Origin of the sequence: Desulfovermiculus halophilus DSM 18834 (genome assembly GCF_000620765.1) — a bacterium.
Taxonomy (GTDB): domain Bacteria; phylum Desulfobacterota; class Desulfovibrionia; order Desulfovibrionales; family Desulfothermaceae; genus Desulfovermiculus; species Desulfovermiculus halophilus.
This window is the reverse complement of record NZ_JIAK01000011.1, coordinates 56,172-97,131: the sequence shown is the minus strand read 5'-3', so window position 1 is coordinate 97,131 and position 40,960 is coordinate 56,172. Positions and strand designations below refer to the sequence as shown.

Annotated in this window: 39 protein-coding genes, 1 tRNA gene and 1 other RNA gene (1 of these 41 running past the window's edge); 32 read left to right on the top strand and 9 right to left on the bottom strand. The window is 58.0% G+C overall.

The window, feature by feature from the left end:
- From N902_RS0107160 to N902_RS0107130, 7 genes are all read left to right on the top strand, one after another.
- On the top strand, positions 1-383 hold a 383-nt coding region (locus N902_RS0107160; RefSeq protein ID WP_027370382.1), incomplete at its 5' end, for a 3-hydroxyacyl-CoA dehydrogenase family protein.
- A gap of 176 nt (positions 384-559) precedes the next feature.
- Entirely contained in the window at positions 560-2,242 is a 1,683-nt protein-coding gene (locus N902_RS0107155) for an acyl-CoA mutase large subunit family protein (protein ID WP_034622102.1), read from the top strand.
- 21 nt (positions 2,243-2,263) lie between these two features.
- On the top strand, positions 2,264-2,674 hold the full coding sequence (locus N902_RS0107150) for a cobalamin B12-binding domain-containing protein (protein ID WP_027370380.1): 411 nt from the start codon (positions 2,264-2,266) through the stop codon (positions 2,672-2,674).
- Positions 2,675-2,686: 12 nt separating this feature from the next.
- Positions 2,687-3,766 carry a methylmalonyl Co-A mutase-associated GTPase MeaB gene (meaB, locus tag N902_RS16855; protein WP_084287970.1) on the top strand — a complete coding sequence of 360 codons (1,080 nt, stop codon included), beginning with the start codon at positions 2,687-2,689 and terminating at the stop codon, positions 3,764-3,766.
- Positions 3,763-4,539 carry an enoyl-CoA hydratase/isomerase family protein gene (locus tag N902_RS0107140; RefSeq protein ID WP_027370379.1) on the top strand — a complete coding sequence of 259 codons (777 nt, stop codon included), beginning with the start codon at positions 3,763-3,765 and terminating at the stop codon, positions 4,537-4,539. Before meaB ends, N902_RS0107140 begins: the two co-directional genes overlap by 4 nt.
- 792 nt (positions 4,540-5,331) lie before the next feature.
- Positions 5,332-7,095: an acetate--CoA ligase gene (locus N902_RS0107135; protein WP_027370378.1), complete on the top strand. Its 1,764-nt coding sequence runs from the start codon at positions 5,332-5,334 to the stop codon at positions 7,093-7,095.
- Positions 7,096-7,232: 137 nt separating this feature from the next.
- Positions 7,233-7,760 carry a hypothetical protein gene (locus tag N902_RS0107130; RefSeq protein ID WP_051564404.1) on the top strand — a complete coding sequence of 176 codons (528 nt, stop codon included), beginning with the start codon at positions 7,233-7,235 and terminating at the stop codon, positions 7,758-7,760.
- A 373-nt stretch (positions 7,761-8,133) separates the two neighbouring features.
- On the opposite strand, the gene N902_RS0107125 is transcribed toward N902_RS0107130, so the two are convergent.
- On the bottom strand, positions 8,134-9,999 hold the full coding sequence (locus tag N902_RS0107125; protein WP_027370376.1) for a bifunctional acetyl-CoA hydrolase/transferase family protein/GNAT family N-acetyltransferase: 1,866 nt from the start codon (positions 9,997-9,999) through the stop codon (positions 8,134-8,136).
- A 90-nt stretch (positions 10,000-10,089) separates the two neighbouring features.
- Between N902_RS0107125 and N902_RS0107120 the strand changes: the two genes are divergently transcribed.
- From N902_RS0107120 to N902_RS0107035, 17 genes are all read left to right on the top strand, one after another.
- Positions 10,090-10,968, top strand: coding sequence for a radical SAM protein (locus N902_RS0107120; RefSeq protein ID WP_244147386.1), 879 nt, complete (start codon positions 10,090-10,092; stop codon positions 10,966-10,968).
- Between the two features lie 239 nt (positions 10,969-11,207).
- Positions 11,208-11,630, top strand: a complete 423-nt coding sequence (gene atpF / locus N902_RS0107115; RefSeq protein ID WP_027370374.1) for a F0F1 ATP synthase subunit B — start codon at positions 11,208-11,210, stop codon at positions 11,628-11,630.
- A gap of 134 nt (positions 11,631-11,764) precedes the next feature.
- Positions 11,765-12,223, top strand: a complete 459-nt coding sequence (atpF, locus tag N902_RS0107110; protein WP_084287968.1) for a F0F1 ATP synthase subunit B — start codon at positions 11,765-11,767, stop codon at positions 12,221-12,223.
- On the top strand, positions 12,220-12,771 hold the full coding sequence (gene atpH / locus N902_RS0107105) for an ATP synthase F1 subunit delta (RefSeq protein ID WP_027370372.1): 552 nt from the start codon (positions 12,220-12,222) through the stop codon (positions 12,769-12,771). Before atpF (N902_RS0107110) ends, atpH begins: the two co-directional genes overlap by 4 nt.
- A 5-nt stretch (positions 12,772-12,776) precedes the next feature.
- Positions 12,777-14,285: a F0F1 ATP synthase subunit alpha gene (atpA, locus tag N902_RS0107100; protein ID WP_027370371.1), complete on the top strand. Its 1,509-nt coding sequence runs from the start codon at positions 12,777-12,779 to the stop codon at positions 14,283-14,285.
- A 15-nt stretch (positions 14,286-14,300) separates the two neighbouring features.
- Positions 14,301-15,179 (top strand): F0F1 ATP synthase subunit gamma, encoded by an 879-nt coding sequence (locus N902_RS0107095; protein WP_027370370.1) that lies wholly within the window; start codon positions 14,301-14,303, stop codon positions 15,177-15,179.
- A 15-nt stretch (positions 15,180-15,194) separates the two neighbouring features.
- Entirely contained in the window at positions 15,195-16,601 is a 1,407-nt protein-coding gene (gene atpD / locus N902_RS0107090) for a F0F1 ATP synthase subunit beta (RefSeq protein WP_027370369.1), read from the top strand.
- A 20-nt stretch (positions 16,602-16,621) separates the two neighbouring features.
- Complete coding sequence (locus N902_RS0107085) at positions 16,622-17,029, top strand: F0F1 ATP synthase subunit epsilon (RefSeq protein ID WP_027370368.1); 408 nt, start codon at positions 16,622-16,624, stop codon at positions 17,027-17,029.
- A gap of 289 nt (positions 17,030-17,318) precedes the next feature.
- On the top strand, positions 17,319-18,743 hold the full coding sequence (glmU, locus tag N902_RS0107080; protein WP_051564403.1) for a bifunctional UDP-N-acetylglucosamine diphosphorylase/glucosamine-1-phosphate N-acetyltransferase GlmU: 1,425 nt from the start codon (positions 17,319-17,321) through the stop codon (positions 18,741-18,743).
- Positions 18,744-18,920 carry a hypothetical protein gene (locus tag N902_RS19985; protein ID WP_167330632.1) on the top strand — a complete coding sequence of 59 codons (177 nt, stop codon included), beginning with the start codon at positions 18,744-18,746 and terminating at the stop codon, positions 18,918-18,920.
- A 6-nt stretch (positions 18,921-18,926) separates the two neighbouring features.
- Entirely contained in the window at positions 18,927-19,202 is a 276-nt protein-coding gene (locus N902_RS0107070; protein WP_027370366.1) for a cell division protein ZapA, read from the top strand.
- A 23-nt stretch (positions 19,203-19,225) separates the two neighbouring features.
- Positions 19,226-19,407, top strand: a non-coding RNA gene (ssrS, locus tag N902_RS19145) — 6S RNA.
- 679 nt (positions 19,408-20,086) lie between these two features.
- On the top strand, positions 20,087-21,640 hold the full coding sequence (gene rny, locus N902_RS0107055; RefSeq protein ID WP_027370364.1) for a ribonuclease Y: 1,554 nt from the start codon (positions 20,087-20,089) through the stop codon (positions 21,638-21,640).
- 376 nt (positions 21,641-22,016) lie between these two features.
- On the top strand, positions 22,017-22,793 hold the full coding sequence (locus N902_RS0107050; protein ID WP_027370363.1) for a TIGR00282 family metallophosphoesterase: 777 nt from the start codon (positions 22,017-22,019) through the stop codon (positions 22,791-22,793).
- 49 nt (positions 22,794-22,842) lie between these two features.
- Positions 22,843-24,042, top strand: a complete 1,200-nt coding sequence (gene tyrS / locus N902_RS0107045; protein WP_027370362.1) for a tyrosine--tRNA ligase — start codon at positions 22,843-22,845, stop codon at positions 24,040-24,042.
- A gap of 29 nt (positions 24,043-24,071) precedes the next feature.
- Positions 24,072-24,962, top strand: coding sequence for a UbiA-like polyprenyltransferase (locus tag N902_RS0107040; RefSeq protein WP_051564402.1), 891 nt, complete (start codon positions 24,072-24,074; stop codon positions 24,960-24,962).
- 161 nt (positions 24,963-25,123) lie between these two features.
- On the top strand, positions 25,124-25,618 hold the full coding sequence (locus tag N902_RS0107035; RefSeq protein ID WP_027370360.1) for a hydrogenase maturation protease: 495 nt from the start codon (positions 25,124-25,126) through the stop codon (positions 25,616-25,618).
- A gap of 24 nt (positions 25,619-25,642) precedes the next feature.
- Here N902_RS0107035 and N902_RS0107030 read toward each other — a convergent pair whose 3' ends face one another.
- Together N902_RS0107030 and N902_RS0107025 are read right to left on the bottom strand one after the other, a co-directional pair.
- A complete protein-coding gene (locus tag N902_RS0107030) occupies positions 25,643-26,128 on the bottom strand; it encodes a hypothetical protein (RefSeq protein WP_027370359.1) in 486 nt (161 codons plus the stop codon).
- A 99-nt stretch (positions 26,129-26,227) separates the two neighbouring features.
- A complete protein-coding gene (locus N902_RS0107025; protein ID WP_027370358.1) occupies positions 26,228-26,974 on the bottom strand; it encodes a LexA family transcriptional regulator in 747 nt (248 codons plus the stop codon).
- Between the two features lie 154 nt (positions 26,975-27,128).
- Here N902_RS0107025 and N902_RS0107020 point away from each other — a divergent pair, with 154 nt between their 5' ends.
- The 7 genes from N902_RS0107020 (at position 27,129) to N902_RS0106980 (ending at position 32,171) form a co-directional block, all read left to right on the top strand.
- Positions 27,129-28,238 (top strand): cobalamin B12-binding domain-containing protein, encoded by a 1,110-nt coding sequence (locus tag N902_RS0107020; protein WP_034622097.1) that lies wholly within the window; start codon positions 27,129-27,131, stop codon positions 28,236-28,238.
- Positions 28,238-29,191: a GGDEF domain-containing protein gene (locus N902_RS18680; protein WP_051564401.1), complete on the top strand. Its 954-nt coding sequence runs from the start codon at positions 28,238-28,240 to the stop codon at positions 29,189-29,191. Before N902_RS0107020 ends, N902_RS18680 begins: the two co-directional genes overlap by 1 nt.
- A gap of 136 nt (positions 29,192-29,327) precedes the next feature.
- On the top strand, positions 29,328-29,522 hold the full coding sequence (locus N902_RS0107010; protein ID WP_027370356.1) for a DUF6722 family protein: 195 nt from the start codon (positions 29,328-29,330) through the stop codon (positions 29,520-29,522).
- Positions 29,523-30,151: 629 nt separating this feature from the next.
- Complete coding sequence (locus N902_RS0106995) at positions 30,152-31,360, top strand: tyrosine-type recombinase/integrase (RefSeq protein ID WP_027370355.1); 1,209 nt, start codon at positions 30,152-30,154, stop codon at positions 31,358-31,360.
- 10 nt (positions 31,361-31,370) lie between these two features.
- Positions 31,371-31,550 (top strand): hypothetical protein, encoded by a 180-nt coding sequence (locus N902_RS0106990; RefSeq protein ID WP_027370354.1) that lies wholly within the window; start codon positions 31,371-31,373, stop codon positions 31,548-31,550.
- Between the two features lie 158 nt (positions 31,551-31,708).
- On the top strand, positions 31,709-31,933 hold the full coding sequence (locus N902_RS0106985; protein ID WP_027370353.1) for a hypothetical protein: 225 nt from the start codon (positions 31,709-31,711) through the stop codon (positions 31,931-31,933).
- Positions 31,917-32,171, top strand: coding sequence for a Txe/YoeB family addiction module toxin (locus N902_RS0106980; RefSeq protein ID WP_027370352.1), 255 nt, complete (start codon positions 31,917-31,919; stop codon positions 32,169-32,171). Before N902_RS0106985 ends, N902_RS0106980 begins: the two co-directional genes overlap by 17 nt.
- Positions 32,172-32,350: 179 nt before the next feature.
- On the opposite strand, the gene N902_RS0106970 is transcribed toward N902_RS0106980, so the two are convergent.
- A tRNA-Thr gene (locus tag N902_RS0106970) sits at positions 32,351-32,426 on the bottom strand.
- A gap of 633 nt (positions 32,427-33,059) precedes the next feature.
- Between N902_RS0106970 and N902_RS18675 the strand changes: the two genes are divergently transcribed.
- Positions 33,060-35,654: a sensor domain-containing diguanylate cyclase/phosphohydrolase gene (locus N902_RS18675; protein ID WP_051564400.1), complete on the top strand. Its 2,595-nt coding sequence runs from the start codon at positions 33,060-33,062 to the stop codon at positions 35,652-35,654.
- Between the two features lie 107 nt (positions 35,655-35,761).
- Here N902_RS18675 and N902_RS0106955 read toward each other — a convergent pair whose 3' ends face one another.
- The 5 genes from N902_RS0106955 to N902_RS0106935 form a co-directional block, all read right to left on the bottom strand.
- Positions 35,762-36,388, bottom strand: a complete 627-nt coding sequence (locus N902_RS0106955; protein ID WP_027370350.1) for a class I SAM-dependent DNA methyltransferase — start codon at positions 36,386-36,388, stop codon at positions 35,762-35,764.
- Between the two features lie 974 nt (positions 36,389-37,362).
- On the bottom strand, positions 37,363-37,803 hold the full coding sequence (locus N902_RS0106950) for a flavodoxin domain-containing protein (RefSeq protein WP_027370349.1): 441 nt from the start codon (positions 37,801-37,803) through the stop codon (positions 37,363-37,365).
- Between the two features lie 131 nt (positions 37,804-37,934).
- Positions 37,935-39,887 carry an acetoacetate--CoA ligase gene (locus N902_RS0106945; RefSeq protein WP_027370348.1) on the bottom strand — a complete coding sequence of 651 codons (1,953 nt, stop codon included), beginning with the start codon at positions 39,885-39,887 and terminating at the stop codon, positions 37,935-37,937.
- 89 nt (positions 39,888-39,976) lie between these two features.
- A complete protein-coding gene (locus N902_RS0106940) occupies positions 39,977-40,738 on the bottom strand; it encodes an alpha/beta fold hydrolase (protein ID WP_027370347.1) in 762 nt (253 codons plus the stop codon).
- Between the two features lie 27 nt (positions 40,739-40,765).
- Positions 40,766-40,960, bottom strand: the 3' end of a protein-coding gene (locus N902_RS0106935; protein WP_027370346.1) for a beta-keto acid cleavage family enzyme. Its footprint extends 627 nt past the window's final position; only the last 195 of its 822 coding nucleotides appear in the window; its start codon lies beyond the right edge, outside the window; the stop codon is at positions 40,766-40,768.

Genomic DNA, 40,960 nt, shown 5'->3' with positions numbered 1-40,960 from the left:
TGGCCACCTCGGAAGAGGTCACGGCCACGGTCCGGTCCGTGGCCGAGTCCATGGGCAAGACCCCGGTGGCCTGCCGGGACGTGCCCGGGTTCGTGTCCAACCGGGTGCTGATGGTCATGCTCAACGAGGCCCTGTGGGAGCTGTACGAGGGTGTGGCCGCGGCCGAGGGGATCGACCAGATCATGAAGCTGGGGATGAACCACCCCATGGGTCCGCTGGCCCTGGCCGACCTGATCGGGCTGGACACGGTCCTGTCCATCCTGGAGGTCCTGCAGGACGGCTACGGTGATCCCAAGTACCGGCCCTGCCCCCTGCTCAAGTCCTATGTCAACGCCGGCTGGCTGGGCCGGAAGAGCGGCAAGGGAATCTACGACTACAGCTGAGTCGGTCATAACGCCTGCGCAATACGCATTGTGCAGGCGTTTTCAGTTGGACGGCGAACGTGCCCGCTGCGTATGCCTGCCGGGATATCGGCCGTCCGAACAGGACGGGCCGGCATTAAGTGGGCCTGATCCGGAAAAGCTCAGGGAATCGATAATTTGTACGCAGGAGAAGAGCAATGTATTTTGCCAAGGAAGTGCTGGATCAATGCAGCAGTCTGCGCGTCCAGTGGGAAGACCAAGTCCGGCGCCTGATCAATCGGAAAGGGGAGCGCAAAGAGGTTTTCTCCACTGTTTCCGATCATGAGATCAAGCGCCTGTATACTCCGGAAGACATATCCGAGCTGGACTTTGAACGGGATCTCGGGTTTCCCGGCCAGTTTCCGTTCACCCGCGGGGTGCAGTCCACCGGCTATAGAGGCCGACTGTGGACCTACCGGATGTTTTCCGGAATGGGCACGGCCAAGGATACCAACGAGCGGTGGCACATGCTCCTGCGCGAAGGGCAGACCGGGCTGAGCACGGCCTTTGATTTCCCCACCCTCATGGGCTACGACACGGACAGTCCGAAGGCCCTTGGGGAGTGCGGCAAATGTGGGGTGGCCATCGATACCCTGGAGGATTTTCAGATCCTGGTGGACCGCATTCCCCTGGACGAAGTCACCACCTCCATGACCATCAATCCTCCGGCCTCGGTCATGTGGGCCATGTACTGCGCCTGCGCCGAGCAGCAAGGGGTGTCCCTGGACAAGATCGGGGGCACGATCCAGAACGACATGCTCAAGGAGTTCATCGCCCAGAAGACCTTCATGCTTCCCCCCGAGGCCTCCATCAAGCTGATCAGCGATACAGTGGAGTTCGGGACCAAGCATGTTCCCCGCTGGAACACCATCAGCATCAGCGGATACCATATCCGGGAGGCGGGTTCCACTGCGGTCCAGGAGCTGGCCTTCACCCTGCGGGACGGCATGGCCTACGTGGAAGACGTCATGGAACGCAAGGGGCTGCACCCGGATGAGTTCGCCCCTCGCCTGTCTTTCTTCTTCAACTCGCATATCGATTTTTTCGAAGAGCTGTGCAAGATGCGGGCGGCCAGGAGGATCTGGGCCAAGGTCATGCGTGACCGGTACGGGGCCAAGAATGAGCGGTCCTGGTGGATGCGCTTTCACACTCAGACCGCGGGCTGTTCCCTGACAGCGCAACAGCCGTACAACAATGTGGTCCGAACCGCCCTGGAGGCTTTGTCCGCGGTCATGGGCGGCACCCAGTCCCTGCACACCAACTCTCTGGACGAGGTCTGGTGCCTGCCCACGGACCATGCGGTGCAGATCGCCCTGCGCACCCAGCAGATCATTGCCGAGGAGACCGGCGTGGCCAACACCATAGACCCCTTGGCCGGTTCCTATTTTGTGGAGAAGCTGACCAATGAGATGGAAGAGCAGGCCTGGGAATACATCGAGAAGATCGATTCCATGGGCGGGATGCTGGCGGCTGTTGAGCAGGGATATCCACAGATGGAGATTGCCGATGCTGCCTACAAGTACCAGCAGCAGGTGGAGTCCGGAGAACGGGTCATGGTGGGCGTGAACAAGTATGTGACTGAAGAGGCTGAAGAATGTCCCATCCTGGACATCGACGAAGCGGTGGAGCAGAGCCAACTGCAGCGCTTGAACGAGATCAAGCGCAAGCGGGACGACAAGGCGGTCAAGCGGGCCCTGGACGAGGTGCGTACAGCTTGCAAAAAGGGTGACAATGTCATGCCTCCCTGCATCGAGGCGGTCAAGGCCCTGGCCACGGAACAGGAGATCTGTGACGTCTACCGCGAGGTATACGGCGAGTATCAGGATCCGGGATTGTTCTAATCGAGCAAAGAGGTGACGAGAATGGCTGACAAGACGCTGCGGATATTGGTGGCCAAGCCGGGATTGGATGGACATGACCGGGGGGCCAGGATCCTGGCCCGGGCCTTTCGGGATGCCGGATTTGAGGTGGTCTATACCGGGTGCCATCAAACCCCGGAACAGATCGTCAATGCCGCCTTGCAGGAGGACGTGGACTGTGTGGGCCTGAGTTGTTTGTCCGGGGCTCACAAGGCCTTGTTCCCCAAGGTTGTGGATCTGCTCAGAGAGCAGGGAGCGGATGATATCGTCGTCGTGGGCGGGGGCATCATCCCCAAACAGGATATGCCCTACCTCAGGGAACGGGGCGTGCAGGAGATATTTACTCCGGGCACGCCTTTGGAAGACATCATCTCCTGGGTTAAAACCAATGTTTCGCCCAGGGACGAGCTGTAGAGCGGCTGGATCATGAATAAGGGGACGGTATTGGCTGAACAAACGCATACCCCAGCGCAGGGACCAAACACAACAGACCGGATCGTGGAACGGATCAGAAACGGTGACGTCCGGACCGTATCCAGGCTGATCCGGAATATTGAGGACAAGAATCCAAGAGCCACTGAGTTGATCAAAAGCCTGTTCCCCCTGACCGGCAGGGCCCATGTCATCGGTCTGACCGGAGCTCCGGGAGCGGGCAAGAGTACCCTCAGCGACGCACTGATCACCAACTACCGCAAACAGGGGAAGACCGTGGGCGTGCTGGCCGTGGATCCGACCAGCCCGTTCACCGGGGGTGCGATCCTCGGGGACCGGGTCCGGATGCAGAAGCATGCCGAGGACAAGGGTGTGTTCATCCGCAGCCTGGCCACCCGGGGTGCCCTGGGCGGACTCTCCGATGCCGTGGACGAGGCCATCCATGTCCTGGATGCCATGGGCAAGGATATCATCCTGGTCGAGACCGTGGGCACCGGCCAATCCGAGGTGGACATCATGAACAACGCCCACTCCATCCTCCTGGTCCTGACCCCGGGAATGGGGGATGAGGTGCAGACCATCAAGGCCGGGGTCATGGAGATCGCCGACCTGTTTGTGATCAACAAGGCGGACCAGCCGGGTGCTGCCAAGCTGCTCAACGAGCTGACCCGGGCCCTGGATATGGCCGACGGCTTCCGGTCCGGATGGAGGCCTCCGATCCTGACCGTGGAGAACCTGGCCCAGTCTGAACCTTTTTTGGCCAAGGTGGATCAGGTCCGGTCCAAGATCGATGAACACTATGAGCTGCTGCGGGACAGCGATGTGTTAAAGGAACGGGAGCGGAGAAAGGCTGGAGTGCAGCTCAAGCATGCCCTGGACAGCGGCTTGGTGGACAAGGTGGTCGAATCCTTGCATGAAAGTGGAAAATGGGAGGAAATGCTCACGGCTTTGGCCGGAAAGCAGAGTGATCCCTATTCCCTGACCGAGGACATTGTGTCCCTGGTCTGCGCCGAGGACTGGAGGCAGCGGCTGAATGCAATGCCTATTACCGCCGACAGGAGAGAGAAAACATGAGCTATGAAGCGATTCGCGTGGAAGTGGACGAATTTATCGGCACCATCACCTTGAACAGGCCCGAGAACCTGAATACCTTCAATACCCCTCTTGCCCGGGAATTCGCCCAGGCTCTGCAGGAGCTGGAGGATGACCAGCAGGTCCGGGTGGTGGTGGTCAAGGGAGAGGGCAAGGCCTTCTGCGCCGGTATCGATATCACTGAGCTGGAAGGCAAAGAGGCCGTGGACTATTACGCCTGGGTCCAGCAGATGGAGGAGATGAGCCTGATCATTTCCCGGATGGGCACCCCGGTTATCGCCTCGGTCCAGGATCTGGCCGTGGCCAACGGGATCGGTGTTGTGGCCTCAGCTGATCTGGCCATTGCCGCCGAAGGGGCCAGGTTCGGGGCCACTGCGGTGAATGTCGGGCTGTTCTGCATGGGCCCGGCCGTGCCCCTGGCCCGGAATCTGGGCCGGAAAAAGGCCCTGGAGCTGGTACTGACCGGAGACATGATCGATGCGGACGAGGCCTATCGGATCGGCTTGATCAACAAGATAGTGCCCAAGGATGAGCTGGAGGCGGCCACCCAAAAGATGGCGGCCAAGATAGCGGCCAAGAGCCCATTGGCGGTGCAGATGGGCAAGAAGTCCTTTTACCGGATGGAAGATCTGGACTATGCGAGCGCCTTTGAAATGGCCAACAACCATTTTGCCTTGCTCTGCTCGACCCAGGACGCTCATGAAGGGGTCAGTGCCTTTCTGAACAAGCGCAGCCCGGAGTGGAAGGGGCGGTGATACAGAAGACAGAGGACAGAAGACAGAGGGCAGAAGACAGACGTCAGACGTCAGAGACCAGAGGTCAGTGGACAGTAGACAGTGGACAGTGGTTAGAAGTCAGAGGTCAGAAGACAGAGGTCAGAAGAGAGAAGATAGAGATCAGACGTCAGTGATCAGAGGTCAGAAAAAAGCAGGAAGAAACACCCCCCAACCCCCCTCAAGGGGGGACGGAGGGAGGTCAGTTGGGGGCTGCATTTTGGAACCCGGGCGTTCCTTGAGTCGGATCATCGGTTGAGCAAATTGTGGAAGAGCTTGATTTTCCGGACTGTACCCGGAGCCCGCGGTTTCCGTCCCCCCCTTGAGGGGGGAATCCAAGGGGGGTGTTACTTCTGCGGAGGTCCGAGGTCCAAGGCTTAATGAGCAAGGCGAACAGAGAAGTAATCCCCGAATCAGAAGACAGACGTCAGAGGCCAGAAGACAGACGTCAGTGATCAGAGGTCAGAAAAAGCAGGAAGCAACACCCCCCAACCCCCCTCAAGGGGGGACGGAAAGAAGGCGGGAGTCGGAGGTCTGTTGTCTGTGGTTGGCCTCCGGCCTGAATCCGACGGGTCGGGTGAAGGGGCGAATAATCATTCGCCCTCTCTGGGCTGGCAAGATGCCCCGGGTCGGTGATTTGGACGGTGCAGTCTGCTGGCCTTTGTTCTCTTGTCCGAAACGCTGGTCAGTGAAGCGGTCGGCCTCTCGGAACGTGTTCATGTGTTTCATCATATGATTAACAGGTGTTGTTAGTAATCACAAAGGAGGGCTCAGATGAGTATGGAACAGGTCTATAGGGACGTGATGCAGATCAATGTCACAGACGACATGGAGAAGCGGAAGGAAGCGGCCAAGTCCTTTTTTGAGCGTCTGAACTACATGGACAAGCCGGAGTATTTCAACTGGGCCTCCGAGATCTTCGAGGGGCTGCACGTCAAGGAGCAGGGGGACAAGCCGGCCTTGATCTGGGCCGATCTGGAATCGGACCAGGAACGCAGGTTCAGCTACAAGGAATTTGCCGCCAACGGGAACAAGGTCTTGAACTTTTTGCGGAAAAATGGAGTGGAACAGGGCCACAACCTGTACATGATGATTCCCATTGTCCCCGAGACCTGGTTCGTCAGCTTTGCCGCAGTCAAGGGCGGGCTGATCGCGGTGCCCACGGCAACCAGCATGACAGTGCGGGAGCTGAAGTTCCGCTTTGAGACCTATTCCCCGGATGTGCTGGTGGTTGACGAGGATTCGGCAGGGGTCATGGACGAGGCCTTGGCCGACACCGGCACCCAGCCCAAGGTCAAGATCGTGCTGGGCAGCAAAGACGGATGGACCAGCTACTCCGATCTGGCCAGTGAGGACGGCCAGGCGGAGCCGGCCAAAACCAAGTCCGACGACCTCCTGTTCTGCTTCTTTACCTCCGGGACCACCGGGCTGCCCAAGCGGGTCGGACATTCGGCAATGTCCTATCCTGTGGGGCATTTGTCCACAGCGGTGATGATCGGTCTGCGGCCGGACGATGTGCACCACAACCTGAGTGCTCCGGGGTGGGCCAAGTGGGCCTGGAGCTCCTTCTTTGCCCCTTTGAATGTGGGTGCAACCGCCACGGGATTTAACTTCAAGGCCTTGAATGGCCCCAAGTACATGGAATTTATAGATAAGTATGAAGTGACCACCTTTTGCGCCCCGCCGACTGCCTGGCGGATGTTCGTCGGTCTGGATCTGAGCAAATACAGCTTCAAGTCCCTGCGCTGTTCCGTGAGTGCGGGAGAGCCCCTGAACCCGGAAGTCATTCAGCAGTGGAAGAAGTATGCCGGCACTGAGATCCGGGACTTTTACGGCCAGACCGAGTCTACGGCCATGATCGGGAATCCGCCCTGGATGGAAGGCAAGATGCGCTTCGGTTCCTTCGGCTATCCGTCCTACATGTATGATATTACCCTGGCCGACGACGAAGGGAACGAGATCACCCAGGTGGACGAAACCGGTCATATCGTGGTTCGTCTGGACCGGTGGCGGGCCATCGGCCTGTTTACCGAGTACATCGGCAATCCGGAAAAGATGCGCAACATGTTTGTGGACAACTTCTACTATACCGGGGACCGGGCCTGCTTCGACAAAGACGGTTACTGGTGGTTCGTGGGCCGGGCCGACGACGTGATCAAGTCTTCCGACTTTCGGGTCGGCCCCTTTGAGGTGGAGAGCACCTTGGTCGAGCATCCGGCGGTGGCCGAAGCGGCTGTTGTGGGCAGTCCGGATCCCAAGCGCTATCAGCTGGTCAAGGCCTACGTCATCCTGTCCAAGGATTACGAGCCGTCCAGGGATCTGGCTTTGGAGCTGTTCAAGCACAGCATCAACATCCTGGCCAAGTTCAAGATCCCCAGGATCATCGAGTTCGTGCCCGAGGTACCCAAGACCATCAGCGGCAAGATCCGGCGCATTGAGCTCCGGGAGCAGGAAGTGAAGAAGAAGGATGAAGGGTCCGGGCGCGGTGAGTTCGAATACTTCTACCAGGACTTTCCTGAGTTGAGCTCCAAGAAGTAACCCGGGGCAAGCCTTTTCATCGTAAAGGCGAATCAGAGTCAGACGGCCGGGCATCCGGTGCCCGGCCGACATCTGCGGGATTTGGACCTCGTACGGCTGGCGGCAGTGAACCTGTGCAATCCATTGAGGAGGGGAAAATGGTAGAGCCTTCTGCGATTATTCATGCATCGATGAACACTCTGTTGTGGGAAGCAGCCATCATGACCGTTTGTATCGGTTGTGTCGATTTGGGATGGGGCAAGAACGATCCCCGGGATCTGGGGATTGTTCTTCTGGCTGGCGCTCTGTTGGAAACCATCGCCTTGTGCTTTGTTCTGGCCAACGGAAACGCCTTGGATGCCACCATTGCCGCAGCATTTATTCTGGCGTTGTGGTATTTGGGATTCGCCATGACCCTGGGCAAGACGAACCGCCTGGTCATGGTCCATGCCAATATGCTCACCGGTCTGTTGTTCTTTCTGTTTACCGTCTGGGCGGCCCTAAACGCCCATGTCTTCCTGGCCATAGCCCTGGGCCTGCTGGTCCCTGTTCTGTGGGGCGGAAGCTGGGCCCACTATACCGGCAACGCCAAAGGGGCCAAGATTGCCGGTATGGCCGCCTTTACAGATGCTTTTGTGTTTACCTTTATGGCCTTTTGCGGGGCGATTGGAATTCATCTGCCCTAATTCTGTCCGTCCTGGAGGCCAGGACGAGAGTCTGTTTGTTCTTTGTACCCCTAATGGGTGGGAAATGTTTTAGCATTGCTCTCCCATTAGGAGACCCGCCTGTGGCGGGACTCGCGCATGAAGCAAGCGGGAATGCATTTCCCGCGCAGCTTCAGTGCAGCTGGCAAAAAGGAAACAACTTTTTGCCCTTATTAATACGAGAGGTCCAAGTCCATGTCATTTCTTGTCCCTTGCATCAAGGGACGAAAATGACCAAAAAAAACGCCCGCGGAAGCGGGCGTTTTTTTTACTCTTCGACACAGAAAGTGGGCTAACAGAAGAGATGGCAAACTCCAAAGATCCACAGGCTACGTCGAAGACCCTTTTTTTGAGGCTACTGCTCCTGGAAGGGCATATAGATTTCTACATCCCCGCCCCCGCTGCGCTTGATCTGGGCTTGGGGGTAACACTTCTGAAAGACATGGATCATGTTCGTGTTCTCGGTCAAAACTGTGGCCGTGAACGCTGAGTACTTGTTTTCCTTGGCGATCATCTCCAGGGTCTGAACCAGGTAGGTCCCTATGCCCTGGTTCTGGTACTCTTCCTTGACCACAAAGGCCACCTCGGCCGTGTCTTCCTCAGCCTTGGCATAGGAGCCGATGGCCACGATCTCTTTGTGCTTGCCCCGCTGGACCAGGCCGATGATGGTCATGTTTTTCCTGTAGTCCACCGAGGCCCACTGCTGCTGGAGCATCTCCCGGGAAAAGACCTTGCGCATGTTAAAGAACCGGTAGTAGACCGTGTTCTCCTGCAGGGAATAGTAGAAGTTGCGGGAGGCGAACTCGTCGGAGGGGAGCAGGGGCCTGAACTCCACATCCTTGCCGTTGGGCAGATTGAGATAGGTCTTGTAGTTTTCCAGGAAGATCAAGTCCTGCTTGGTCGGCGGAAGCTGATCGTTGAAGATGTAATGCCGTTTCTTGGCTTCCTGGATGAGCTCTTCGCGGAACTTGGGATGGGCGATCTGGGCCAGCTCCATGACCCGCTGATAGATCCCCTTGCCGTGCAGCTCGGCTATCCCGTACTCGGTGACCACGATGTCCACGTCCCCCCGGGTGGTGGCCACACCGGCTCCCTCGCTGAGATGGGGGACAATCCTGGAGACCTCGTCGTTTTGGGCCGTGGAAGGCAGGGCGATAATGGAAAACCCGCCCCGGGACATGGCCGCCCCCCGGATGAAGTCCACCTGGTCCCCGATGCCGCTGTAGAATAAATACCCCTTGGAGTCTGTGCAGATCTGTCCGGTCAAATCGACTTCCAAAGCGGAGCTCAAGGAAATCAGATTGTCGTTGCGGGCGATGACGTTGGGGTCGTTCACGAACTGTGAGGACCGGAAGTAGAACATGGGGTTGTTGTCCACGTAGGAATAGAGCTGTTCTGATCCCATGCACAGGGAGGCCACAACCCGGTCCGGGAGATAGGATTTCATCTTGTTGGTGATGATCTTTTGCTGCAAAAGGGGGAGAAATCCGTCGGTTATGACCTGGGTATGGATGCCCAGGTCCTTGTGGGAGGTCAGGTAGGGAAGCAGGGCGTCAGGGAGATGCCCGAAGCCGACCTGCAGGGTGCATCCGTCGTCTATGAGCTGGCTGACATAGGCGGCGATCCTTTTGACTATTTGTTCGTTTTTGGTCACATTGACCATCTCCACCAGGGATTCCTCGTGCCAGACCAGAGTGTCGATCTCGTCCACGTGCACAAAGCTGTCCCCCCAGGTCCGGGGCATGTTCGGGTTGACCTGGGCGATGACCGTGTCGGCGTTCTTCAGTCCGGCCAGAGTGATATCCACGGAGATGCCCAGGCTGCAGTAGCCGAACTTGTCCGGGGGGCTGACCTGGATCAGGGCCACATCCAGGCCGATCTGCTGGGAGTTGAAAAGGGCCGGAATCTGGGACAGGTAGGCCGGGATGTAGTCGATCTTCCCTTCAAAGGCCGCCTGGCGCATGTGCTGGCTGATGAAAAAGAGCTTGAGGGAAAAACGGCTCAGGAACGAGGGGTCGTTGACAAACTGGGCGCAGGTGGAGGAAAGCATCTGATAGATGACGATGTCCTGGATGTTCATATCCTGGACCATGGCCCGGATCAGGGCTTGAGGTTCGCCGCATCCTGTGCCGATGAACACCCGGCTGCCGTTCTTGATGGTCTTGACCGCCCGCTCCGGGGGCAGGGTCTTGCCCTCGTACCGGGCCATGAAATCGTGCATGTTGCCTCCGTGTGGTCTCCTGGTTGTGCACAGAATGAGATTGGCTGAAGAACATGCCTTCGTCAAGATTGAGGATAAGGAGCATCTGAAATGGACGGAATGCATTATGAAGGGCATTGCATCCGGCCTCCGAGCGAGGCGGACAGCATCCTGCTGCAGGTTACTCTGGGCTGTTCACACAACAAATGCACATTTTGCGGCAGTTACAAAGACAAGCAGTTCAGGATCAAGGATCCGCGGATCATCTCTGAGGATATCGACTTCGCCGCCCGGACCATGCGCAGGCAGCGGCGGGTGTTCCTCATGGACGGCGATGCCCTGATCATCCCCCAGCGCAAGCTGGTGCCCCTTTTGGAGGAGATAAACGCCAAGCTCCCCTGGGTGACCAGAATCGGGGCCTATGCCAACGCCAAGTCCATCCGGAAGAAGACCGACCAGGAGCTTGCCCGGCTGCGGGAGCTCAAGCTGGGCATTTTGTATCTGGGTGCGGAAAGCGGAGACGACCGAACTCTGGCCGGGATACAGAAAGGAACAACGGCAAAGGAGCTGATCCAGGCCGGACATAAGGTGCGCCGGGCCGGGATCAAGCTGTCGGTCACCGTCCTTCTGGGTATCGCCGGAACCCAGAGGTCCCTGGAGCACGCCAGGGCCACTGGGGAGCTCTTAACGGCTATGAATCCGGATTATGTGGGGGCTCTGACGGTCATGCTCATTCCCGGAACGCCTCTGCATGCCGACTGGGAGCAGGGACGCTTCCACCTTCCGGATGAGCGCGGCGTGCTCATGGAGCTGCGGGAGATGCTGGCCCATACCGACCTGGACCGGGGACTGTTCATGGCCAACCACGCCTCCAACTATCTGCCCATCCGGGTCCGCTTTCCGGACCAGAAGGAGGAAACCCTCGGGCTCATCGACCGGGCCTTGGAGGGAGGAGTCCAGCTCAAGCCGGAGTGGATGCGGGCCCTGTAATCCCGGACCGAAGTGTTCGCAGGTCGGCAGGAGTCAAAGGCCCATTCCCTGATCCAGACCTGGAGGCCAGCAACGGGCCAAAGCGGCGCATGGTAGTGAAAAAAAGAACAAATGCCGTCCGGCGCCTGCTGAGGGCGTGAATGAGCTGGTTTTACTTCAAAAAATCTTTGACAGGGCACCCGAAATAAGGTAAACACTTTCCAGTTTGCAACAAATTTCACAAATTCCAGGGAGGCGGCATGATAGAACTCAACATCACCTTATTCATTCAGCTCGTCAATTTCCTGATCCTCCTGGCCCTGCTCAATTTTCTTATCTATAAGCCGATCCGCGGGATTGTCAAACAGCGCCAAGAGAAGATGTCCTCCGATCTCAGCGGGATAGAGGAGTTCAACGCCCAGGCCAGATCCAAACTGGACGAGTATCAGGCCGCATTGGACCGGGCCCGCCGGGAGGCCGGGGAGATCAGAGAGAGTTCTAAGAAGGAAGCTGTGGCCGAAGAAAAGGATATTCTGGCTGCCGCCGGAGAGGAAGGGAACAAGATTCTCACCGCCGCCCGGGATGATATTCAGGCCCAGAGCCAGGAAGCGCGCAAGGCGCTGGATCAGAAAGTGAAAAAGTACGCCAAGCAGGTCACGGACAAGGTTTTGGTCAAGGCGTAAACCCAGAATGCGAAGGGGGTGGAGCGTTGAATAAGAGGTGTTGGATTCTATTGGGCGCGTGCGTATGCGTGCTGACGGCTTCCCAAGCCCTGGCCGCTAGCGGGGGGAACGAGGCCGCGGCTTGGAAGGATTTTATGTGGCGGGTCCTGAACCTGGTCTTGTTTGTGGGCATTATCTACAAGCTGGCCGGCAAGCGGATCAAGGAGTTCTTTTCCGGACGGAAAGACTCCATCCGCAACGAGCTTCAGGAGCTGGAAAACCGCAAGGCCAATGCCGCCAAGGAGCTGCAACGGGTGGAAGACAGCATTGCCGGCCTGGAGCAGGAACGGCAGGCCATTTTGGACGAGGCCCAAAAGCAGGGCGAGGCGGCCCGGCAGGCCATCCTGGCCAAGGCCAATGAGGATGCGGAAAAGATTCAGGAGCAGGCCAGGCTGAAGGCTGAACAGGAAGCACAGTTCATGCTGGACAACCTGCGGGCCGAGATGGCGGATAAGATCATCGAATCCGCGGAAAAGATGCTTTCCGACAAGCTGACCAAGAAAGAACAGGAGAAGCTCGTTGACAAATATCTAACAAAGGTGGTGCTCAATTGAGGGAACAAGTCATTGCCAAAAGATATGCGCGGGCGCTGTTCGCAATCGGCCAGGAGCAGGGCGGCGAGGAGCTGAAGACATACGGTCAGCAGCTGGAGCAGCTGGCCGAGGTGATGCGCGAGGCCCCTCAGCTGGTCCGCCTCTTTCGAAACCCCATCATCCGGGTTGAGCACAAAAAAGGAGTGGTCACCGCGCTGCTGGACAGGCTGGAGATAGCCGGAACCGTTCGGCAGTTCTGCCTGTATCTGGCAGACCGGGAAAGGCTGGCCAACTTTTTGGAAATCCAAGAATATTTCAGCAAGCTGCTGGATGCCAATGAAGGGATCCTCCGCGGACGCCTGGTAACGGCCATTGATTTGACCAAAACCAAGCAGGATCAGATCACGAAGAAGCTGGAGAAGCAGCTCAAGGGCCAATTGGTCCTGGACTACGAGACCGACACCTCGATCCTTGGTGGGTTGGTCCTGAAGGTAGGGGACAGGGTGTATGATGCGAGCTTGCGGGCGCAGCTGGATCAGATGCGGGAAACCATCAAAAGAGGTGAGTAAGAGCCATGCAAATCAAAGCTGACGAAATAAGCCAAATCATTGAAGATCAGATTAAAAACTACGAACAAAAAATGGAGATGACCGAGACCGGTGTTGTCCTGTCTGTGGGAGACGGGATCGCCAAGGTCTACGGGGTGGAAAACTGCATGTCCATGGAGCTGCTGGAGTTCCCCGGCGGGGTCTATGGTCTGGCCTTGAACCTGGAAGAGGACAGCGTGGGCGTAGCCCTTTTGGGCGAAGACACGCACATCAACGAGGGAGACACGGTCAAGCGGACTGGAACAGTCTTTTCCGTTCCGGTCGGGGATGCAGTCGCCGGTCGAGTTGTGAATCCGGTGGGGACACCGCTGGACGGCATGGGGCCGATCTCCTCTCAGGACACCAGGCTGGTGGAGGTCAAGGCTCCGGGGATCATCGCCCGACAGCCGGTGAAGGAGTCCATGCACACAGGTCTCAAGGCTATTGACGCCATGACTCCCATAGGCCGCGGACAGCGTGAGCTGATCATCGGAGACCGTCAGATCGGCAAAACGGCCATTGCCGTTGACTCTATCCTGGCTCAGAAAGATACAGACGTGCACTGCTTTTACGTGGCCATCGGGCAAAAGAAGTCCACAGTGGCCCTGGTGGCCGACGTCCTTCGCCAGCACGGAGCCATGGAGTATACAACCATCATTTCTGCCACGGCCGCCGATCCTGCTCCTTTGCAGTTCATCGCCCCCTATGCCGGGTGCACCATGGCCGAGCACTTCCGGGACAACGGCAAGCATGCCCTGATCATCTACGACGACCTGTCCAAACAGGCCGTCGCCTATCGCCAGATGTCTCTGCTCCTGCGCCGTCCCCCCGGACGTGAGGCCTTCCCCGGGGACATTTTCTACCTCCATTCCCGTCTTTTGGAACGGGCGGCCAAGTTCAGCGACGAGTACGGCGGCGGATCCCTGACCGCGTTGCCTATTATCGAGACTCAGGCCGGAGACGTCTCCGCCTACATCCCGACCAACGTGATCTCCATCACCGACGGCCAGGTCTATCTGGAGCCGGACCTGTTCAACGCCGGATTCCGGCCGGCCATTAACGTGGGACTCTCCGTATCCCGGGTGGGCGGCAGCGCCCAGATCAAGGCCATGAAGCAGGTGGCCGGAACCCTGCGTCTGGATCTGGCCCAGTACAGGGAGTTGGCCGCATTCGCCCAGTTCGGATCCGACCTGGATAAGGCCACTCAGGAAAGGCTGGAGCGCGGGAAACGGATGATGGAACTTTTGAAACAGGATCAGTACCAGCCCATGCCGGTGGAAGAGCAGGTGGCCGTGCTTCATGCCGGAACCAAGGGCTTTATGGATGCAATCGCCGTGGATGACATCAAGCGGTTCGAGGGCGAGTATCTGGAGTTCCTGCGGGCCAGCAAGAGTGATCTCCTGGCCGGCATTAAGGAAAAGAAAGCGCTGGACGACGACCTGGAAGGCAGACTGCAATCAGCCGTGGAAGAGTTCAAGAAGTCTTTTCAGGCCTAGCAAAAGGGGTAATCCATGCCTTCACTGAAGGAAGTTCAAAACAAGATCGCCTCGGTCAAAAAGACCAAGCAGATCACCAGGGCCATGAACATGGTGGCCTCGGCCAAGCTGCGCAAGGCCCAGGACCGCATTGAACGATTCCGCCCCTATGCAGAAAAGTTTTACGAGATGCTGGGGGAAATGTCCGGGGGGGTGGAGGCGTCCGCGCATCCCCTGCTAGAACATCGGGATACGGTCAATACCGTCGGCATACTGCTCATGACCTCGGACCGGGGCCTGTGCGGGGGGTTTAATACCAATCTGATCCAGAAATCCCTGCGTATCGCCCGGGAGAAGGCCGCAGAAGGCAAGACGGTCGTCTTCTACTGCGTGGGCAAGAAGGCCCGGAATCAGATTCGCAAGCGGGAGTTCGATGTGGTTATGTCCCGCACGGACTGCATGGACGGCTTCGACTTCAGTTTGGCCAATGATCTAGGGACCGAGCTGATCAGCTCCTACGTCAATCAGGACGTGGACGAGGTGCATCTGGTGTACGGCGAGTTCCTGAGTGTGGCCAAACAGGAGCCCAAGGCCCTGCAGCTCTTGCCAGTGGTCCAGAGCGAGGTGCAGGAAGAGACAGAGGAAAGCGGAGCAACGGCCCAGTATATGTACGAGCCGTCGGTGGACGGCATCCTGGCCGAGCTTTTGCCGCGGTTTATCAAGGTGCAAGTCTATCGAGGACTGCTGGAGACCTCAGCAAGTGAGCACGCAGCCCGGATGACGGCAATGGATAATGCAAGCAGCAATTGCGACGATATGATTTCCAACTTGACGTTGGCCTACAATAAGGCCAGGCAGGCTGCGATCACTGCCGAGCTCTTGGATATCGTCGGCGGCGCTGAGGCACTCAAATGATAAAGGGGGCATGTAATGAGTCAGAATGTAGGAAAGATATCGCAGGTCATCGGAGCTGTCGTCGACCTGGAGTTTCCAGAAGGGAAATTGCCGAGCATCCGCAATGCAGTTCGGATCAAGGATCCCAGCCGCTCGGACCAAGATGAGCTGATCGTCGAGGTTGCCCAGCAGCTGGGAGACAATATCGTCCGCTGTATCGCCATGGACGCGACCGAAGGGCTGGTTCGCGGGATGGAGGCCGAGGATACCGGCGCCGCGATCACGGTCCCTGTTGGCGAGCCCTCTTTGGGCCGGATCCTAAACGTTGTCGGCCGCCCGGTGGACGAGGCCGGCGAGGTCAAGTCCGAGAACTATTACCCCATTCATCGTCCGGCCCCGACCTTTGCCGATCAGAGCACGGATGTGGAGCTGTTGGAGACCGGGGTCAAGGTCATCGATCTGCTCATACCCTTTCCCAAGGGCGGAAAGATGGGCCTGTTCGGGGGCGCCGGTGTGGGCAAGACGGTTATCCTGATGGAGATGATCAACAACATCGCCAAGCAGCACGGAGGGAAGTCCGTGTTTGCCGGAGTCGGGGAACGAACCCGGGAAGGAAACGATCTGTATCTGGAGATGAAGGAGGCCGGCGTCCTGCCCAACGCCGCCCTGGTCTACGGACAGATGAACGAGCCTCCGGGAGCCCGGGCCAGGGTCGCCCTGACCGCTCTGACCGCGGCCGAGTACTTCCGGGATGAGCAGGGCGAGGACGTGCTTCTGTTCATCGACAATATCTTCCGCTTCACCCAGGCCAACATGGAAGTGTCCGCTCTCTTGGGACGGATGCCCTCTGCTGTGGGCTATCAGCCCACACTGGGCACCGACCTGGGTGAACTGCAGGAGCGGATTACCTCCACTCAAAAGGGGTCTATCACCTCGGTTCAGGCCATTTATGTCCCGGCCGACGACCTGACCGACCCCGCTCCGGCCACCACCTTCTCCCATCTGGACGGGACCCTGGTTCTTTCCCGGCAGATCGCGGAGCTGGGCATCTATCCGGCGGTTGATCCCCTGGACTCCACCTCCAGGATTCTGGACCCCAATGTCCTGGGGACCGAGCACTATCAGACCGCCCGGCAGGTACAGATGATCCTCCAGAAATACAAGGAGCTGCAGGACATTATCGCCATTCTGGGCATGGAAGAGCTTTCGGACGAGGACCAGCTGACCGTGGCCCGGGCCCGTCGCATTCAGCGCTTTCTGTCCCAGCCGTTCCATGTTGCCGAACAATTCACGGGAATTCCAGGAGCCTATGTAAAGACTGAAGAAACTGTGCGGGCCTTTAAGGAAATCCTGGAAGGCAAGCACGACGATCTCCCGGAAAACGCCTTCTACTTGGTGGGCACAATCGAGGAAGCCAGGGAAAAGGCTGAAAAGATGCAATAATCAGCACTTAGGATGTGACTATGGCCAGTACAATACGCTTGGAGATAGTAACCCCGGATAAGCTGGTTCTGAGCCAAGACGTCGAATACGTCGGCGTTCCAGGCTTGATGGGCCAGTTCGGGGTCTTGAAGAATCACATCCCGTTTCTTTCAGCCTTGGCCATCGGGTCGTTGTATTACAGGACGGAAGGCAAGCTGCACTATGTGTTCCTGTCCGGCGGCTTTGCCGATGTGACCCAGGACAAACTGACCATCCTGGCTGAGAGTGCGGAACGGGCGGAGGAAATTGATGTCGTCCGGGCCAAGAAAGCCAAGGAGCGGGCTGAGCAGCGCCTGCAGCAGGAGCGGGACAAGATCAATGCCGCCCGGGCCGAGGCTGCCTTGAGACGGGCGATGCACAGGATCACAACCAGGGAAAAAGAAAGCTGAGTTCCGACCCGGGAGCAGCCCTGCGAGCATAGGGCTGCTCCCGCTGATATTTTCCATTGCCCGCAGGCCCGCGACGGGCTTTTTTGCGGGCCTCCCTGCCTTGTGCGGCACAGGCTGGAATTCCGCACACCTGCGGGCGGATATGGCCCGCCGAGTCCGCCATATCTCCCACATCAGCACAGTCCTGCCCATTATCCGCTCTTGCGTTGAGCCGGTGCTCTGATTATACTCGCCTTTTCCAAGCCGCCGCTGGAGGGCTTGAACCAAACCCGGGACAGGCGCGAGACCCATGCATACCATACGAGAAGCAGACAACGGCGCCGGAGTGACAGGAGCCGTGGTTCTGGCCGCCGGAAAGGGAACCCGGATGAAGACCGAGCAACCCAAGGTGGTGCACGAGCTGCTGCGCCTGCCCATGCTCTGGTATGTCCATCGGGCCCTCGGGGCGGTGGTGGACATTGACCGGCAGTGGACGGTGGTCGGCTATGGCCGGGAGCGGGTGCGCCAAGCCTGCATCGGCTATGGCGGACATTTTGTGCATCAAAAACGCCAACTGGGGACCGGGCATGCCGTTGCAGCAGCCTGGCCGGACGTCCGCCGGGCCGGCTGCGAGTGGTGCCTGGTGGTCAACGGGGACGCGCCGTTGATCCGGGCCGAAGCGTTGAGCGGGCTGGTGCAGAGCTGCCGGGAGAATTCGGCCTCCCTGGGATTTTTGAGCATTGAGCTGGACGAGCCGGATGGGTACGGCCGGGTCATCCGCCGAACCGATGGAACGGTGCGCGCTGTTGTGGAAGACAAGGATTTGTCACCGGCCCAGCGGGAGAGTGGGCTGAATGAGGTCAATGCCGGGGTCTACTGTCTGCATGTCCCCAGCATGGAGCCGTATCTGAATCAGTTGAGCCAGAACAATGCCCAGGGCGAGTACTATATTACCGAGCTCGTCGATTTGGGAGTGAACAACGGTGAGCTGGTGGTGGCCTCCAACGCGGGGCGGGACAGCAGCCTGCTGGGAGTGAACAGCCCGGCAGAGCTGGTTGCCTGCGAGTCTCTGCTTCAGAAACGGATCAACTCCGAGCTGCTGAACTCCGGGGTTGTCCTGCGCAATTCGGATCAGGTCCGGATATCCCCCCTGGCCGGGATTCAGCCTGGGGCGGAGATCACAGGGCCGTCCGAAATCTATGGAGCGAGCACAGTTGCTTCCCAGGCCTGGATAAGCTCCCATACCTGGCTGCAGGATGCTCATATAGGCCCCAAGGCCCGGGTCCTGGAGTTTTCCCACCTGGAACAGGCCAGGGTGGAGGCCGGATGCCAGGTCGGTCCATACGCACGATTGCGGCCGGGGACAGAGCTGAAGGCCGGGGCCAAGGTGGGCAATTTTGTGGAACTGAAAAAGGCTGTTCTGGACCAGGGGGCCAAGGCCAATCATCTCTCCTACATCGGGGATGCGCATGTGGGTGCCGAGGCCAATATCGGAGCCGGAACTATAACCTGCAACTACGACGGTAAAGCAAAGCACCAGACCGTGATCGGTCCCAAGGCCTTTATCGGGAGCAATACGGCCTTGGTTGCGCCGGTGCGCATAGGGAAAGAAAGCCTGGTGGGCGCAGGATCCACAATCAGCAAGGATGTGCCGGACAACACGCTGGCCGTTACCAGGGCCGCGCAGAGGCATGTGCCCCGAAGAAAACTCAGGGGCGGTGACGAGGAAAATTAGATGGATCTCATCGACCAGCTCGAGGATCGCATGGAGCGCCTGCTGCAGCGGGTCAGCCAGCTGGAAGAGGAGAATTCCAGACTGCAGTCAACGCTGGACACAGAGCGGCAAATAAAGGATGATGTCCTGAACAGGTTGGATCGCCTCTTGAAAAAAATACAAGAGGCGGATATATAGGACCTAATGCCGAGCTATAACGTACGCATTCTTGGGCAGGAGGTTTCGTTTAGAACCAATGCCGAAGAGGACAGGATTCGACACGCAGAGCAATTGATACAAGAGCGGTTCCAGGGGCTTGACACCTACGGATCGCGGGTCAGTAACGAAAAATTGCTTATTCTCGTTGCCTTGAGTTTGGCTGACGATTACATACAGACCCAACAGAGGCTGGAAGTGCTCGAGGACAAGGTCCGCCAGCTTCTGGAAAGAATGGATCAGGAAGACACGTCCGGGGACTGACCTCGGCAGGACGGTACTGGAGGTATGCCCTGGGGTTTTGGTGATTGCAGGAACCATTTTTGAGCCAACATCCTCAAAACGGGAGCAACTTCGCGCATCCTGTTGAGCATGCCCGAGCTTTTCGGGAAGCCTGATGGATGCCAAGATGCACCCACCTGGTACGCCAGGTTCAAGATGGCCTGCAACACGGACCCCCGGGGTTTGCTCTTCTCCCCAAAGACGGGTGCCGTTTCCTTCCTGGATCTTCTGCGTCCTGTATCCAGCCAGACATAAGTGAACTTCCAGGGCTTCCTGCCTGTTGACCGGCATATCCAGAACTGCCGGTTCCTGCTGTCTTCTCCAGCATTGGTCCGATTTCCCCCTCTTGTCCGAGTTCGCGTGGCGACCAGGCATCATCCCGGAGACCTATCCGGATGGTATCCGACGGTGGCAAAGGGGCAGCCCCCTGAACAAAGTCGGTTCTTCGAGGTAGCCTGTGGATTTTTGGAATTGGCCATCTCTTCTGTGTGCCCACTTTCGGCCCGGTATTTTCTAAGTCCCGCCAAAGGGGGATCCCTGCCCCCTCCAGGCACTCACATGATGGACATTGCCTTCAGGTGGACTGAGCATATCATGCATGTGAGTGCCTGGTTTCCCCCTTTTGGCGGGACCAAGAAAATGTGCGGGCCTGCCGCTTACGGCACACAGAAGAGAGGCCAAACTCTTAGGTATGCAATTCCACTTTCTGTGTCGAAGAACCACAAATTCCGACGGGGTACCGTTTCCTTCAGAGGCGGGATGGATGCCTGAGCACATGCGTATCCGCTGTGCGCTTCAGGACCGGACGATTGCGTGTTCTTTGCCAACAGGCCGCACGGCTTGAGAGATAATAAAGGAGATTTGCCATGGAGCTGTTGATCATTGCCCTGGCCGGCATCGTTTTCGGTGCCGGAGCCGGGTTCGTTCTGCACAAGATTTTCTCTGCCAAGAGGCTGGAAGAGGCCAGGACCGAGGCGGAGCAGGTCCTGGAAACCGCCAGGAAGGAAGCTCAGGCCCAGAAGAAGGAAATCGTCCTTCAGGGGCAGGATGAAATCTACCAGCAAAAGAAGGAGATGGAGCAAGAGTTTAAGGAACGGGAAAATGTGATCAAAAAGCAGGAAGGCCGTCTGCAGCAGAAGGAAGAACGCCTGGAAAACAAGCAGGAACGAATTACAGAGAAAGAAAGCGAGCTTGTGGACTGGGAGAAACGGCTTTCCAAGCAGGAGAGGGAGCTGGAGGAAAAGGAGCAGGAAGTCGAGCATGTCATGTCCGAGCAGGAGCGGGTCCTGCAGGAGATATCCGGGCTGACCGTGGAGGAGGCCAAGCGCCGTCTCCTGGAGGATATAGAGAGCCGGACCAGGCACGAGGCGGCCAGGATGATCAGGCAGATCGAGATGGAAGCCAAGGAGACCGCGGATCGAAAAGCCAAGGAGATCCTGTCCACAGCAATTCAGCGCTATTCAGGGGAGTATATTTCCGAGCAGTCCGTATCTGCGGTTACCTTGCCCAGTGATGAGATGAAGGGCAGGATCATCGGCCGGGAAGGGCGGAATATCCGTTCATTGGAAGCCGCCACCGGAGTGGACCTGATCATCGACGACACGCCGGAAACGGTTATCCTCTCCGCCTACAGCCCCTTGCGCCGGGAAAAGGCCAAGCAGGTCCTGGAGCGGCTGATCAGCGACGGGCGGATTCACCCGGCCCGGATCGAAGATATCGTGAAGAAGGTGGACAAGGAGATGGAGGTCAAGCTCCGGGAGATGGGCGAACAGGCCACGTTCGACGTCGGGGTGCACGGCATAAATCCCGAGCTGGTCCGGCTTTTGGGCCATCTGCAGTATCGGACCAGCTTTTCCCAGAACGTGCTTCACCATTCCCTGGAAGTCGCCTTCTTGTGCGGGGTTATGGCTGCTGAGCTGCAGATCGACGTCAAGAAAGCCAAGCGGGCCGGGCTGCTGCACGATATAGGCAAGGCCGTGGACCATGAAGTGGAGGGGCCGCACGCCACAATCGGGGCGGACTTGGTCAAAAAGTACGGTGAATCCAAAGACATCATCCATGCCATCGCCGCCCACCACGAGGATGTGCAGCCCAAGTCCATCCTCGCGGTCTTGGTCCAGGCCGCCGACAGTCTGTCCGGTGCCCGGCCCGGAGCGCGCAAGGAGCTCTTGGAAAACTATGTCAAGCGCCTGGAAGAGCTGGAGAACGTGGCCACTGATTTTAGCGGGGTGGCCAAGGCTTATGCCATCCAGGCCGGCCGGGAGCTGCGGGTCATGATCGACTGCGACCGGGTGGATGAGGATCAGACCTATCTCTTGTGCAAGGATATAGCCACAGCTGTGGAAGACAAGATGACCTATCCCGGGCAGATCAAGGTGACCTGCATCCGGGAAAAACGGGCGGTTCAATACGCAAAGTGAGGCGGTCCGGCAGGGGCTGAGAGACATGGGCAAAGGAAACGAACGGAGTGACTGAGGGGCGAAGAACGGGAAGGAAAAATGGACACAAGCTCATTACAAACCCACATGCCCTGACGGGCACGCTTTCGCTAACGAAACATACAAACGATTTCGATACCGATACCGATACCGATTGAAAGTGGTTACCCATTGTTGTGATTTTCTTTCTTCGGGTTCGTAATCGCTATCGGGATCGATATCCATAAACTGCGGGTTCCTGCTGCACCAAATGACATATTCTTTCGATTTCAATAGCGATCCCGTTCCCGATTTCGATTTGGATTATCCCAACTATTAACGAATAATAGTTTTCAAACAAAACTGGAAGCGACCCAGGATGCGGATACTTTTCTTAGGCGATATTGTAGGCCGTCCCGGGCGCAGTGCAGTGTCCCGGCAGCTCAATGCCCTCAAGGCCCGGTGGGATGTGGACTGCGTGGTGGCCAACGGGGAGAACGCCTCCGGCGGGATCGGGCTTACAGCCCAAAACGCCGGACAGCTGCGGACCGCCGGGGTGGACATTATGACCTCCGGCAATCACATCTGGAAGCACAAGGATGTGTTTCCCAGCCTGGAGTCCGAAGCCTGGCTGTTGCGTCCGGCCAACTACCCGCCCGGAGTGCCGGGGCGTGGCTGGGGGGTGTACAGCGTATCCAGCGGAGAGCTGGCGGTGGTCAATCTCTTGGGCCGGATTTTCATGGACCAGATCGATTGCCCGTTCCGAACAGCCGAGGCCATCCTGGCCTCCATCGGGGAACAGGCCAGACATATCCTGGTGGATTTTCACGCCGAGGCCACCTCTGAAAAGAAGGCCCTGCTGTACGCCCTGGACGGACGGGTCAGCGCGGTGATCGGCACCCATACCCATGTGCCCACCGCCGATGCCCAGATCACCCGGCAGGGCACGGCCTATATCTCCGACGCGGGGATGTGCGGTCCCTACCACTCCATCATCGGCATGGATCCGGATCCAATTCTGGAGAGGTTCCGGACCGGTCTGCCCCAGCCCTTTGCCGTGGGCAGGGGTGAGGCCGTGATTCAGGGTGTGCTCCTGGAAACCGACGATTCCGGCAGGGCCGCGGCCTTTACTCCGGTGGAGGAGTTTCAGGCCTGACAGGGCGTCTCCCATTGCATCTCAACCCATAACTGACGGACGTTGACCTATGCAGACCGATCTGGAAACCAGCCTGGCGCTCATCCGCCGGGGCAGTGAAGAGATTATCGAGGAATCGGAGCTGACAGCCAAGCTGAAGCAGGGCCGGCCGCTGCGGATCAAGGCCGGATTCGATCCGACCGCCCCTGACCTGCATCTGGGGCACACAGTATTGATCCAGAAGCTGAAGCACTTTCAGGAGCTCGGGCACCAGGTGCTCTTTCTGATCGGAGATTTCACCGGGATGATCGGGGACCCCAGCGGCAAGTCCGAGACCAGGGTCTCCCTGACCAGAGAGGAAGTGGTGGCCAATGCCGAAACCTACAAGCGGCAGATCTTCAAGATCCTGGACCCGGACCGGACCGAGCTGATGTTCAACTCCGCGTGGATGGACAAGTTCACAGCCTACGATTTTGTGCAGCTCTGCTCCAAGTATACGGTGGCCCGGATGCTGGAACGGGACGATTTCCACAAGAGGTTCGAGAGCAACCGGCCCATATCCATCCACGAATTTCTCTATCCCCTGGTTCAGGGCTACGATTCCATCGCTATGCGGGCCGATCTCGAGCTGGGGGGAACGGACCAAAAGTTCAATCTCCTGGTCGGACGGACCCTGCAGCGGCAGGAGAACATGGAGCCCCAGGTCATCCTGACCATGCCCATCCTGGAAGGGCTGGACGGGGTGCAGAAGATGAGCAAGTCCCTGGGCAATTATGTGGCTATAGAAGAGCCGGCCGGGGACATGTTCGGCAAACTGATGTCCATCTCCGATGATCTGATGTTCCGGTACTATGAGCTGCTTTCGGACAAGGATATGGCCGAGGTCCATGGACTCAAGCAGGATATGGATCAGGGCAGGAAGCACCCCAAGGAGATCAAGGAAGAGCTGGCCATGGAGATCACGGCCAAGTTCCATGGGGCCTCTGCCGCACAGCAGGCCAGGGAGGATTTTGCCCGGGTCTTTTCTCAGCACGAACTGCCCAGCGATATGCCGGAGGTGGAGGTGGAAGCGGATCAGGCAGATCTGGGGGGCGTTCTGGTCCGGTCCGGGCTCTGTCAGTCCAAGGGCGAGGTCAAGCGGTTGTGCAGGCAGGGGGCGGTGAGTGAGGACGGCCGGAAGCTGATGGATGTGCAGTATGCCCTGCCCCGGGGCGAGCATGTGCTCAAGGTGGGCAAGCGCCGTTTCGTGCGGGTTGTGGTGCGAGGATAGACGGGATTGAACATGCACGAAGGTTGGTCATGCTCCAGACACTGAGTTTCTCCTGGTCCGGCTTGTGGCGAGAGCTTTCCCTGTTCGCCCGTCTGGTCAAGATCGAGCATTCGGTCTTCGCCCTGCCCTTTGCCTATATCGGCCTGTTCATGGCCGCCGGGGGTTGGCCGGGATGGGGGCTGTTTCTGGTCCTCACTGTGGCCATGGTGGCTGTGCGGTCCTTTGCCATGGCCGTGAACCGCCTGGTTGATGAGCGGATTGACGCCCAAAACCCGCGGACCCAGGATCGCCCCCTGGTCACGGGGCGGATGTCCAGACCCAAGGCCTGGGGCATGACCTTGGCTGCGGCAGTGGTCTTTGTCCTGGCCTGTGCCGGTCTGAACACCACCTGCCTGTATCTCTCCGTTCCGGCCCTGGCCTGGTCCGGGCTGTACAGCTACAGCAAACGGCTGACCTGGCTGAGCCACTTCTGGCTGGGATCGGTCCTCGGGTTGGCCCCCCTGGGCGGCTGGCTGGCCCATTCTCCAGTGCTGAGCATCCCGGCGGTCCTCTTTTTTCTGGGGGTCACCTTTTGGGTGGCCGGGTTCGACATCCTGTATGCCTGTCAGGATGTGGACTTCGACCGCACAATGGGGCTGCATTCCATCCCGGCCAGGTTCGGTATCGGGCATGCCCTGTCCCTGTCCACCTTCAGCCACGTGAATGCCTCCCTGTTCTTTCTGCTCGCCGGATGGACGGGAGGGCTGGGCTGGATCTATGCCCTGGTCTGGCTGGCAGTCAGCATCGTCCTTTTATGGGAGCATACCCTGGTCCAGACCGACGATCTGGGGTACGTCAACCTGGCCTTTTTCACCTTGAACGGGATTATTGCCGTTGTCCTCTGCGCCGGGGTCCTGGCCGACATCTTCGGGCCGCTGTAGCCCCGTCCCGGGCTGATTTCACCCCTGGGGTGAATGAAAAACAGGGGGTTCGGCACAGGCGGTGGAATTTCATACAGACCAGTTTACCGTTATCCACGGGCCAGGTCGGAGAAGCTAGAACAGACAGCGGTCCGCAAGCACAAGGGTGTATGGTGGTGTCGATGATCGAAGAGCTGATGACCAGCCGGATTTTGATCCTGGGCTGCGGAAATACCCTGTTTGGTGACGATGGATTCGGGCCGGCGGTGATCCAGGCCCTGGAGGACGAGGAGCTTCCGGCAGGGTGTGCGGCCCTGGATGTGGGAACCAGTGTCAGCGAGCTGCTTTTCGACCTGGTGCTGCAATCCAGCAAGCCGGAGAGGATCGTGCTTGTGGATGCCGTTTCCCTCCCGGAGCGCGACCCGGGCCGGGTGGAGTGGCTGCCCCTGGCCAGCATCCCGCAGTGCAAGAAGGCCGACTTTTCCATGCACCAGTTTCCGTCCATCGACCTGCTGCAGGAGCTTGTCTCCCAGGCAGGGGTCGATGTGCGGGTCCTGGCCGTCCAGGCCGAATGCATACCTGAGTGCGTTCGGCCCGGCCTGAGCGGATCGATTCAGGCCGCAGTGCCCACGGCCTGCCGGATGATCCGCTCTGTGCTGGAGCCCGGAGGGAGCTAAGGGCGGCCACCCACGGCCGCCCGGTCAATGCGTGGTCTGACTGCTGTCGTCCTGGGGAGAGGACAGGGTCTGAAGCACATCCTGCCCCTTGCCTGTCCGCTTCCAGGCCTCAAAGAGCTGCATCCATTGGGTGAAGTTCATCAGGCTTGTCTCCAGTTGATCTTCATGGGCTTCCACCCACATATGAAAGGCCTGCATTTCCACTTGAAAGCTCTTGCTGTTCAGCACCGAAAGGATGCGGGTGATGTCGTACCGGTCCCCGTCCAGGCGGTTTTGAATATAGGCTATGAGCTTTTGTTGAGATGTGTCCGGGGTCATGATTTCATTGTTCATGTCCTCGGCCAGGCCGGCGAGCAGGGGCAGGTCGCGCTTCATTTCCGCAATGTCCGACTCCGGAATGCTCAGCTTGTGCTCCTCCCCTTCCTTGGTCATATAGGTAAACCGCAACCAGTGCTCAAACTTGCAGATGTCGGTGATGTCTTTCAGGGCCTGCTTGAATTGATCGGCCATAATCGCTCCTTGTCTCCGGATCGGCGGGGCCTGTCCCGGCTCGGTCGCTGTGGGCAACCAGCGGGTGACTAGCCCTGTTGGTATCCTGAGGATGTGGGTTCAGTTCGGGTCGCTGTGATCTGCCTCTTCCCCTTGGGGCAGGTCCGATGATACATGATTCGCCGTTTGGCTCAAGGCAGTGGATCCCGGGGCCGGGTATGGGCCGAGATGGCGGATAACGCGCACGACCCGGCCCAGTATTGCCACCTCCCGGGCCTGGTCAGGGGCCAGGACGGCCGGCGGAAATGCCGGGTTGTCGCAGATCAGGGTCATGGCCCCGGCCTGCTGTCGGTCGATTCGCCGGACCAGGAGTGTGCCGGCCAGATCCAGGGCGTAGATAAGTCCGGGGTGAATGATCTGCTGGCTTTGATCCAGGACCAGCAGGTCCCGGTCTTTAATTTCCGGCTCCATGCAGGGGCCGGTCATCTCCAGGCTGACCAGATGGAGCGGGGTATGGGCGTCGTCTTCCGGGAGCGGAAGGGCCAGGCGCGGAGCGGTTATCTCCAGCTTGACCCTGTCTCCGTCCCGGTCCGGTACAGCCAGGGCATGGGGGACCCTGGTCCAGGAACCCGGGGAAGGATCCTGGGATGCCGCCGGCTGCCCGGTCCCGGTGGCCAGCCAGTTGGAGTTCAGATTATAGGCCTCGGCCAGGGCGAAGACCCATTTCCAGGGAATGGAGTCCTTTTGCTTGGCCAGGGAAATCGCCGCCCGGCCCACACCGAGGACCTGGGCCAGGTGAGACTGGTTTTCAATGTCCGTGGCCTGGCATACGCGGGTGAAAAAGTCCTGGAAAGAGAGAGAGGTCATGCCCAGCTCATACAATGGTTGGATTGACACGCAGCAAGGTATGGCAAGCTTCTCACCTGTACAGCCAGGGTCGAAGAATTATACGCACTCATTTCGTTGCCCGTAACTGTATACATGCAGCCCGATCCTTTCAACTCTGATCCAGGAGTGGAGCATGACCCACAGGTTGATGGCGGAAGTCTCGGAACTGCCGGCCATTCCGGAATCAAGCGTGCAGGCCTATACCGAGAATCTGGCGGCCATGGTGGAGAAGGTGAACAAGATCATGAGCTCCCGGGCGGACATCGGCCTGCTGATCGGGGAGAACCCCCTCCAGCTCATGTTTGAGAACCACAAAAACCATGCCTTATTCATGGGCAATGTCTTTGCACTGGGGCAGTACGCTTTGTTGATTCAAACCGTGGCCTGGGCCTATCGAACCTATCACAGCCGGGGCTTTGCCTACGCCTATTTCCCCGCCCACCTGCAGGCCTGGCGGATCGCGCTGGGAGAGACGCTTGCTGAAGATACGGCCGGACCGCTGATTCGGATCTACGACTGGATGCTGTCCAGACACGAGGAGTTCATAGCCCTGTCCGAGGAGACGAGATCCGTGAGTCCCCAGCCGGACCAGGCATGGAAGGAAATCTGCAATGGCTTTGTCCAGGCCCTGATCCAAGGGGACAAGGCCCGGGTGATGGAGCTGGGCCAGGAGGCGGTCCAATCAGCTCAGGACCTGCCTGTTTTTTATCTCCAGGTTGTGCAGCCGGCCATGTATGCGGTTGGCGAGATGTGGGAAAGGGGAGAGATCAGTGTGGCCAAGGAGCATTTGGCCTCGGCCCTGGTCAACAGGTTGATGTCCGCCCAATACATCGAGCTGGTCCGGCCCCAGGGGGAAAAGAGGGGCAGAGCGGTGGTCTCGGCCGCAGCCAACGAGTTCCATGAGGTCGGGGCCACCATGGTGGCCAATAGTCTGGAGCTGGACGGCTGGGAGGTGGAGTATCTGGGGGCCAATATGCCCCAGGATGATTTTTTGGACTTTGTCTCCGCCTATCAGCCGGATATTGTGGCCTTGTCTGCGGCCTTGGCCTCGAATCTGACCGCGGTGCAGAGCGTGATTCAGCACATCTCAGCCTGGCCGGGGAAGCGGCCGAAGATAATGGTTGGAGGCCTGGCCTTCCAGGGCGTTTCAGGGCTTGCCCAACAGCTGGGAGCCGACGGGTATGCCCGGGACTGCGCCCAAGCCGTGCAGCTGGCCAGAACGTGGCAGGAGCAGCAGGTATAATGACCATTAAGGAGATCTTGGCCCAGCATCCGGATCTGGTCTGGTCCTTCTTCGAGCATACCGGGACCACCATCGTTGTGCTCACCGATGAGCAGTATGTAATCACCGACTGCAACGCCAACCTGACCAGGGCCCTGTATGTGCCCAGCAAGCCGGTGGGGCGCTATTTGGGGGAGCTTTTGTGCCCCTTGGAGGATACGGATTTCTCCCTGATTGTGTCCATGCAGGGCCAGACGTTTCTGCCCCAGATCCTGCGGATCTGCTATACCGAGGTGCTGTACCGGTGCTATACGTTTGCCTTTCAAAACACGTATTTCGTGCTTGGAGACCGGTTGGGAAGCACGGACAACGAGGTCCTGGAGAGCATGTCCGCCTTAAACAACGAGCTTTCCACCCTGGGCCGGGAGCTGAGCAAGAAGAACCGGGAGCTTGAGGAGGCCAATGCCAGGATCTCGGAGCTGATGCGCACCGATCCGTTGACCAAGCTGGCCAACCGCAGGTTCTTTCAGGAACGCTTTGGCCAAATGTTTTCCCTGGCTCAAAGGCAGCACCTGCCTCTGTCCGTTGTCATGCTGGACATCGATCATTTCAAGGCTGTGAACGACACCTTCGGACATGCGGCTGGGGACAAGGTGCTGGCAGCCCTCGGAGACCTGTTGCAGAAGGGCACCCGGGAAGAGGATCTGGCCGCCCGCTTCGGGGGGGAGGAGTTCATTGTCTGCCTGCCCCATACCCGAGCCGGGCAGGCCTGGGATTTCGCCCAGCGGATACGCAGTGAGCTGGCAGGGCTGGATATCTTAAGCAACGGGTACACAATCACCATTAGCGCCGGAGCGGCTGAGCTTGTGGGCGGGGACTCTGTGGATGAGCTGATCAACAGGGCGGACAAAGCATTGTACCGGGCCAAGGAGGCAGGGCGGGACCGGGTGGTGATTGCCGGAGAGGACAGCTGATCCGGAAAGCCGGGATGGAAAGCAAGTTTCATACCGCGCACGACACTCTTATAGCCTGCCTTGTTCATTTTTGGGAAGGCGGACAAGGACGGCCAGGTGATTGACATATGACAAGCCCAGGGGTGAAGGTGTGAGTATGAATGAGAAACAAAAAGACAGTCTGGCCAAGTTTGCATATGACTTGGCAAGGATCATAGCGGGTGTGGCTGTGATCACACCACTGTTTCAAAGCGGAAAGGCTTCAGTCTTGAATACCGTTTTGGGCTTGGTAGCAGTCCTGATCTTTCTCTGGATAGGATACGCCCTTGACTCCAAGGAGGCGAAACAATGAATTCAATGACCGTGGTTTTCCTCATCCTTATAGGTATTGGCCTGGCTGGCGTATATTGGGTGAAACACTCCAAGCACTTTAAGAAGTAAGACGGTGACCGGACTTGATATTGTCATTGGCCTGCTGGGCCTGGTGGCGGCAATAGGAGCATTCTTGACCTGGCGGTCAAACAAAAAACACAGGGACCACAAGGCCTACTGATACCGACCTCATACCTTCCCTGGCCTAGGCTGGCCCCCGAAAAGTCCGGTTCCCTTCCCGGACTCATCAAGAGCTTTATGCGGATCGGCAAGTTGAGCTGTTGCACAATATCAGATAGAATGTGGGAAATATAAAAAAACAAAGGCGGGACTCATCCCGCCTTTGTTATGTATGGAGCCGGCGATCCGACTTGAACGGACGACCTGCTGATTACGAATCTGTTTCATTTAAGTCTAAGCAAGTTTCATGCCGTATCAACCTTGCCTCTATAACATGCCTTTTTCTCTGAATAAATTTTTCAGCTTGTCTTAAGAAATCTTATCAAATATCATGCCAGCAAGAGGCCAAAATATACCCCAAAAGCTACCCGGGGTAACAGGCCTTCCTTGAACCATCGACCCTTTGATAAAAGATCAGTGAGGTGTGAGATGGCCCTGACTGTGAAGCAGATCGAGGCATTAAAACCTGGCCATGAGAGGTATCAGGTATCCGATGAGGGCGGGCTTATTGTTCGAGTTTCTCCGTCTGGCAAGAAATCATTTTGTTATGTGTATCGGGTGAACGGAAAACTCAAGCGGCTGACACTTGGGGTCTTCCCGGAAATGTCTCTGGCCAAAGCTCGCGAAGAGGCGGGTAAAGCCAAGGCGGCCAGAGACCGTGGCGAAGATCCAGTTGAGGCCAAGAAGTGGGCGCAGGAGGCGTGGAAATCAACCCCTACTGTGGCCGAGTTCATTGAAGAGTATCTACACAGATGGGCCAGGCCGAACAAGAAGTCTTGGAAAGAGGATCAACGCCTTCTGGAGAAAGACGTAAAGCCGGTCCTCGGAGACAAGAAGGTTTCTGAAGTTCGGCGGCGGGATATTATCTATGTCCTGGATCTGATCAAGGACCGGGGCTCTATGGTAACGGCGAACAGGACTTTCGCCGTCATATCCAGAATGTTCAATTTCGCCCTGGAACGTGGGGTACTGGATGCTTCACCAGCAACGAGGATCAAGATGGAAGCCGAAGAATCACGGGATCGGGTTTTGACCAGGCCGGAGATCAAAACGCTTCACCAGCTCCTGAATGATCAGCCCCTGTGGATCAGCACCAGGATGGCCCTGGAGCTCATCCTTAGAACCGCGCAGCGGCCCGGAGAAGTTCGCCAGATGACCACTGATGAAATCGACTGGCAGGAACGGATGTGGACTATCCCAAAGGAAAGATCCAAGAACGGGGTTGCCCAGCGAGTGCCTTTGACTGATGAAGTCCTGTCCATGATCAAGGTGGCCAGGTCTTTTTCCAGCAGCAAGTGGATATTCCCCTCACCACAGACCAGCGGCCCCATATCCACCTATGCCCTGGCCCAGGGGCTGAGAAAGGCTCTGAAGGGTTCAGGCCTTCCCCGCACAACCCCGCATGATCTGCGAAGGACGGCGGCCACCATCATATCAGAGCTTGGGTTCAACCGCCTGGTGGTGGACAAGATCCTGAACCACAAGGACAGGACAGTGGGCGGGATCTATGACCGGCATACATACGATGCGGAGAAACGCCAGGCCCTGGAGGCTTGGGAAGCAGAGCTGGAACAGATCCTGGCCGGGAAGGTGGACAACAACGGCAAGGTTATTGACATCCGACAAGCCCAGGGGTGAAGGTGTGGGTATGAATGAGAAACAAAAAGACAATGCAGCCGGGTATCTCTACGACCTCAGCAAAGGTGTGGCCTTGCTAACCGTGATCAAGCCCTTATGGACAGGGGAACTTCCTGCACTGGCTATCGTGCTTGGGGTGCTTGCAGCGACGGGGTTCTTTGCTTGGGGGTCATTTATTGACGGGAGGTAATGATATGGATGCATTCACGGTAATGATGGGCATTCTTGCCCTGATCGGATGCGGAGGGGCTCTTGTGACTTGGATCAGTAACAGGCGCAGGAGCAGGAAGCACAAGGCCCACTGATGGGTGAGTTTCTTAAGGGCTCGGAAGTAAAGTGGAGTCAATGATGAGTATTCAATACATAGTGAACGAATCCGGGGACCCGATAGCTGTTGTGGTTCCCATTGATGAATGGCACAGGCTCTTGGAAGAGGTCCAGAAGGCCGAGCCGGAAAGAGATGATACCACGTACCTCTTGCAGAGCGAGGCCATGAGGAAGCGCCTCTTGGAGGCCAAGGAGCGATCCGGCGGCAAGACCTGGGAAGAGGTTCAGGATGCGCTTGGTATTTGATGACCATGCCTTTGAAGACCTGGCCTGGTTTATGTCCAGGGACCCGAAGCTGGCCAAGAAGGTTGTGGCCCTGATTCAAGAAGTCAAGAGGTCTCCATTTAAGGGCAGGGGCAAGCCTGAGCCTCTAAGGCATGAGCTGTCCGGCTGCTGGTCCCGGAGAATCAATAAGGAACACCGCCTGGTCTATCAAGTCACAGAGGATGAAATTAGGATCCTTGCCTGCCGGTATCACTACTGAAGATTCATATCGACTTCATATCTTCCCTGGCCTAGGCTGGCCCCCGAAAAGTCCGGTTCCCTTCCAGGACTCATCAAGAGCTTTATGCGGATCGGCAAGTTGAGCTGTTGCACAATATCAGATAGAATGTAGGAAATATAAAAAAACAAAGGCGGGACTCATCCCGCCTTTGTTGTGTATGGAGCCGGCGATCCGACTTGAACGGACGACCTGCTGATTACGAATCAGCTGCTCTACCGACTGAGCTACGCCGGCTCAACTGCCGCAAATGCAGGATTAGCAGGGGTTTGGGGTGAAGTCAAGGCGATCTGCCTCCCCTTTTTGCCAGTTGCCGGACGTAATCGTTCAGACCCCCTTCCCAAAGTTCAGGGGCCTTGTCCAGCGAGGCGGTGACCAGCCAGTTAGCTCACAGTTGGCGATAAATCCCGTATTGGGAGTGATACGAAAATTATGGTTCTTCGACGTAGCTTGTGGATTTTTGGAGTTTGCCATCTCTTCTGTGTGCCCACTTTCGGCCCGGTATTTTCTAAGCCCCGCCAAAGGGGGATCCCTGCCCCCTCCAGGCACTCACATGATGGACATTGTTTTCAGATGGACTGAGCGTATCATACACGTGAGTGCCGGGTTTCCCCCTTTTGGCGGGACCAAGAAAATGTGCGGGCCTGCCGCTCACGGCACACAGAAGAGACGGCAAACTCTTATGGAGGCAATTCCACTTTCTGTGTCGAAGAGCCAAAATTATCAAACACGTCGGGATCAGGAGGCCTTCAGCACCTCGCTGGAAAGGCCCCCTGTACAAATACTGCCGGACTGCTGAGGCAGCAGGGAAGAATACAAAATGAAACGAACTGATTGTCCTCGGTGATACCGCGGGATCTGGAGTCTTGTATGCAGTCGTCATGGTCTGGGAAGAGCACCACCGTATATCCGTTTGCCCGGAGCTTCGAGGAGTTTCAGGAGATGTTCTGGAATGCCCCGGTCGGTATCTTCCGCTCCACCCCCGAAGGCCGGTTCGTTTCCGCGAATCCGGCCTGGGCCGAGATGTGCGGCTACAGCTCTCCCCGAGAATTGATCGAGTCGGTAACAGACATAGCCTCCCAGATCTACGCCGGGCCGGAGGAAAGGGAAAGGTTCAAGCGCCGGCTGGAGCTGTGCGGGTATGTTGTCGACTATGAATACAGGCTCTGCAGGCCTGACGGCTCCGTGCTCTGGGTGGCGGAGAATGTCCGGGCGGTTCAGGATGACCAGGGCCGGGTCTGCTATCAGGGTATCGCTATTGATATCAGCAGGCGGAAACTGGCCGAAGATGCGCTGCGCTCCAGCGAGGAACGGTTTTTCAAGGCGTTTCGTTCCAGCCCGGCGCCCCAGGTGATTTCCGAGATCCAGACCGGCAGGTTTGTGGACGTCAATGATCGGTGGGTGGAGATGCTCGGCTGGGACAGGGAGGAGATGATCGGCCGGAACTCCAAAGAGGTGGGCATATGGGGCGATCCAGGTGAACGGGACCGGATCGTGGGCACAATGCAGTCCCGGGGATATTTCAAGGACCAGCCGATTGTGTTTCGGACCAAGCAGGGGCGGATGGTGGAAGCCCTGTGGTCCGCGGAGAAGATCGTCCTGGACGGGCAGGAGCTGATGCTGTCCATGATTCAGGACGAGACGGAGCGGAAAAAGGTCGTACGGGAGTTGGAAGAGAACTACCGGTTCTTGGATACGGTTCTGGATACCATTCAGGACGGGGTCTGTGTGCTGGACCGCGATTTTCGGATCATAAAGGTCAACCAAACGATGGAGGAATGGTATCACCTCAAACGGCCATTGGAGGGGAAGACCTGTTATCAGGTGTTCCATGACCGGGCTGAGCTGTGTTCCTGCTGTCCTGCGACCCGGGCCCTGGAGACACACCGGATGGAGATGAAGACAATGGCTTTTGATCATCAGGGATCAGCCGGTGGAACGGCGGAGATCTACGCCCAGCCCCTGTTTGATGCGACCGGCCAGCCGAAGTACATCGTCGAGTATGTCCGGGATATAACCACCCATAAACAGGCGGAGGAGGCCCTGCGCCAAAAGAATGAGGAGAAATCGGTCCTCCTGGACTGCATCCCCACGCAGCTGTGGTATCTGCCGGACGAAGCCACCTATGGGGCCGTGAATCAGGCCCATGCCGATTTTGTCGGTCTGGACAAGACGGTGATGGAGTTTCAGCCCATAGACCGGGTTTTGAGCCCGGAGGAAACAGAGGTCTGCCGGCGGAGCAACCTGGAGGTCTACGCCACCCGAAGGCCGTATACAGCTGAAGAATGGCTGTACAATGCCCACGGCGAACGCAGGCTGCTGGCCATCGTCAAGACCCCGAAGCTGAATGAGCAGGGTGAAGTCGAGTATGTGGTCTGCAGCGGGACGGACATAACGGAGCAGAAGCAATATGAGCAGGAGCTGCAATACCTCAGCTTCCACGATCAACTGACCGGTCTGCACAACCGGGCCTTTCTGGAGGCAGAGCTGCAGCGTCTGGAACAAAGCAGAGAGTATCCGATCACCATCATCTGCATGGACCTGGACGGGCTGAAGCTGGTCAACGACTCCCTGGGGCATGAGTACGGAGACAGGCATCTCAAGTCCTGCGCCGAGGTAATCCAGGGCTCGTTCCGCGCATCCGACATTGTGGCCCGAGTGGGAGGGGATGAGTTTGTGGCCCTGCTGCCCACCACGAGCCGGGAGGCCGGAGACAGGATCATCGACCGGATTCAAGAGGCGGTTGGGGAGTACAATCAGACATGGCAACCCACGGTTCCCCTCGGCCTGTCCATCGGCCTGGCCTGCGCCCAGGACCGGGAGCAGGCCCTGAGCCAGGTCTACAAGCAGGCCGATGATCTCATGTACCGGGACAAGCTCAATCGGAACACCAATACCCAGAGCCAGATCATGACCGCCTTGATGGCCGCCCTGGAGGAAAGGGACTTTGTGACCAGCGGCCATGTGCACAGGCTGGAGGACCTGTGCCGGGAGCTTGGCCGGAAATCGGGTCTGTCCTCCACCCAGCTCTCGGACCTGAACCTGCTGGCCCAGATGCATGATCTGGGCAAGGTGGGCATCCCGGACCATATCCTGTTCAAACCGGGGCCATTGACCGAGGAGGAATGGAAGATCATGCGCCAGCATCCGGAGAAAGGCTACCGGATCGCCTTGGCGACCAAGGATCTGGCCGGGATCGCGGACTTGATCCTCAAGCACCACGAACGGTGGGACGGGACGGGCTATCCATTGGGCCTGGCAGGCGAGGATATCCCAATTGAATGCCGCATCCTGGCTGTTGTCGATTCCTTCGACGCCATGACCAATGATCGGCCGTACCGGAAAGCCATGCCCGTGGACCAGGCCCTGGAAGAGCTGGCCCAAGGGGCCGGGACCCATTTCGATCCGGCATTGGTCCATGCCTTTATGGACATGATGAGGACAGGGGAAATCTCCCGGGGATAGGGATTTCCCGGGACCAGTCGTGATTTCGGCATCCGGCCCGGCGAATCACTGCGCGGTGTTTCGCCCGGAGGGGCCGGTGCCGTCAGCTGGTGCCGGGCCAAAGGGCGTCAGGCACGTACCTTGTAGACGCACATCTTGGCCCAGACCTTGTCCTTGTAATACTCTTCGTCCCGCATCTCCAAGAGCTCCCAGGCCCCGTCATGCTCCAGGCGGACCATCTCCTCCCGGTAACCGTAGTCTTCGTATGACCCTTCCCGAATGGTGAAGCAGATGATGCCGCCCGGCTTGGTGATCCTGATCAGTTCGGAAAAGGCCTCGGCCGTGACATGGGCATAGGTGAACGTCCCGGCGCAGACCACTCCGTCGTAGGTGTTGTCTGTCATGTCCAGGGGCTGGCTCAGATCGGCGTTGATCCTGCGGGTATAGACCCCTTTCCGCCCGGCCTCATAAAGCATCTCATCAGAGTAGTCCAGCCCTTCCACGTTGATATAGCCCAGGGAGTACAGCTCCTGGCCCACAAGGCCTGTACCGCAACCGGCATCCAGGATGTGCAGGGAAGTGTCCCCGCCGAGATGCCGGGCAAAGAGCTCCGCGCAGATCCGGTATCCGACGTATCCGAAGTCCTGAACCGTGTTCTGGTCATAATCCGGGGCCCAATCGCGATACGCGTGCATGAGCTCTTCATGGTCAGTGGCATTGTAGACTTTATCCAAAACTGCTTTGTCCACACTCATAGGAAAACCTCCTTGTTTGACATGAGCTATGGAACAGAGACGGAAATGCTTGTAGAAACGGACATTCCCGGCCGGGAATGCAGATGAGCCTGCGTATGCTCAGGAAGAGGACGTTGGATGCAGGTCAGCGGGGTCGAAATTGCGGGTGACGATCCATGATGATACGGGGCAAGCTATTCCTTCTCTGAACCGGAACAGATTTCATACATAGCAAAAAAAGATCCAAAGATCAAATGCGCATGAGGCAGGGGTGCAAACTGCACTCTGCCTCCTGAAACGAGGGATTCGAGGCGGCAGTCAGGGAAGTGCGGCTGGAGGGAAGCCGGTGGGAGCGTTTTCAGAGCCGGGGCCGGCCTCAAGAAGCTCGTCTTGATCGCAAACAGAAACAAAAAGTTAAAAATGTTGAGGTCTTATGGCAGACCGCCCGGCACTCACTTGCAGTTTGTCACGTCCCTGCAAAGTACATAAGTCTAGCCTCCAAGTGAGTGCCGGGCAGGTCTGTCTTCTAGAATAAATGGACAGCGGTTTCGGGCAAGGGCGGCCTACGTAATAGCTGCACACGGCATTTTACTACAAACCCACATGCCCTGACGGGCACGCTTACGCTAACGAAGCATACAAACGATTTCGATACCGATACCGATACCGCCTGGGAGTGGCTACCCAATCGGATCCTGATAACTATTAACGAATAACACTACAGCGACATTTTGCTGTAGCTCATTGATTTCTTGTTTATCGCTTTTTATCGTTCCCACGCTCTGCGTGGGAACTCTTTTGGACGCTCCGGCGTCCAGAAAGAGACCGCGGGAGCGGTCAGGAAGGCTCCCACGCAGAGCGTGGGAGCTATAATTTGTAGTCTCGCCATAGGCGGGACCTGTGTATAAAGCAATTGGAAAATTATTCCGCGCGGCTTCAGTGCAGCGCGCAAAAAGTAACCACCTCTTTGCCCTCATTTGAGGCAGGAGAGGGCACTAGCCCAATTTTTCCCCAATGGCCCGGCCGTAGTCCTGGCAGGCCTTGGTTCCCTCCTCGGTGCCGACCACCTTTTCGGTGATCAAAAAGTGTCCCAGGTCGGTCATATTCATGCCGTAGACATTTTCCATGGTGTCAAAAATGATTTGAGCGGCGTCCCCGGAATGGGTATAGGATCCAAAGGCCCCGCCGATCTTTCCTTCCAGTCCGGCTTCCTTGGCCAGGAACAGAAACTGCTTCATGCTCTGGGTCATGTCCCGGTGATAGGTGGGGCACCCAAAGATATAGGCGTCGTAGCCCTGGATGTCCTGTGGCTTTTTGATCTCGGCAACCTTTTTCAGGTCGGCCTGGTTGCCGGTCATGCGCAGGCCTTCGGCAATATATTCGGCCATGGTCTGGGTATTCCCCGTGCGGCTGACGTACGCGATGAGTGCCTTCATGCTCGTATCTCCTTGGTTGTTCGGGTTGTGCGGCGTGGCCCTCATCTGGCAGGGAACCGCCGCGAAGAACGCTCCATTTCAATTCAGGTTACGTGCTCCACTTTAGGTTGTCAATGGGAATGATTATCAATTCAGTCAGCATTGACTTCCGAAAGGTTGGCATAGAAGTCCAGGACTTCCGGATTGCTCAAGGCATCCTTGTTGGTTATCGGCTGGCCCAGGATGGCCTTGCGCACCGCCACTTCCACCTTTTTCATGTTCAGGGTGTAGGGAATGTCCGGGACCTCGATGATTTTGGCCGGCACATGCCGCGGGGAGGCGTTCTCCTTCAGGGTGGTCCGGATGCGCTGCTTGAGCTGGTCTGTCAGCTCATACCCGGGCTTGAGCTTGACGAACAGGACCACTCGGACATCGTCCTTCCAGGGCTGGCCGATAACCACGGAGTCGGCGATCTCCTCCAGCTGCTCCACCTGGCGATAGATCTCGGCAGTTCCGATGCGCACGCCGCCGGGGTTGAGGGTGGCGTCTGAGCGGCCATAGATGATCACCCCTCCCCGGTCGTTGATCTCGATGAAATCTCCGTGCCGCCACACTCCGGGATAGACGTCAAAGTAGGCGTCATGGTACTTGCTCCCGTCTTCATCGTCCCAGAAATACAGGGGCATGGACGGAAAGGGGGCGGTGCAGACCAGCTCTCCCTTCTGGTTGAAGACCGGATTCCCCTCTGGATCATACGCTTCCACCTTCATCCCCAGGCCCCGGCATTGCAGCTCCCCGGCATAGACCGGGCCCATGGGATTGCCCAGGAAGAAGCAGCCGTTGAGGTCTGTGCCTCCGGAAATGGAGGCCAGCTGCAGATCGGCCTTGATGGCCTGATAGACGAAGTCGAAGCCTTCGATGGGCAGTGGGGATCCGGTGGACATCAGGGTGCGCAAAGGGGTCAGATCGTAGCTTTCCCCGGGGCGCAGTCCGGTCTTTTCCAGGGCGGTCAGGTATCCGGCGCTGGTCCCGAAGGCGGTGATCCCGGTGTCCTGGGCCATCTTGCACAAGACTCCGGGGTCCGGGCTGAAGGGATGGCCGTCATAGAGCACGATGGTGCAGCCGCTGGCCAGTCCGCTGACCAGCCAGTTCCACATCATCCAGCCGCAGGTTGTGAAGTAGAACAAGACGTCGTCGCGGGTAATATCCGTGTGCAGGACATGCTCCTTCCTCTGCTGGAGCAGGACCCCGCCCGCGCCCTGGACCATGCATTTGGGCAGCCCGGTGGTTCCGGAGGAATACATAATGTACAGGGGGTGATCAAAAGGCAGCTGCCTGAACTCGATCTCTTCGGCCCGGTGGTCCACAAAGTCCTGGAGCAGAACCGCCCTGGGTATGGTGCTGATGTCCGGCCGGTCCTGCAGAAAGGGAACCACCACCACCTGCTGCACCGAGGGGAGCTCTTCCATTATCCCGGCCACCCGCTCCAGGCGATCGATGTTTTTGCCCTTGAACACGTACCCGTCCGCGGCGAACAAGACCTTGGGCTGGATTTGGCCAAAGCGGTCCAGGACCCCCTTGATGCCAAAGTCCGGGGAACAGGAGGACCATATGGCCCCCAGGCTGGTGGCGGCCAGCATGGCGATCACTGTTTCCGGCATATTGGGCATAAAACCCACCACCCGGTCTTCAGGCTGGACCCCCATGTCTTTGAGGGCTTTGGCTACCTGGGCCACACGGGCATAGAGCTGGGCGTAGCTCAGCTGTACAGGTTCCGAGCCTTCGCTTTGAAAGATGATTGCGGTGTGTTCGTCCCGGTAGCGGAGCAGGTTCTGGGCGAAGTTGAGCTTGGCTCCGGAAAACCATGTGGCTCCGGGCATTTTGGTCACGTCGTCGATGACCTGGGTGGCGGGCTCAGAGGCCTGGATATCCAGAAAATCCCATAGGCTGGCCCAAAACTGGGGAATGTTCTGCACAGACCACGCGTAGAGCTCTGGATAGGAGGAAAAAGACTGACCATATTCAGTGTTGACTTTGGTCATGAACCTGTACATCTGGGTCTGTTTGATCCGTTCCGGGCTTGGTTCCCAGAGCTTTTTGGTCATACGTACCTCCTCATAACGGGTTGGACCTCGGGTAATGTCTCCTTGTTCAACGCCGGGCCACGGCGATCGGGCCGCTGCACGCCTGATGCTTACTTTTGGGCAAGGGTCTGCAAGAAGTCCTGCAGACAGCGGTTGCAGGCCTCAGGCTGCTCCCACATGACCATGTGCCCGGCCCGGGGAATAACCTCCAGTCTGGATTCGGGGATATGCTCATGCAGGTATTGGGCGTACTTCACCGGGGTCAGCCGGTCCTGTTCACCGCACACGATCAATGCCGGAAGGGCAATATCCTCCATCCTGTCCAGGATATCGAATCGGTCGCAGGCCACAAAATCCCCATAGCGGACCTCTGGGGCGGTCAGGGCGAACTCCTTTTCCGCTTTTTGCTTGATTGCGGGGGAAGTGCCCGGGGCGTAGGCATAGTCGGCAAAAGATGCCCCCTGACGGGCCCTGCTCAGGACCTTTGGAGCGACCCGGAGCTTGGCTCCGGTGCCGACCAGGATCACGCCTGTGAAGAGCTCAGGAAAGCTCAGGGCGGCCATCATGGCCACAGCCCCGCCCAGAGAGTGACCAGCCAGTACACAGGAGGAAAACCCCATGCTGAGGACAAAGTCCCGGACCCAGGAGGCATAGTCGGCAACAGACTGGGCTCCGCTTCCCTGGGAGCGGGCATGTCCCGGGAGATCGAGCGCCGTGTGCACATAGCCGGGTACCTCAAAGGCGAGCTGATTGGACCAGATGTGGGCTGATCCTCCCGAGCCATGGATAAAGAGCACGGGGGTTTTCCCATCCGAAACAGATGAGGAGGTCTGGTAATAAAGCGTGCGACCCCGAACCTGACATGTGGGCATACAATCTCCTCATGGACGGGCTGCGGGTTAGCGGATCCCCAGCATTTCCCTGGCTTCATCCGGGCTTGCCGCTTGGTTGCCGTAGGCCTCGACGATTGCCCGGACCTGGGCGACCAGATCGGCGTTGGAGCCGGCCAGCACCCCCCGGCGGAGGTAGAGGTTGTCTTCCATGCCCACCCGGATGTGCCCGCCGGTGATCATGGACAGGGTGGTCATGGGCAG

Coding starts and splice junctions, on each gene's coding strand:
- N902_RS0107155 (WP_034622102.1), top strand. CDS start 560: ATGTATTTTGCCAAGGAAGTGCTGGATCAATGCAGCAGTCTGCGCGTC.
- N902_RS0107150 (WP_027370380.1), top strand. CDS start 2,264: ATGGCTGACAAGACGCTGCGGATATTGGTGGCCAAGCCGGGATTGGAT.
- meaB (WP_084287970.1), top strand. CDS start 2,687: ATGAATAAGGGGACGGTATTGGCTGAACAAACGCATACCCCAGCGCAG.
- N902_RS0107140 (WP_027370379.1), top strand. CDS start 3,763: ATGAGCTATGAAGCGATTCGCGTGGAAGTGGACGAATTTATCGGCACC.
- N902_RS0107135 (WP_027370378.1), top strand. CDS start 5,332: ATGAGTATGGAACAGGTCTATAGGGACGTGATGCAGATCAATGTCACA.
- N902_RS0107130 (WP_051564404.1), top strand. CDS start 7,233: ATGGTAGAGCCTTCTGCGATTATTCATGCATCGATGAACACTCTGTTG.
- N902_RS0107125 (WP_027370376.1), bottom strand. CDS start 9,999: ATGCACGATTTCATGGCCCGGTACGAGGGCAAGACCCTGCCCCCGGAG.
- N902_RS0107120 (WP_244147386.1), top strand. CDS start 10,090: ATGGACGGAATGCATTATGAAGGGCATTGCATCCGGCCTCCGAGCGAG.
- atpF (WP_027370374.1), top strand. CDS start 11,208: ATGATAGAACTCAACATCACCTTATTCATTCAGCTCGTCAATTTCCTG.
- atpF (WP_084287968.1), top strand. CDS start 11,765: ATGTGGCGGGTCCTGAACCTGGTCTTGTTTGTGGGCATTATCTACAAG.
- atpA (WP_027370371.1), top strand. CDS start 12,777: ATGCAAATCAAAGCTGACGAAATAAGCCAAATCATTGAAGATCAGATT.
- N902_RS0107095 (WP_027370370.1), top strand. CDS start 14,301: ATGCCTTCACTGAAGGAAGTTCAAAACAAGATCGCCTCGGTCAAAAAG.
- atpD (WP_027370369.1), top strand. CDS start 15,195: ATGAGTCAGAATGTAGGAAAGATATCGCAGGTCATCGGAGCTGTCGTC.
- N902_RS0107085 (WP_027370368.1), top strand. CDS start 16,622: ATGGCCAGTACAATACGCTTGGAGATAGTAACCCCGGATAAGCTGGTT.
- glmU (WP_051564403.1), top strand. CDS start 17,319: ATGCATACCATACGAGAAGCAGACAACGGCGCCGGAGTGACAGGAGCC.
- N902_RS19985 (WP_167330632.1), top strand. CDS start 18,744: ATGGATCTCATCGACCAGCTCGAGGATCGCATGGAGCGCCTGCTGCAG.
- N902_RS0107070 (WP_027370366.1), top strand. CDS start 18,927: ATGCCGAGCTATAACGTACGCATTCTTGGGCAGGAGGTTTCGTTTAGA.
- rny (WP_027370364.1), top strand. CDS start 20,087: ATGGAGCTGTTGATCATTGCCCTGGCCGGCATCGTTTTCGGTGCCGGA.
- N902_RS0107050 (WP_027370363.1), top strand. CDS start 22,017: ATGCGGATACTTTTCTTAGGCGATATTGTAGGCCGTCCCGGGCGCAGT.
- tyrS (WP_027370362.1), top strand. CDS start 22,843: ATGCAGACCGATCTGGAAACCAGCCTGGCGCTCATCCGCCGGGGCAGT.
- N902_RS0107040 (WP_051564402.1), top strand. CDS start 24,072: ATGCTCCAGACACTGAGTTTCTCCTGGTCCGGCTTGTGGCGAGAGCTT.
- N902_RS0107035 (WP_027370360.1), top strand. CDS start 25,124: ATGATCGAAGAGCTGATGACCAGCCGGATTTTGATCCTGGGCTGCGGA.
- N902_RS0107030 (WP_027370359.1), bottom strand. CDS start 26,128: ATGGCCGATCAATTCAAGCAGGCCCTGAAAGACATCACCGACATCTGC.
- N902_RS0107025 (WP_027370358.1), bottom strand. CDS start 26,974: ATGACCTCTCTCTCTTTCCAGGACTTTTTCACCCGCGTATGCCAGGCC.
- N902_RS0107020 (WP_034622097.1), top strand. CDS start 27,129: ATGACCCACAGGTTGATGGCGGAAGTCTCGGAACTGCCGGCCATTCCG.
- N902_RS18680 (WP_051564401.1), top strand. CDS start 28,238: ATGACCATTAAGGAGATCTTGGCCCAGCATCCGGATCTGGTCTGGTCC.
- N902_RS0107010 (WP_027370356.1), top strand. CDS start 29,328: ATGAATGAGAAACAAAAAGACAGTCTGGCCAAGTTTGCATATGACTTG.
- N902_RS0106995 (WP_027370355.1), top strand. CDS start 30,152: ATGGCCCTGACTGTGAAGCAGATCGAGGCATTAAAACCTGGCCATGAG.
- N902_RS0106990 (WP_027370354.1), top strand. CDS start 31,371: ATGAATGAGAAACAAAAAGACAATGCAGCCGGGTATCTCTACGACCTC.
- N902_RS0106985 (WP_027370353.1), top strand. CDS start 31,709: ATGAGTATTCAATACATAGTGAACGAATCCGGGGACCCGATAGCTGTT.
- N902_RS0106980 (WP_027370352.1), top strand. CDS start 31,917: ATGCGCTTGGTATTTGATGACCATGCCTTTGAAGACCTGGCCTGGTTT.
- N902_RS18675 (WP_051564400.1), top strand. CDS start 33,060: ATGCAGTCGTCATGGTCTGGGAAGAGCACCACCGTATATCCGTTTGCC.
- N902_RS0106955 (WP_027370350.1), bottom strand. CDS start 36,388: ATGAGTGTGGACAAAGCAGTTTTGGATAAAGTCTACAATGCCACTGAC.
- N902_RS0106950 (WP_027370349.1), bottom strand. CDS start 37,803: ATGAAGGCACTCATCGCGTACGTCAGCCGCACGGGGAATACCCAGACC.
- N902_RS0106945 (WP_027370348.1), bottom strand. CDS start 39,887: ATGACCAAAAAGCTCTGGGAACCAAGCCCGGAACGGATCAAACAGACC.
- N902_RS0106940 (WP_027370347.1), bottom strand. CDS start 40,738: ATGCCCACATGTCAGGTTCGGGGTCGCACGCTTTATTACCAGACCTCC.